The sequence below is a fragment of the Brevibacillus sp. FSL K6-0770 genome, assembly GCF_038000275.1.
Classification (GTDB): Bacteria; Bacillota; Bacilli; order Brevibacillales; family Brevibacillaceae; genus Brevibacillus; species Brevibacillus parabrevis.
Genome location: NZ_JBBOBQ010000001.1, coordinates 5,503,177 through 5,560,847 on the forward strand (window position 1 = coordinate 5,503,177; position 57,671 = coordinate 5,560,847).

54 protein-coding genes (1 of these 54 running past the window's edge) are annotated in these 57,671 nt (G+C 52.3%); 5 read left to right on the forward strand and 49 right to left on the reverse strand.

Annotated features, from left to right (window positions below; translation table 11 throughout):
• From NST23_RS26195 to NST23_RS26280, 18 genes are all read right to left on the reverse strand, one after another.
• Positions 1 to 69, reverse strand: partial view of an ATP synthase subunit I gene (locus tag NST23_RS26195; protein ID WP_063228993.1) — the beginning only. 300 nt of this gene lie to the left of the window's left edge; only the first 69 of its 369 coding nucleotides appear in the window; it begins with the start codon at positions 67 to 69; the stop codon falls past the left edge of the window.
• An 11-nt stretch (positions 70 to 80) separates the two neighbouring features.
• Complete coding sequence (locus NST23_RS26200; RefSeq protein WP_005827760.1) at positions 81 to 290, reverse strand: AtpZ/AtpI family protein; 210 nt, start codon at positions 288 to 290, stop codon at positions 81 to 83.
• 137 nt (positions 291 to 427) lie between these two features.
• Positions 428 to 1,618 (reverse strand): acetyl-CoA C-acetyltransferase, encoded by a 1,191-nt coding sequence (locus NST23_RS26205; protein WP_340964926.1) that lies wholly within the window; start codon positions 1,616 to 1,618, stop codon positions 428 to 430.
• 124 nt (positions 1,619 to 1,742) lie between these two features.
• Positions 1,743 to 2,561, reverse strand: coding sequence for a malonyl-ACP O-methyltransferase BioC (gene bioC, locus NST23_RS26210; protein WP_242773951.1), 819 nt, complete (start codon positions 2,559 to 2,561; stop codon positions 1,743 to 1,745).
• The gene (locus NST23_RS26215; protein WP_217022118.1) at positions 2,509 to 3,267 is read right to left on the reverse strand and encodes an alpha/beta fold hydrolase; all 759 of its coding nucleotides are present in this window, start codon (positions 3,265 to 3,267) and stop codon (positions 2,509 to 2,511) included. Before NST23_RS26215 ends, bioC begins: the two co-directional genes overlap by 53 nt.
• A 1-nt stretch (position 3,268) precedes the next feature.
• Positions 3,269 to 4,459 carry an 8-amino-7-oxononanoate synthase gene (gene bioF, locus NST23_RS26220; protein WP_122962591.1) on the reverse strand — a complete coding sequence of 397 codons (1,191 nt, stop codon included), beginning with the start codon at positions 4,457 to 4,459 and terminating at the stop codon, positions 3,269 to 3,271.
• Positions 4,460 to 4,476: 17 nt separating this feature from the next.
• On the reverse strand, positions 4,477 to 5,472 hold the full coding sequence (bioB, locus tag NST23_RS26225; protein WP_122962590.1) for a biotin synthase BioB: 996 nt from the start codon (positions 5,470 to 5,472) through the stop codon (positions 4,477 to 4,479).
• Complete coding sequence (bioD, locus tag NST23_RS26230) at positions 5,473 to 6,207, reverse strand: dethiobiotin synthase (protein ID WP_217022117.1); 735 nt, start codon at positions 6,205 to 6,207, stop codon at positions 5,473 to 5,475.
• Positions 6,204 to 7,601 (reverse strand): adenosylmethionine--8-amino-7-oxononanoate transaminase, encoded by a 1,398-nt coding sequence (gene bioA / locus NST23_RS26235; RefSeq protein ID WP_217022116.1) that lies wholly within the window; start codon positions 7,599 to 7,601, stop codon positions 6,204 to 6,206. Before bioA ends, bioD begins: the two co-directional genes overlap by 4 nt.
• A gap of 134 nt (positions 7,602 to 7,735) precedes the next feature.
• The gene (locus NST23_RS26240; RefSeq protein WP_122962587.1) at positions 7,736 to 10,900 is read right to left on the reverse strand and encodes a phosphodiester glycosidase family protein; all 3,165 of its coding nucleotides are present in this window, start codon (positions 10,898 to 10,900) and stop codon (positions 7,736 to 7,738) included.
• Between the two features lie 237 nt (positions 10,901 to 11,137).
• Positions 11,138 to 12,286 (reverse strand): non-hydrolyzing UDP-N-acetylglucosamine 2-epimerase, encoded by a 1,149-nt coding sequence (gene wecB / locus NST23_RS26245; protein ID WP_063228984.1) that lies wholly within the window; start codon positions 12,284 to 12,286, stop codon positions 11,138 to 11,140.
• An 18-nt stretch (positions 12,287 to 12,304) separates the two neighbouring features.
• Positions 12,305 to 12,934: a uracil phosphoribosyltransferase gene (gene upp, locus NST23_RS26250; RefSeq protein WP_122962586.1), complete on the reverse strand. Its 630-nt coding sequence runs from the start codon at positions 12,932 to 12,934 to the stop codon at positions 12,305 to 12,307.
• A gap of 210 nt (positions 12,935 to 13,144) precedes the next feature.
• Complete coding sequence (gene glyA, locus NST23_RS26255; protein WP_122962585.1) at positions 13,145 to 14,395, reverse strand: serine hydroxymethyltransferase; 1,251 nt, start codon at positions 14,393 to 14,395, stop codon at positions 13,145 to 13,147.
• A gap of 45 nt (positions 14,396 to 14,440) precedes the next feature.
• The gene (locus NST23_RS26260; protein WP_122962584.1) at positions 14,441 to 15,010 is read right to left on the reverse strand and encodes a TIGR01440 family protein; all 570 of its coding nucleotides are present in this window, start codon (positions 15,008 to 15,010) and stop codon (positions 14,441 to 14,443) included.
• Positions 15,011 to 15,466 (reverse strand): ribose 5-phosphate isomerase B, encoded by a 456-nt coding sequence (gene rpiB, locus NST23_RS26265; RefSeq protein WP_063228980.1) that lies wholly within the window; start codon positions 15,464 to 15,466, stop codon positions 15,011 to 15,013.
• Between the two features lie 150 nt (positions 15,467 to 15,616).
• On the reverse strand, positions 15,617 to 16,075 hold the full coding sequence (locus tag NST23_RS26270) for a low molecular weight protein arginine phosphatase (protein WP_122962583.1): 459 nt from the start codon (positions 16,073 to 16,075) through the stop codon (positions 15,617 to 15,619).
• A 32-nt stretch (positions 16,076 to 16,107) separates the two neighbouring features.
• Positions 16,108 to 16,668, reverse strand: coding sequence for a manganese efflux pump MntP (locus NST23_RS26275; RefSeq protein WP_063228978.1), 561 nt, complete (start codon positions 16,666 to 16,668; stop codon positions 16,108 to 16,110).
• A 58-nt stretch (positions 16,669 to 16,726) separates the two neighbouring features.
• Positions 16,727 to 17,806 carry an L-threonylcarbamoyladenylate synthase gene (locus NST23_RS26280; protein WP_122962582.1) on the reverse strand — a complete coding sequence of 360 codons (1,080 nt, stop codon included), beginning with the start codon at positions 17,804 to 17,806 and terminating at the stop codon, positions 16,727 to 16,729.
• 229 nt (positions 17,807 to 18,035) lie between these two features.
• On the opposite strand from NST23_RS26280, the gene NST23_RS26285 reads away from it, so the two are divergent.
• Complete coding sequence (locus tag NST23_RS26285) at positions 18,036 to 18,830, forward strand: DUF3298 and DUF4163 domain-containing protein (protein ID WP_122962581.1); 795 nt, start codon at positions 18,036 to 18,038, stop codon at positions 18,828 to 18,830.
• 62 nt (positions 18,831 to 18,892) lie between these two features.
• Here the strand turns inward: NST23_RS26285 and spoIIR are convergent, their stop codons facing one another.
• The 15 genes from spoIIR to NST23_RS26360 all read right to left on the reverse strand — a co-directional run bounded on the left by spoIIR (position 18,893) and on the right by NST23_RS26360 (position 33,053).
• On the reverse strand, positions 18,893 to 19,753 hold the full coding sequence (gene spoIIR / locus NST23_RS26290; protein ID WP_217022115.1) for a stage II sporulation protein R: 861 nt from the start codon (positions 19,751 to 19,753) through the stop codon (positions 18,893 to 18,895).
• Between the two features lie 138 nt (positions 19,754 to 19,891).
• Complete coding sequence (gene prmC, locus NST23_RS26295) at positions 19,892 to 20,782, reverse strand: peptide chain release factor N(5)-glutamine methyltransferase (protein ID WP_242773911.1); 891 nt, start codon at positions 20,780 to 20,782, stop codon at positions 19,892 to 19,894.
• Positions 20,766 to 21,842: a peptide chain release factor 1 gene (gene prfA / locus NST23_RS26300; RefSeq protein WP_063228973.1), complete on the reverse strand. Its 1,077-nt coding sequence runs from the start codon at positions 21,840 to 21,842 to the stop codon at positions 20,766 to 20,768. Before prfA ends, prmC begins: the two co-directional genes overlap by 17 nt.
• 170 nt (positions 21,843 to 22,012) lie before the next feature.
• The gene (locus NST23_RS26305) at positions 22,013 to 22,513 is read right to left on the reverse strand and encodes a sporulation protein (RefSeq protein ID WP_122962578.1); all 501 of its coding nucleotides are present in this window, start codon (positions 22,511 to 22,513) and stop codon (positions 22,013 to 22,015) included.
• A 91-nt stretch (positions 22,514 to 22,604) separates the two neighbouring features.
• On the reverse strand, positions 22,605 to 23,180 hold the full coding sequence (locus NST23_RS26310) for a thymidine kinase (RefSeq protein WP_122962577.1): 576 nt from the start codon (positions 23,178 to 23,180) through the stop codon (positions 22,605 to 22,607).
• A 30-nt stretch (positions 23,181 to 23,210) separates the two neighbouring features.
• Positions 23,211 to 24,668 (reverse strand): cryptochrome/photolyase family protein, encoded by a 1,458-nt coding sequence (locus tag NST23_RS26315; protein ID WP_340964928.1) that lies wholly within the window; start codon positions 24,666 to 24,668, stop codon positions 23,211 to 23,213.
• Between the two features lie 92 nt (positions 24,669 to 24,760).
• Entirely contained in the window at positions 24,761 to 24,961 is a 201-nt protein-coding gene (gene rpmE, locus NST23_RS26320; RefSeq protein ID WP_005827805.1) for a 50S ribosomal protein L31, read from the reverse strand.
• Between the two features lie 104 nt (positions 24,962 to 25,065).
• Entirely contained in the window at positions 25,066 to 26,331 is a 1,266-nt protein-coding gene (locus NST23_RS26325) for a radical SAM protein (protein WP_122962575.1), read from the reverse strand.
• 70 nt (positions 26,332 to 26,401) lie between these two features.
• On the reverse strand, positions 26,402 to 27,304 hold the full coding sequence (locus NST23_RS26330) for a M23 family metallopeptidase (protein WP_242773887.1): 903 nt from the start codon (positions 27,302 to 27,304) through the stop codon (positions 26,402 to 26,404).
• A 69-nt stretch (positions 27,305 to 27,373) separates the two neighbouring features.
• On the reverse strand, positions 27,374 to 28,654 hold the full coding sequence (gene rho / locus NST23_RS26335; protein ID WP_063228969.1) for a transcription termination factor Rho: 1,281 nt from the start codon (positions 28,652 to 28,654) through the stop codon (positions 27,374 to 27,376).
• Between the two features lie 53 nt (positions 28,655 to 28,707).
• Entirely contained in the window at positions 28,708 to 29,670 is a 963-nt protein-coding gene (gene glpX / locus NST23_RS26340; protein WP_063228968.1) for a class II fructose-bisphosphatase, read from the reverse strand.
• Between the two features lie 28 nt (positions 29,671 to 29,698).
• On the reverse strand, positions 29,699 to 30,982 hold the full coding sequence (locus NST23_RS26345) for a UDP-N-acetylglucosamine 1-carboxyvinyltransferase (RefSeq protein WP_122962573.1): 1,284 nt from the start codon (positions 30,980 to 30,982) through the stop codon (positions 29,699 to 29,701).
• A 79-nt stretch (positions 30,983 to 31,061) separates the two neighbouring features.
• On the reverse strand, positions 31,062 to 31,706 hold the full coding sequence (gene fsa, locus NST23_RS26350; RefSeq protein WP_122962572.1) for a fructose-6-phosphate aldolase: 645 nt from the start codon (positions 31,704 to 31,706) through the stop codon (positions 31,062 to 31,064).
• 14 nt (positions 31,707 to 31,720) lie between these two features.
• A complete protein-coding gene (fba, locus tag NST23_RS26355; RefSeq protein ID WP_063228965.1) occupies positions 31,721 to 32,575 on the reverse strand; it encodes a class II fructose-1,6-bisphosphate aldolase in 855 nt (284 codons plus the stop codon).
• Between the two features lie 103 nt (positions 32,576 to 32,678).
• Entirely contained in the window at positions 32,679 to 33,053 is a 375-nt protein-coding gene (locus tag NST23_RS26360) for a response regulator (RefSeq protein ID WP_023555166.1), read from the reverse strand.
• A gap of 168 nt (positions 33,054 to 33,221) precedes the next feature.
• Here NST23_RS26360 and NST23_RS26365 point away from each other — a divergent pair, with 168 nt between their 5' ends.
• Positions 33,222 to 34,016, forward strand: coding sequence for a lipid II flippase Amj family protein (locus tag NST23_RS26365; protein WP_063228964.1), 795 nt, complete (start codon positions 33,222 to 33,224; stop codon positions 34,014 to 34,016).
• Positions 34,017 to 34,074: 58 nt separating this feature from the next.
• Here the strand turns inward: NST23_RS26365 and NST23_RS26370 are convergent, their stop codons facing one another.
• Together NST23_RS26370 and rpoE are read right to left on the reverse strand one after the other, a co-directional pair.
• Entirely contained in the window at positions 34,075 to 35,676 is a 1,602-nt protein-coding gene (locus NST23_RS26370) for a CTP synthase (RefSeq protein WP_122962571.1), read from the reverse strand.
• A gap of 208 nt (positions 35,677 to 35,884) precedes the next feature.
• A complete protein-coding gene (rpoE, locus tag NST23_RS26375) occupies positions 35,885 to 36,439 on the reverse strand; it encodes a DNA-directed RNA polymerase subunit delta (protein WP_122962570.1) in 555 nt (184 codons plus the stop codon).
• 240 nt (positions 36,440 to 36,679) lie between these two features.
• Here rpoE and NST23_RS26380 point away from each other — a divergent pair, with 240 nt between their 5' ends.
• The 3 genes from NST23_RS26380 to NST23_RS26390 all read left to right on the forward strand — a co-directional run bounded on the left by NST23_RS26380 (position 36,680) and on the right by NST23_RS26390 (position 38,975).
• Positions 36,680 to 37,222 carry a DUF1572 family protein gene (locus tag NST23_RS26380; RefSeq protein WP_274874483.1) on the forward strand — a complete coding sequence of 181 codons (543 nt, stop codon included), beginning with the start codon at positions 36,680 to 36,682 and terminating at the stop codon, positions 37,220 to 37,222.
• A 351-nt stretch (positions 37,223 to 37,573) separates the two neighbouring features.
• Positions 37,574 to 38,251, forward strand: coding sequence for a hypothetical protein (locus NST23_RS26385; RefSeq protein WP_122962568.1), 678 nt, complete (start codon positions 37,574 to 37,576; stop codon positions 38,249 to 38,251).
• A gap of 106 nt (positions 38,252 to 38,357) precedes the next feature.
• On the forward strand, positions 38,358 to 38,975 hold the full coding sequence (locus NST23_RS26390) for a hypothetical protein (RefSeq protein WP_340964930.1): 618 nt from the start codon (positions 38,358 to 38,360) through the stop codon (positions 38,973 to 38,975).
• 68 nt (positions 38,976 to 39,043) lie between these two features.
• Here the strand turns inward: NST23_RS26390 and icmF are convergent, their stop codons facing one another.
• From icmF to speE, 14 genes are all read right to left on the reverse strand, one after another.
• A complete protein-coding gene (gene icmF / locus NST23_RS26395; protein WP_340964932.1) occupies positions 39,044 to 42,295 on the reverse strand; it encodes a fused isobutyryl-CoA mutase/GTPase IcmF in 3,252 nt (1,083 codons plus the stop codon).
• Between the two features lie 33 nt (positions 42,296 to 42,328).
• Positions 42,329 to 42,961, reverse strand: a complete 633-nt coding sequence (locus tag NST23_RS26400) for a TetR/AcrR family transcriptional regulator (protein WP_063228957.1) — start codon at positions 42,959 to 42,961, stop codon at positions 42,329 to 42,331.
• 205 nt (positions 42,962 to 43,166) lie between these two features.
• Entirely contained in the window at positions 43,167 to 44,309 is a 1,143-nt protein-coding gene (locus NST23_RS26405; protein WP_173599037.1) for an acyl-CoA dehydrogenase, read from the reverse strand.
• 72 nt (positions 44,310 to 44,381) lie between these two features.
• Positions 44,382 to 45,524, reverse strand: a complete 1,143-nt coding sequence (locus NST23_RS26410) for an acyl-CoA dehydrogenase (RefSeq protein ID WP_122962565.1) — start codon at positions 45,522 to 45,524, stop codon at positions 44,382 to 44,384.
• Between the two features lie 31 nt (positions 45,525 to 45,555).
• Positions 45,556 to 46,407: a 3-hydroxybutyryl-CoA dehydrogenase gene (locus NST23_RS26415; RefSeq protein ID WP_063228954.1), complete on the reverse strand. Its 852-nt coding sequence runs from the start codon at positions 46,405 to 46,407 to the stop codon at positions 45,556 to 45,558.
• A 12-nt stretch (positions 46,408 to 46,419) separates the two neighbouring features.
• Positions 46,420 to 47,598, reverse strand: coding sequence for an acetyl-CoA C-acetyltransferase (locus NST23_RS26420; protein ID WP_340964934.1), 1,179 nt, complete (start codon positions 47,596 to 47,598; stop codon positions 46,420 to 46,422).
• 228 nt (positions 47,599 to 47,826) lie between these two features.
• Positions 47,827 to 49,902 (reverse strand): heterodisulfide reductase-related iron-sulfur binding cluster, encoded by a 2,076-nt coding sequence (locus NST23_RS26425; RefSeq protein WP_274874485.1) that lies wholly within the window; start codon positions 49,900 to 49,902, stop codon positions 47,827 to 47,829.
• 278 nt (positions 49,903 to 50,180) lie between these two features.
• Positions 50,181 to 51,539, reverse strand: coding sequence for a lysine 2,3-aminomutase (gene ablA, locus NST23_RS26430; protein WP_122962561.1), 1,359 nt, complete (start codon positions 51,537 to 51,539; stop codon positions 50,181 to 50,183).
• Between the two features lie 172 nt (positions 51,540 to 51,711).
• Entirely contained in the window at positions 51,712 to 53,148 is a 1,437-nt protein-coding gene (locus tag NST23_RS26435) for a sigma-54 interaction domain-containing protein (RefSeq protein ID WP_340964937.1), read from the reverse strand.
• Between the two features lie 76 nt (positions 53,149 to 53,224).
• A complete protein-coding gene (locus NST23_RS26440; protein ID WP_122962560.1) occupies positions 53,225 to 53,617 on the reverse strand; it encodes a hypothetical protein in 393 nt (130 codons plus the stop codon).
• A 77-nt stretch (positions 53,618 to 53,694) separates the two neighbouring features.
• Positions 53,695 to 54,108, reverse strand: coding sequence for a DUF1934 domain-containing protein (locus NST23_RS26445; RefSeq protein WP_122962559.1), 414 nt, complete (start codon positions 54,106 to 54,108; stop codon positions 53,695 to 53,697).
• Positions 54,109 to 54,170: 62 nt separating this feature from the next.
• Positions 54,171 to 55,415: an MFS transporter gene (locus NST23_RS26450; RefSeq protein WP_340964939.1), complete on the reverse strand. Its 1,245-nt coding sequence runs from the start codon at positions 55,413 to 55,415 to the stop codon at positions 54,171 to 54,173.
• Between the two features lie 263 nt (positions 55,416 to 55,678).
• Positions 55,679 to 56,548 (reverse strand): agmatinase, encoded by an 870-nt coding sequence (gene speB / locus NST23_RS26455; RefSeq protein ID WP_122962557.1) that lies wholly within the window; start codon positions 56,546 to 56,548, stop codon positions 55,679 to 55,681.
• 19 nt (positions 56,549 to 56,567) lie between these two features.
• Complete coding sequence (gene speE, locus NST23_RS26460) at positions 56,568 to 57,401, reverse strand: polyamine aminopropyltransferase (protein WP_340965217.1); 834 nt, start codon at positions 57,399 to 57,401, stop codon at positions 56,568 to 56,570.
• Between the last annotated feature and the right edge of the window lie 270 nt (positions 57,402 to 57,671).

A 57,671-nucleotide genomic window follows, 5' to 3' on the forward strand; every position in this document is an offset into this window, starting at 1 on the left:
CGCGGCGATTGCCATACAGAAAAAGGCATAGCGAAACGTGGATCGCATTGCCGAAGAAAACGTTTGCATGTCCCATCTCCCTAGAGGTAACCGCGAATGATGCGGTAGACGCTGTACACGCCTATTCCTAATCCCGCGAGCAGTCCAACCATCAAAAACAACGGATTGGTAGCGAAAAGGCCATCCAAGTATTTTCCCAGAAAGACTCCCGCAACCACGCAAACGGCCATATCGACACCAATTAAAGTGACCAACGTGATGGCTCGCCAAGGATTATCAATTTTCGACACGGAACAACATTCTCCTTTCATACATAAGGAGAGGGCTGGTGTCAAGTGCCCCTTTGCCCTCATCCATATTAACGAAGAATTATTCCCTTTGTCAACGTTCGTCTTGTTCTGTACACAAAGCGTTCACAATTGAAAATCTACATTTTTTCAACAATTGTCGAAACCCCTTGTCCGCCGCCAATACACAAGGTTGCTAGACCATATTTTACCCCTTCGCGCTTTTGCAATTCGTGAACAAGCGTAACTAATATTCTCGCCCCGCTTGCGCCAATTGGATGACCCAGAGCAATCGCTCCGCCGTTAACGTTCAGCTTTTCCCGATCGAAGCCGAGCGCTTTGCCGACAGACAGCGATTGAACGGCGAATGCCTCGTTCGCTTCGATCAAATCGATGTCGGACAAAGACATGCCCGCTTTTTCCAAAACTCGCTTGGTCGCTGGCACCGGACCGTAGCCCATGATGCTCGGATCGACGCCCGCACTGGCATTGGCGACGATGCGCGCGAGCGGTTTTACGCCCAGCTCCTCCGCCTTTTCCTTGGTCATGATTAAAAGCGCAGCCGCGCCATCGTTGATGCCCGAAGCGTTTCCTGCGGTCACAGTGCCGTCCTTTTTAAAGGCTGGCTTCAGCTTGGAAAGCATCTCGGCGGTTACGCCAGCGCGCGGAAATTCGTCGACAGCAAACAGCACAGGGTCGCCTTTGCGCTGCGGAATCGGAACAGGCACGATCTCCTCCTGAAAACGGCCGCTTCCCAAAGCTTTCTGCGCTTTTTCCTGGCTCCATGCCGCAAACTCGTCCTGCTCTTCCCGTCCGATCTCGTATTTGGCGCACAGATTTTCGGCTGTGATTCCCATGTGGTAGTCGTTGAATGCACACCAAAGACCATCGCGGATCATCGAGTCGACCGCCTTTTGATCGCCCATGCGATATCCCGAGCGCGCTCCATCCAGCAAGTACGGAGCCTGGCTCATGTTTTCCATGCCACCCGCCAGCACGACTTCGGCATCTCCGCTCAAAATCGCCTGTACAGCCAAATGAACGGCTTTCAATCCGGAGCCGCATACTTTGTTAATCGTCAAGGACGGCACCTCGTGCGCCAATCCTGCTTGAATGGCAGCCTGACGGGCAGGATTCTGGCCCAGTCCTGCGGAAAGTACATTGCCCATAATCACTTCATCAACCGAGTCTTTGGACACGCCAGCGCGCTCCAAAGCCGCTTCCAGGACGATGCCGCCCAGTTTCGTTGCGGAGATTCCCGCGAGCGATCCTTGAAAACTGCCTATAGCTGTGCGCACTGCGCTTGCGATAACGATTTCCTTTTGACTCATCTTCCATACACTCCTTGAATGAACAGGATAGCCAACCTTCTTAAAATTCCATTTCTTCATGCAGATTCCTGCTGCGAAATCGCTTTCATGAAGAAAAAGCTGCCCATTCTCTCAAAAGAAAACGTTATTGGCTGCGAAAGCCGCTGACAAAAAGCATCTCGTAGGTTACACGCACTCCCTTCTCATCTCCGTACGTCCGCTGATAATAGTCAGCCATGGCAAACAGCAGCCTTTTTCTGCCCAAGCCCGCCGTTTTGTCTTCGCTGGCGCTTGCTCCTACCGCTTTTACGGCACGCAAAAAATCCAGCACGCCCGGGTAAGTCAAAACCACCTTGTGTACAGTCGCCTGCAACGATTCCATTCCCGCCGAATCCAGCAAGGCAAGCCACTGCTCTGTCGTCAAATACGATAGTCCGTGCCGAACTCCTTGCTCTCCCAGACTGGCATGGGCGCGGGCAAAGGAGTCGTGCAATTCGCAGAAGGTGTTGGGGCCAAACGTCGAAAACAAAAGCGGCGAACCCGGCTTGAGCAGCTTGCACAGACGGCGGATCGTCGGCTCAGGGCGAAGCAGCCATTGAAAGCACGCTCCCGACACGATCAGATCCCTGGTTGCCTCTGGCTGTGTCCAGACCCATTCTTCCGTATCAGCCTGGCGAAAGTTCACTGCCAATCCGTGCTGCTCAAGGTTCGACCTCGCCTGCGCAATCATTCCGGGCGCGATGTCAATCGCTTCGTATGCGGCTTTCGGGTACTGCCCCCTGATCAGACGCGTCAGTCCGCCTGTGCCGCAGCCGATTTCCAGTATGCTCTCGACACTTTTATCCGCCAACGTCGCGGACACGATTGCGCCGAGACGCTGCGCCATCTCTTTTTGCACAATCGCATACTGTTCATAAGATGTCGCCTTGCTGCTGAATCGACGCTTGATCTGTTCTGTGTGCAATGCGCTTCACCATCCTCATGATCGCTTCGCTGACTTGCTCAGGATGAACCAGGTGTGGGGCATGCCCGCAGTCTTTCAGTTGCAAAAAATCGGCTGCCGCCAGCTTGCCCGCAAGCTCTTTTCCCGCGCCGAGCGGACAGATGACGTCGCCTTCGCCATGAATGACAACTGCCGGACAAGACAAGCGCTCAGGGGCAAACCGGCAGTCCTCGCTCGCCAGGTAATCCAGCCCTGCGGACAGCGCCTGCTGGCTCCAGCGGCCCTCTGCAATCCCCACATCGACGCAGTTTTGCCCGCGTTCTTGCCCTGTGAACATCTGCTCTACGAATTGGGCCATGATCCGCTCGCGGTCTTTTGCCAGCTGCCGCTTCATCCGCTGAAGCATTGCTGCGCCAATGCCGCGTTCCCGTTCCGCCGGGTCGCGGACAAACCGCAATGTCGTCCCAATCAGCACCAGTCCGGCTACGCGCTTTTCAGTTGCCAGCCTAAGGGCCAGCATTCCGCCCAGCGACCAGCCAACGACAAGCAGTTCTTTTCCACTCAAGCTTTGAATGGATTGCGCAACCACTTCGTAAAATTCGTCCGGCCGGGAAACTTGCGAATAGTCAGGGACCACATGACGTACATCGGGCAATCGCTCGCGAACTTTGTCCCAGCATGAATCCGCCATTCCCCAGCCTGTCAGCCAAACAATGACTGGCGCCACTTCACATCCCTCCTGCGCATTCATCCCGGACAGCAGTCAATTGCTCGACCGCCCAGACCAGCTCTTCTGGCTGATGTGTAGCCATTACCGTAAAGCGGATGCGCGCTGTTCCATCCGGGACGGTCGGCGGGCGAATCGCGACAGCTGCAACTCCCCGTTCCCACAGCTTCTGGCTGAATTGCAGCGCCCGCTCGTTTTCTCCCAGCGTGATCGGAACAATCTGCGTGTCGTCTGAAGTTACGGCAAAGCCTTTTTCCGCAAGCAACCGCCGAAAAAGCTGCGCGTTGTGCTGCAACGCTTGTCGCCGCCACTCGTCCGCCTCAATCTGCGTCAGAGCGGCAATCGTCGACCCGACGACGCCAGGAGGCAGCGCTGTGGAATAGATGAGCGAGCGCGCTTTCGAACGCAGATGGCGAATGACGACCTGATCGGCACAAACATAAGCGCCGTATACGCCAAAAGCTTTACTGAACGTTCCCATCAGCACATCCACCTGCGACGCGATCCCGAGTTCGTGGCACAGACCTTGTCCCCGCTCGCCCCGCACCCCGCCCGCATGCGCTTCATCGACCATGAGAAAAGCACCGTACCGTTCTCGCAGCTTGATCAACTCCAGCAATGGTGCCTTGTCGCCATCCATGGAAAATACGCTGTCCGTCACAATCCACTTCCGTTTCGTTCCCTGATGTTTTTCCATTAGAAACGCCAGATGCTCCCAATCGTTATGCCGATACCGGACGTGCTCGGCACGGCTCAGGACGATTCCGTCCACAATGCTGGCGTGGTTCAGCCGATCGCTGAATACTACGTCGCCCCGACCAGCCAACGCAGCAAGCACCCCCGTATTCGCCTGATAGCCATTTGCGAAAACGAGCGCTTCCTCACGCTGCTTCCACCGGGCCAGACGCTGCTCCAACTCGTCGTACAACGGGTAATTGCCGAGGACGAGGCGGGACGCAGTTCCTCCTGCGCCCCATTGCCGCGCTGCCTTTTCACCCGCAGCCATGATTTGCGGATCGTGAGCAAGCCCCAAATAGTTGTTGGAGGACATGTTCAGCAACTTTTTTCCGCCAACGACAATCCACGTTCCTCCATGCTCCGCCAAAGACTCTACCGTCTGCCACTCTCGGCAAAGCGACTGCTCCCGCATCTTGCTCCATTCCGTCTCCAGCCATTCGTACCTTTGCCTCATTTGCCGCACCTCTTCGCTTACAGCGCGCATAGCTCGATTTCAAACCCGAGGTCTTCAATCATCTGATGATCGCTGGTGATTTCCTGCCCCGGTGTCGTCAAATAATCGCCCACAAACAACGAGTTGGCGGCGTAGAGCGACAACGGCTGCAAGCTGCGCAAATTCACCTCGCGCCCGCCAGCCACGCGAATTTCTTTGTCCGGGCAGACAAAGCGGAACAGCGCCAATACTTTCAGAGCCTTTTGCGCCAGCGTGCGTCCTTGATGCTCCAAGGGCGTTCCCGGGATCGCGTTCAAAAAGTTGACCGGAATCGAATCCGCATCCAGGCTCCGCAAGGCAAAAGCCATCTCCGCGATTTCTTCGTCGCTCTCCCCCATGCCGATGATGACGCCGGAGCATGGCGACATTCCCGCTTTTTTCACCGTATCGACCGTTCCCACGCGCTGCTCGTACGTATGCGTGGTGGTGATCGCCGCGTAATGATTCCGGCTTGTGTTCAAATTGTGGTTGTATCGGTGCACCCCCGCTTCCTTCAGCCGCTTGGCTTGCTCGTCGCTGAGGATGCCCAGACAAGCGCATATTTTCAGCGGCATGGTGTCGCGAATTTCTTGCACCGCTTCAATGACCTGGCCCAGCTCCTTTTCCGTCGGCCCTCGCCCGGAAGCGACAATGCAGTATGTACCAGCCTTGCGGTTCATCGCTTCTTTTGCGCCTGCCAGTAACGTCTCTTTGTCGAGCATGGTGTACTTGGCTACAGGCGCGGTAGAGACGATCGATTGCGAACAGTAGCCGCAATCTTCCGGGCACAGGCCGCTTTTGGCGTTTAAGATCATGTTCAGCTTGACCTTTTTCCCGAAAAAATGTTTCCTGACCTGAAAAGCGGCGTGCAACAACGGCAACAGCTCATCGTCAGGCGCTCGCAGCACGCAAAGCGCTTCTTGCAGCGTCAGTGCTTCCTTTTGCACAGCCTTTCCTGCATACTCGTTCCAATTGGCGACAACGGTTCTGCTCATCTATCGAACCTCTCCTTTGCATATTTGCTGTTTTAGCAACCCCATAATCCATTCCACGTGGACATGCTGCTTCACCAACGCAACCACCTGCTCGCTTGTCAGCTCGTCAGGCACGTGCGGCAGCGCACCCCAAACCGGAACGTTTCCGTAGCACTCGATCATTTTGGCGTTGGTAGCAACGCTTTGATCGGCAGCAGAAGCCCCCTCATTCAAAATCACTCCTGCCACCACAAGCCCGCGCGAACGAGCGTACCAGACCGATAAAAGCGTGTGGTTGATCGTTCCCAGACCTGCCCGGGCAACCAGCAAAAGCGGCAGTTTCAAGCGCACCGCGAGATCGACCATCATGTCTGTCTCGGTCAACGGAACTGCCAGGCCCCCTGCCCCCTCGACCAGCAGCCAGTCGTGTTTCGCCAGCAACGGGTAACCATGCGCCGTTATTTCCTCCATCGTGAGCGTCTTGCCCTCTGCCTGCGCAGCCAGCCACGGCGTCAAGGGCGCCGAAAAGGCAAGCGGCGCAATCTCCTCGCACCTGTCTGCCACACCGCTCCATGCCCGCAAGCGAAACGCATCGCTCATTTTCTCGTGCGCAAGCGCCCCGGACTGGACGGGCTTCCATACCCCGACATCGCAGCCTGCCTCGCGCAATGCCGCTGCAATCCCCGCCGTCACGACCGTTTTGCCCACCTCCGTGTCCGTCCCGGCAATGAACAGTCCTGCAAACTCCTTGCTCATCGTACCGCCTGCTCCTTTTGCTCAATCGTGACCTCGCGAATCGATTCGGCCAAAATTCGCACCATGTCCGCAATCTCGGCCATTGTGGAAGCGAGCGGGGGGATGAAGACGATCACATTGCCCAGCGGTCGGGTCAACAGCCCTTTTTCTCTGGCTCGCTGACAGACGCGCACGCCGATCCGTTCATTCCAGTGGTACGGCTCCTTTGTTTGCTTGTCTCTGACTAGCTCAATCCCTGCCATCAGCCCTTTTTGCCGGATATCACCGACATGCGGCTCTCCTTTTAGCGGCTGCAAAAGCTCCTCAAGTCCCGCCGCTTTTTCCACCACTTGATCGACCAGTCTGCGTTCCTCCATCAACCGCAAATTCGCCAAGGCCACCGCACAGCCTAGCGGATTTCCTGTGAAAGAATGACCGTGGAAAAACGTCTTTTGTTCCTCGTAGTCCGCGTAAAATGCAGCGTAAATCTCTTCCGTAACCAAAGTAGCGGCGACAGGCAAGTAGCCCCCTGTCAAACCTTTGGCAACCGCCATAATATCCGGGACCACACCGTCATGCTCACAGGCGAACATTTTTCCCGTCCTGCCGAAGCCTGTCGCCACCTCGTCTGCAATCAGCAGTACGTCATGCGCCCGCAGCAGCTCGGCAATTTGCTTCAAACAACCGTCAGGCATGACAATCATCCCGCTGGCTCCCTGTACGACAGGCTCGACGATCATCGCTGCAATCTCATCTGCCTTCTGCTGTAACAAGCTCTCCAACTGGCGCAAGGTCGCTTCCACAGACGCTTCCTCGCCCCCATCACGGTACGGATATGGGTACGGAACGATGTGCGGCGAGAAGAGCAGCGGCTTGTAAACCTGATGGTACAGCGGGATCGCGCCCACACTGGTAGCTCCAATCGTATCCCCGTGGTAAGCGTTGTTCATCGTAATAAATCCGTGCTTCCCCGTCCGCCCCCGGTTCTGCCAATACTGGAACGCCATTTTCAACGAGATTTCCACCGCTGTCGCACCATTGTCCGAATAAAACACTTTGCTCAGCCCCGGCGGTGCTATACGAATCAATTGCTCAGCCAGCAAAATGGACGGCACATTCGCCATCCCCAAGAGCGTCGAATGCGCGATCTGCTCCAGTTGTTCCGTAATCGCCTGATTCAGTTCCGGGACATTGTGGCCGTGCACGTTCAGCCATACAGACGAAAATCCGTCATAGTACGCTTTGCCGTTCACGTCGATCAGCTTGATCCCTTCGCCCCTGGCGATAATCACTGGCTCCTGGGCGTTGTAGTCCTTCATTTGGGTAAAAGGATGCCATAAAAATCGCCTGTTCTTTTCTGCCAGTTCGGCATAGTCATACATATGTAACAACCAGATCACATCCTTAGTTAACATATATTTGTTAACCAAAATAATAAAACAGTTAACTTATTTCAGCAATGACTTTTTCCCACGCATGGGCAAACGAAAAAGACCAGTCTCTCCAACAGCGGGAGAAGACTGGTCTTCGCGTTTTTACTTGCCTCTACTTATTTGGTTTGGTGCAAAATCCGATAGAGCGCTACCACGCACACTGCGCGAGTCGTAGATTTGTTCGGTTGGTATTTTCCGCTGATCGGATCAATCAGGCCCAATCCGACCATGTTGGTGATCGAACCGGATGCCCAGGATGGCCACGTTCCTTTGTCGGAAACGGTTTTAGCCGCTCCTTTTTTGTTCACCAAACGATCCAGAATGACGGCAGCCTCAGCCCTTGTCACAGGTTTGTCGGGACGGAACGTTTTGTCCTCGTAGCCTTTCACCAGCCCTTTGGAAACGGCAACCTGCACAGCCCCTTGCGCATAGTCAGGCACCTTGTCCTTGAAGCTGAGCTTAGGCGAAGCTGGCAGCTCCCAATTGAACGTGCGCGCCAGCAAAGTGACGAACTGTGCCCTGGTGAGCGAAGCTTCCGGCCCGAATGTCGTGTCCGTCAAGCCTTTCACGTACCCGTTTTCCGCCATGTACATGATTTCCGCTTTGGCAGGATGGTTGGCGATATCCGTGAATGATGGACTGAGAGTTCCGACGTCGTCCGAATAGTACGGAACGTATTTGCCGTAGCTGTTCACTTCGTAAACCCATTGTCCTTGGGCGTTTCTTGTGCCCAACAGCGGGTCGAGCGTTTGGTTGGCTTCATTGACGTACAGCAATCCGACGCCTTTTCCGGCAATCCACTTCTTCGGCACAAGGGTCAGCTTGATCGAAGATGTCGAAATCGCGTCTTCTGCGCCTGCTTTGCGCTCGCCAGGCTTGATCGTGAACGAATAGTCGGCAGGTACATATCCCGGAAGCTGTTGGCCGACGATGGAGTCGACCTCCACCAGTGCCGTGTCCAAAAACGGTGTTGTTTTCTCAAACGAGTAACCGAGATCCAGTTCCGCTCCCAAAGACATGCTGCCTGGCAGTTCAGGCACAACCGTCGCATTGCCTGGTTTGCCTGTCTGGTTCGGCAACAGCAGGGAGAACTCGTCGAAGTAAAGGGTTCCCTTGTCTTGTGTAATGCCGTCGTTTGCCTGATCGACTACATAGATGCTTCGCAGCTGCAATGGATAGGCGACATTGCTCGGGAAGTACCCCTTCACTTGCTTCCAGCCGGACCAGTCGATTTCTTTTGCCAGATCGACGTAGACCGTCTTGCCGTTGGCGTCCAGCACTTCTGCGCGCAGCCAGTGTCTGCTGTTGTCTCCGTTCACCCACAGGCCGAGACCGAGCGGTTTGCCTGGAATCGCCACAGGCTGGGCACCCAGTATGCCGTAGGAGATGCGCATGTTGCCCGCTGGCGCACCCGAGAAGTTATAGACGAGCTTCGCCGCTTTTTTCGTGCGGAATACTTGATCTGATACGAGCGAAAACGATCCGGCGGAGCTGATGCTGCTCGGATTGGCCGCATGGTACATTCCTACCTGATTGTCAAACGTCAGCCAAGGCTGTTCGAATTGACCGACAGCAAACGGAACGGTCGTCGATACGCCGTCGTAAGTAATCGTCAAGTTTCCATTGCCCGGCTCATTGCCGGCAATCAGTTGCAGCTTGTCGTTGACAGTAGCGACAGCGGAGTCCACGCTTGCTTTCACGCTAAGCGGAGTCGCCTGAATCGTCGCGCCTTTTTTCGTCTTGATTTTGACATCAAGCGTCAAGGCTTGTCCAGGCGCAATTGAAACTGGGCTTGGGGAAACAACGATTTGCTGAACTTCACTGCCTGCAACGACTTGAACATCTTTGTTTTGCGTGACGTTGCCCAGTCGGCCCGTCAGCGTAATTTTTCCTGAGCGGGCTGGAGTAAAGCGCTGGCCGTCCACTGTTCCGGCGTCCGATTGCGGGATATCCCAGGTGACGTTTGCCGGATTGATCGCGTAAGGCTGGTAATGCGTGTCGTATCCTTTGGAAGCAGTGAGCGCTACCGTTTGCCCGATCAGGATATCGGACGGCACATCAATTTGGAATCCTCGCAATTCTCCTGGCGGAGCGGTGTTGTAAACAGCAAGCCCTGTCGGCACCCGACGCTCGGAACCGCCACTTGGCTTGTTGGACAGATTGGCGTGTGTCTCCCCGAGCATGCGGGCTGCGAGTGTCGTGGAGCCGCCGCCGTCAAAATTCACGGCACGGTAGGAGCCAAGCTCCGCCATGATTTTTGCCAGCTCGTCCAAACTAACCTTGCTGGCCGCATCAATCGTCACCATGTACAAAGTTTTGCCATCCTGGGAAACCCCTACTGCCGTGCGGGCATTGGCCGCGACAATAGACTTGTCCGCCTGAAACGAGGTCAGTGCTTTGCCTTGATTGACCAGCAACACGTTTCCGCCCACGGCTTGCTTCAAATCGAGGGTTTGCGGTGTGGTTTGGTATTCAACCGCAGCTGTGGCGCCCACCGGGAAATTTTGCTTGAGGAAAGCGGCTGCCTCTCCGTGTCCCCACAGCACGTATCCGTTGTAAGGTATGTATACTCCCGGCTGATTGATGCGCACTTCCTTGGCGACGTTGTCGACGAACAAAATCTCGACGACATCTTTGTAGCCTGAGATCGCACCGAGGCTCGTTTTGCCAAAAGAAGGCGTGTAGACGTTCAACTGATTTTGGTGACTTTTACGGCCTTCGCTCGGATTGTACACTTCTTTATTGACGCCCTGGATCGAATAGACAGCCCCGTTCGGCGCGGTGACTTTTCCCCCGAATCCGAACTTGTCGATGATGGCCATCTTGTCGCCCGTGATTCCGAGGCTGTACCAGTACGAAATCAGTCCCATCGAGGAAATCAGCTGCTCGTCTTTCTGAACGATGCCAAACGGCGCTCCCCGCTTGGACATGTCGAAAAAGTCAGCGTTGATCGCAGCGACTGCCCCTGTCTCCCTGGCCATCTGCGTCACGGTTTGTCTGTCTGTCAGTTTGCCAGCCGTTCCGTATACGGGCTTGACCTCAACATACGGATTGTTCAAATCCACTTTCGTCACCATGATGGTCACGAGCTGGTTGGCGAACGATTTCGTATATTTAAGCAAAGTGGTTCCCTCACCAATCGGGGTTTGCCACATGATATTCAATGCACTGGTTTCCGCCCGGGCGTGCGCGACATTGGTCGCAAGCGGCACAAACGGAACAAAAGCTCCCCAGGCCATAGTCGTGGCCGTGAGCAGCGTCACCATCCTTTGCGCTCTCATGTTAGTAACTCCTCTCCATTTTCCAAACTCTGTCTGTTCGCTATGTAAGTCGGTAACTAATCGTTAGACGCTCCCAAGTAGTGGATAGTTTCGCCAATTTTGCAGATTCTCTCTTAGCAAAACATACCAAATCGTCAGTCTGCCAAAAGCACGAAAACCCGCCCGGATTTACAATCCATACCGGACGGGTCGATTCTAGCTGTATGCCGCTTTTGTTCAAGCGCACTATCCAGATGCTTATTGCCCCGGTTGGAACGGTTCCGGGCGATCGGAACGGATTCCGAAATGATACAGGATCGCTTCTACAATCCGGCGGGATGCTTCTCCGTCTCCGTACGGATTCGCAGCATGAGCCATCGCATCGTAGGCTGCCTGATTGGTCAAAAGCTCGTTTGCCATCGCGTATACTTGTTCTTCGTCTGTTCCCGCCAGCTTGAGAGTGCCAGCTTCGATTCCTTCCGGACGCTCGGTTGTGTCCCGGAGCACGAGCACAGGCACGCCAAGAGACGGCGCTTCTTCCTGAACACCGCCAGAATCGGTCAGAATCAGATGAGCGCGGCGGGCAAAGTTATGGAAGTCGAGTGCATCGAGCGGTTCGGTCAATGTAATGCGCTCGTGATCTCCCAAAATCTCCTGAGCCACCTCTTGAACAGCCGGGTTGAGATGGACTGGATACACGACGAAAATCTCGGGATGCTCGTCCACCAGTCTTCTGACAGCGCGGAAAATTCGGCGCATTGGCTCACCCAAGTTTTCGCGGCGATGAGCCGTCATCAGTACCAGCTTGTGGTCGCCCACCTGATCGAGAACCGGATGCGTATAATCTTCACGCACCGTCGTTTTCAATGCGTCGATCGCTGTGTTGCCTGTGACGTAAATGCTCTCTTCCGGTTTGGCTTCCCGTCTGAGGTTGTCAGCCGATCCTTCGGTTGGAGAGAAGTGCAGATCGGCCATCACGCCTGTCAGCTGGCGGTTCATCTCCTCCGGGAACGGCGAGTATTTGTCCCACGTGCGCAGGCCGGCTTCCACATGGCCGATCGCTACCTGGTTGTAAAAAGCAGCCAGACTCGCCACGAATGTGGTCGTCGTATCGCCGTGCACGAGCACAATATCCGGTTTTACATCCTTGATCGCGGCATCGAGACTTTGCAAGGCGCGTGTCGTCACGTCTACCAATGTTTGACGGTCTTTCATGATGTTCAAGTCAATGTCCGGCGAAATATCGAAAATACCCAACACCTGGTCGAGCATTTGGCGATGCTGTGCGGTCACGCATACGATCGACTCGATTTGCCCTTCGTACTTTTTCAATTCATGTACGAGAGGTGCCATCTTGATCGCTTCCGGGCGCGTGCCGAAAACCGTCATTACTTTTACTGTTTTCATCTTGGATTCCCTCTCCGCCTACTTTGTGCCGTACAAGCGGTCACCCGCATCGCCCAAGCCAGGCACAATGTATCCATGGTCATTTAAATATTCGTCAATAGCAGCTACGTAAATATCTACGTCAGGATGCTCGTCCTGCACCATTTTGATGCCTTCTGGAGCAGCAATCAGGCACATCAGCTTGAGGTTTCTCGCTCCGCGTTTTTTCAAAGCCTGGATGGCTGCCACGGCAGAACCGCCAGTCGCCAGCATCGGGTCGATGACGATCAGTTCGCGCTCCGCTACATCGGAAGGCAGCTTTACGTAATACTCTACCGGTTGCAGGGTTTCCGGATCACGGTACAGCCCCACATGGCCTACTTTTGCGGCCGGAATCAGCTTCAACAGCCCGTCCACCATGCCGAGTCCTGCACGCAGGATCGGAACCAGACCTACTTTTTTACCGGCAATCACATTAGACTGACAGGTAGCTACCGGGGTCTCGATCGTGGTTTCTTCCAGCGGCATGTCGCGTGTGATTTCGTAGCCCATCAGGGTCGCTACTTCATCTACCAGTTCGCGAAATTCCTTGGTTCCTGTATTCTTGTCACGAATAAACGTCACTTTATGCTGAATCAGCGGGTGGTCAAACACATATACACGGCTCATGTACGTTCCTCCGTTTCCCTATCAATGCATCTTTTCCATCATAGCGAAGGAGCGGGTCGCCGTCAATTTGCCTAATCTTCGTACTTTTTTCTTTTGCCTGGTGACCAGCTATGGCTGTTGTCAGGAAAAAATCGTTTAGGATGTAAAAGAAAAACAGACCCGCGCGAGCAATCACAGGGTCTGTTTGATTGAAGCCATTTTATCAAAACCTTAAATCGTCAAACCTTCGTACATCGGGAAGCGTTGGCACAGCGCTGCTACGCGTTGGCGAGCTTCTTCGTGTTTGGCAGCGTCTTCCGGGTTTTTCAAAGTCAGGGCGATGATCGCTGCTACTTCTTTCATTGCTTCTTCGTCGAAGCCACGGCTTGTTACCGCTGGTGTACCCATGCGGATACCGCTTGTGACGAATGGGCTTTGTGTATCGTAAGGGATGGTGTTTTTGTTAGTGGTGATGCTTACTTCGTCCAGCAGGTGCTCGGCTACTTTACCAGTCAAGCCGATTTTGCTCACGTCAATCAGCACGAGGTGGTTGTCGGTTCCGCCAGAAACGAGTGTCAGACCTTCTGCTTGCAGCGCTTCAGCAAATGCGCGCGCATTGCTCACGATGCGAGCTGCGTAATCTTTGAAGTCCGGTTGCAGCGCTTCGCCGAAGGAAACCGCTTTTGCCGCAATCACGTGCATCAACGGTCCGCCTTGTACGCCAGGGAACACAGACTTGTCGATCGCTTTTGCAAATTCTTCTTTGCACAAAATCAGACCGCCGCGAGGACCGCGCAATGTTTTGTGAGTGGTAGAAGTAACGAAATGAGCGTATGGAACCGGGTTTGGATGCAGGCCAGCGGCAACCAGACCAGCGATGTGCGCCATGTCTACCATGAAATAAGCGCCGACTTCATCCGCGATTTCACGGAATTTGGCGAAGTCGATTGTGCGCGGATAAGCACTTGCTCCCGCTACGATCAGCTTAGGCTTGTGCTCCAAAGCTTTGGCGCGAACGTCTTCATAATTGATCAGGTGGGATTCTTGATCCACGCCGTATTCTACGAAGTTGTACAGTGTACCGGAGAAGTTAACAGGGCTTCCGTGCGTCAAGTGTCCGCCATGGGAGAGGTTCATGCCAAGTACGGTGTCGCCCGGCTGCAAGATGGTGAAGTACACGGCCATGTTTGCTTGTGCGCCGGAGTGCGGCTGTACGTTTGCATGCTCGGCACCGAAGATTTCTTTTACGCGATCGCGCGCAATGTTTTCCACGATGTCCACGTATTCGCAACCGCCATAGTAGCGGCGTCCTGGATAGCCTTCTGCGTATTTGTTGGTCAGAACAGTACCCATCGCTTCCATTACGGCGCGGCTAACAAAGTTCTCGGATGCGATCAGCTCAATTTTGTCACGCTGTCTTCCCAATTCCAGTTGAATGCCTTCCAATACTTGCGGGTCCTGTTTACGCAAAAAATCTAGCATGATGTATGTTCTCCTCCTTGAAAATGGGCTTGTCCCACATTCTTTTTAGGTACAGCTTTCATTTTGAGGCGCCACTTCGTAGACCGCGCGAGCACCGCCAATCAGCTTGGGACGTGTCCGCGCTGCCGTGACATGCGCCTCTCCCACAGTCCGTTGAGAAGGGCGTACAGGCACAGCTACCTGTTTCAGGTGCATGCCAATGAACGTATCGCCGATATCGATACCTGCATGTGCGCGAATATTTTCCACGACTACAGCATCGGCAAGCTGCGCAAAAGCATGTGCCGCCATGGAACCGCCAGCGGTAGGAACGGGAACGACCGAAACCTCTTCCAGTCCATATCGCTCCATAACCTCGCGCTCCACAACCAGTGCGCGGTTCAGATGCTCACAGCATTGAAAGGCGACAGCAAAGCCGCGCTGCTCCTGCACACTGCGAATGCCGCGATAAATAGCAGCCGCAGCATCCCGACTGCCAGCTTTGCCGATGTGCTTGCCCAGCACTTCACTGGTACTGCACCCGATCACCAAAATTTGTCCGGCTCTAAGCTCGGCCAACCCGGCAACCTCCTCAACCAATTGACGAGCCTGTTGTTCGATAGCGGCCAGTTCCACTTACTTCACTCCCGCGTGTTTCGCTTCGATTTGTGCGATCTTTTCCACACGGCGCTCATGACGGCCGCCCTGGAACTCTGTCTCCAGCCAAATTTTCACGATATCCAACGCCAGACCAGGGCCAATTACCCGCTCACCCATAGCCAAAACATTGGTGTTGTTATGCTCACGGGTCGCACGTGCAGAAAACGTGTCGTGCACCAGCGCACAGCGAATGCCAGGCACTTTGTTGGCTGCAATCGACATGCCGATGCCCGTACCGCACACCAAAATTCCCCGGTCGAACTCGCCCGCTGCCACTTTTTCTGCTACCGGCAAGGCGTAATCAGGATAATCTACCGAATCCTCGCAAGAGCAACCGAAGTCTTCCGTCTGGATGTTCATGGAGGAGAGCAGAGTCTTGATTTCCTCTTTCAGCTTGTATCCACCGTGATCAGCAGCAATCGCCACTTTCATCTGTCATCCCTCGCTTGTTTCATGATCTCACTCATTATACATCAAAATCCCATAAGTAAAAAGTGAACATTTTGGTTGGTTGATCAAAAAATGTTCGTACTCTCACACGAAACAAGGTCCTGGCTAGTTACCAGCACCTCTTCAACCTTGTTATTCACGAAAACGGACTTCCGCCAATCGCTCCAAAAGCCTGTCCAGCGACTCCTCAATCTCTTCTGCGCACCTGCGATAGTCCTCAAGCGCCCCGCCAAAAGGATCAGCGATATCTCTTATGCCTTCTATTCCCGCAAACTCTTGCAAAGTATGGACTTTGTCCGCCGCTTCCGGGAAGTAGGTCAGAATGGCACGCTTGTGACTGCCCGTCATCGTCAAAATAAGATCGGACCACGCCAAAAGCTCTTCGTTTAGCTGGCTTGATGCGTGGTTGTGAGCAATCCCGCGTTCAGCAAGCACGGACTGGGCATGCGGGGAAGCTGGTTGTCCGGCATACGCCGCCACTCCGGCCGAGCGCACTTCAAATGGTTGTCCGGCTGTCTTTGCGCGAAACATCGCCTCTGCCATCGGGCTGCGGCAAGTGTTTCCCGTACAGACGAAGAGTATCCGTTTCAATGATCGCCCCTCCTTTATGTCAGCATCCTTTTCTAGATGACAAATTTCAATCCGAAGCAAAACAAGATCAATCCCCCTACTAATTCGCTATAATCGCCCAACCATCCTCCCACGCTTCTGCCAAGCAAAAGGCCGAAATAGGACATGGCTGCTCCCATGATACCGAACAGGGAAATCGCCAGGACTTTGTTCACTTCGATTAGACCGAACGAAAAACCGACCGTCAACGCGTCGAGACTGACGCTGAAAGCAAACAGCAACAGCCCGAACCCTTTTGTTTTTAACATGCTTTTTTGATCACTGTGAACCAATCCGTTCCACAGCATATGCAAACCGATCAGCATCAGGACTCCGCCACCGATAAAAACGGCGATATCCCCAACCAAATCGGACAAGTAAGCTCCGACAACTATTCCGACGACAGGCATCATAATATGAAAAAGTCCGATCGTAATGCTGACCTTTACAATTTCCCGCAAGCGAATGCCCACCATGCCCACGCCGATCCCCAGCGAAAAGGCATCCATGCTCAAAGCAAAAGCTATAATGAGCAACGTCAAAAATTGCCCCCATTGAAACAAAACCAGGTCCAAGCCGCCTCCCCCCCCCCGTCCCTTCACTCTATGCGGACAAGGAGGAGTTTATACTGTTTTAAACGGACAAGATGCGACCGCCCGCCGCTTTTTCCAGACGGTTCATGACAGCCATTCCCAGGCCTTCCCGCGAAAAGGTTTCTCCCACGATGAACTGAACCTGCTGATTGTCAAATTCCCGCAAAACAGCGTACAGCTGCTGGGCGACTTGTTCCAAATCAGCTTGGGCACCTACCGTCAGAACGACATCGGCTGCCTCGTGATCACGCCAATAGCCAGCCGACTCTTCCGTTGCCAGCACCCCTGTTTTTTGGCCATCGATTTTGGCTTGCGACAGCAGCTCCGCCATTTTTATGCGAGCCTGCTCTTCGCTTCCCGCCACCAGCCACAGCTCGCCCTCCGGAGCATAATGCGTATATTTCATCCCGGGAGCGCGCGGAGTTTCTACTGCTCCCACTTCAAAAGAAGGATCAAGCTCGACCGGGCCGATTACGCTTTCCAGCTGTTCACGGGTAATGCCGCCGGGACGAAGGATAACAGGCGGCTCCACAGTCACATCAATGACAGTAGACTCGACGCCTACTCCTGTTGCTCCGCCATCGACGATCCCTGCCACTCTCCCGTCCAGGTCTGCTAACACATGCGCGGCTGTAGTCGGGCTTGGACGACCGGAACGGTTCGCACTCGGCGCAGCAATCGGTACGCCCGCTTGTTTGATCAAAGCAAGGGCAACCGGATGAGCAGGCATGCGCACACCGACAGAATCCAGGCCCGCTGTCACCAGGGAAGCAACGCGATCATTTTTCGGAACAATGACAGTGAGTGGCCCAGGCCAGAAGGCATCCATCAGCTTCTGTCCTTTTTCCGGCACTTCCCCGGCAACTGTGGACAACTGCTGCCGTTCGCCAATATGCACGATCAGCGGATTGTCACTCGGTCGGCCTTTCGCTGCAAATATTTTCTCCACTGCTTCATTAGACAATGCATTGGCTCCCAGGCCATAGACCGTCTCTGTTGGAAAAGCGACAGCTTCCCCAGCGTGCAGCAACCGGGCTGCATCCACAATCTGTGTACAACTCTGGATGTTTTCCACATCGTTATCCACAGACCAGACTTTCGTCACTAAATTGATTTCCATCGTAAAAAAATCCTTTCTCTTGCTCGTTTCTTTGTAATGAGTGCCTTTAGTATAGTTGTGCCTCGAAAAGTTTTCAACAGCCTGTGGGTAACTTGTGAATAACTTCGGGAAAAGCCGTGGAAAACGTGTTTGTTACCATTTTTTAACCTCAACCGTCAAAATGATGTAGTAGAATGAACTCATAGAAACGCAGAACTCTTCCCTTACCTCGAAAGGATTGTGAATGAATATGACATTGCTTAAATCCGTTACTTCCAGCCTGCTCGGCACCGCTGTTCTGCTGACAGCAGTTGCTGCGCCTGTTTTGGCAGCTGCTCCTGCCGCGCCAGCGAAAGCTGCTCCTGTCGTTCAAACCAAACAACCTCAAGCTTCCGGTGTCGTATTCACACCGAAAACCATCACGGTGAAAACAAAAGAATTTGAAGGCAAAGTGACCATCCCGGTCATTAGCGGTTTGAAAGATAAAGCGTTCGAAGCCCAATTGAATGCGACCCTGCTCAAGCAAGCACAAACTGGCCTCGCTGACGGACAACAAGCTGGCAAGGAAGATGCCGCAGATGCCAAAAAATACGGCTGGGAACCTCGCCCGCATGCACTCGACATTTCCTATGAAGTGCATCAGGCTGGCAAGCTCGTATCCTTCTCTGTTCAAACCTATCTGTACACAGGCGGAGCGCATGGCATGACTGACGTGACTTACTACACAATCGACAACCAGCCTAAAGCCAAAACGCTCAAGCTCGGCGATTTGTTCCAGTCCAGCTACAACTACCGCAGCGTGATCAACCAACTGATCAGCCAGCAAATCAAAACACAGACAGATCGCGACGGCTTCAATCCGTACAGCTTCGAGAGCATTACGGATGACCAAGGCTTCTCTTTTGAAAACGGAAATCTCGTCATTCATTTCGGACAGTACGAAATTGCTCCGTATGCAGCGGGAATGCCTTCTTTCGCCATCCCGGCCCACCGCTATCAAAACTTGCTGAAACCGGAAATCCTCGCAGCCCTGACGCAAAAGTAAGCGGCTCGCCAGTCAAAACGACACCTTCGCTATAAGCGGGGTGTCGTTTTTTTAGGGAAAGCTCAGGAGAACCAGCTTTCCAGCTTTTCCAGGAGGTAGAACCGTACTTGTACTTGTGGAGCCGGATTTTGCTCGCTCATTTCTGGCGTCTTGTCCGCTTGTCCCTCGGCTTGGGCTTGCTCCAGCGCTTCGTCTTTACTGTTATTCTCTACGGCTACAGCATTTTGTGCGCCGGGCATTTGCGAAACTGCGTCAGTGTCAGCGCTGTGCAAAACTTCTTTGCTGTCCAAACGTCTTTCCAAACGCTCCTGCCGCCAGTCTGTGCGCTCGATTTCTTTTTGATCAAGCTTGAACACCGAAGCCGGTTCTGACTTAGCCACGCTCTGCTCTGTTTCTTTTCCCGCTTCTGTCGTTGCCGCAGCAGCTTGTACAGCATCGCCGTTGGACATATCGATAAAGCAGAGCGGAGGGAAAAGTACGCACCACCAGTTTTGCCCTTTTGCCTCGCCGATCTGCACGCGGAGCGCTTCGTAGTTGCCAGCGGGATAGACGTACGAGCCGTACAGCTTCGTCGGAAACGGAACCTGACCGAAATCGACTACCGCTTTATAGGAAAAGCCGCGTTCACGAATCGTTTTGTCCACTACTTCCTGAAGGACAGGCAACTGGGATGCCACCATGTCCTGTGCTTGCTCAAACGATTTGATATCTTCCGCCCACGTGTTCATTTGCGCAATCAGCGCATCGCGCACTTCCCGCTTCAGCCACTGGTCAGCAACCGAGTCACTGTTGGCAATGATGCGCAGGCGAATCGATTCTTGAGGGATCGGACCATTATCCAGAACATTGGCCGACGTAAGCTGTCCCTCCCAGCACATCATCAACATGAACAGGCTAAATACGATCAACAACATCCGTTTCATTTTAACCGTCTCCCTCTCGACTGAGTCTTCCAAACCTTTTCTCTGTATAGCCTCAGTATGGACAGGGAGCCCCGGTTTCAAACGGTCGAATCACAAACATTCATACAATTTTAGCAAAACGGCGAGAGGAGCTTGCCGTTACCGCCTGACACCGATAACAACCCGCTCGATTCCCGCCAAATCCGGCACGATCCGCACCTCATCTATTACCCCTGATTCCCGCATCAAGGCAGCCACATCTTTTGCCTGATAAATCCCTACCTCGAAGGCGACAACCGCTTTGTCCTTGAGCAGTTCAGGCAGCGCCTCGCACAGTCGGCGATAGCAATCCAATCCGTCATCGCCCCCGTCCAGCGCCAAACGCGGCTCATGCAAGCGGACTTCTTCGTCCAGCTCGTCCACATCCCGACTCGGTATATACGGCGGATTGGAGACGAGGATGTCCACCTTTTCGCCAGCTATCAAAAGCGGTTGCACCAAATCCCCTTGCAAAAAGCGCACAGCAGCTCCCAGGCGTTCCGCGTTTTCTGTAGCAACTGCGGTAGCATCCGGGGATAAATCTACTGTCGTCACTTGCCAATCCGGCTTTTCCAGCGCGAGCGTGATGCAGATGGCGCCGCTGCCTGTCCCGATATCGGCAACAGTCAAACCCTCTTGCTCTGACCAAACAGTTGCGGCGGCCGCCAACACTTGCTCGACGAGTATCTCCGTCTCGGGACGAGGGATAAGAACGCCAGGACGAACGGCAAAAGAGCGCCCGTAAAACTCTTGCTCACCAAACATGTACTGCAACGGCTCGTGCGCACTTCTGCGCTGGCACAACTCATCCAGCTGCGCAAGCGTCTCTTTGGCAATCGGCTCCATCATCGAAATCAAATACTTCGTGCGATCCCAGCCCAAACAGTGGCGAATCATCAGTTCCGCTTCGAATACAGGGTCTTTTGCCCCTTTTTCCCGCAAAAAGGAAGAAGCCCGTGTCAGGGCTTCTCGAATCGTCGTGACATCAGACCAATCAAGCTGAGTGTGCATGGCTCTTCAAAAGCTCCGTTTGTTCATGCAAAATCAGGTTGTCGATCACTTCATCCAGTTCGCCTTCCAGCACCGATTCCAAACGGTGCAAAGTCAGACCGATGCGGTGGTCGGTCACGCGGCTTTGTGGATAGTTGTACGTGCGGATGCGCTCGCTGCGATCCCCGGTTCCCACCAGGCTTTTGCGCGTAGCGTCAGCTTCCGCATTTTGCTGCTGCATATAAAAGTCGTACAAGCGCGCGCGCAAAACGCGAAGCGCCTTGTCTTTATTGGAGTGCTGCGATTTTTCATCCTGACAGGAAACCATGATCCCCGTCGGAATGTGCGTAACGCGAACAGCCGATTTGGTCGTGTTGACGCTCTGGCCGCCAGCGCCGCTGGAGCAGAACGTATCGATGCGGATGTCTTTTTCGTGTACTTCCACTTCCACATCTTCCGCCTCAGGCAATACCAGTACAGTAGCGGTAGAAGTGTGAATACGTCCGCCGGATTCTGTCGCCGGAATGCGTTGCACGCGGTGTGCGCCGCTTTCGAACTTCATTTTGCTGTATGCGCCGCGACCGGACAGCGAAAAGACGATTTCCTTGTAGCCGCCGATGTCTGTCGGGCTTGCTTCCAGCACTTCGATTTTAAAGCCGTGACGTTCAGCAAAGCGTGTGTACATGCGGAACAAAACAGCCGCAAACAGAGCTGCCTCATCGCCGCCTGCTGCGCCGCGCACTTCCACGATCACGTTTTTCTCGTCATTTGGATCTTTTGGCAGCAGGAGAATTTTCAGGCGTTCTTCCAGCTGTTCCTTGCGGGCAGACAATTCGCTGATTTCAAGCTTGACCATTTCGCGCATTTCATCGTCCAGCTTTTCTTCCAGCATGGCTTTGGCATCATCCATTTGACTCACAACTGATTTATATTCACGGTAGGTCGTCACTGTCTCTTCCAACGAAGACTGTTCCTTGGACAGTTCACGCAAGCGTTTTGTATCGCTGATGACGTCGGGGTCACATAGGAGATTCGTTACCTCTTCAAAACGCTCTTCAACTGCGGATAAGCGTGTAAACATTGTACTTCACCCCATCGCAAAGAATACTAAAAATCGATTATAACAGATAAATTATAGGAGGAAAGCGAAAATAAGTCAAAGCGCATTATTTGGCTGGAAATTTCTGCTTTTTGCGATGCAAAACAGGCCCGGCGATGCCGAGCCTTGCCATACCAGTTCCAGTCACACGATCAACGGTGAAAGCCCTCATTGGAGGTGACGTGGAAGTCATAGCGCGGGATTTTTTGCTGCAAAAGCGCAATAACTTGCTGCTCCACCGATCGCGCCTGACTCGCCGTAATGTTATGCACAAGGTCAAGAGTAACATATGCATTGCCGCCATTCAGTGTGATACGGGCGTTCTCGACGCCTTTTACCGACTTCGCCATCATTTCCATGTTGTTCATGTCGATTTGCGTATTGCGCACGTTGGACTGGCCGATGATCAAGTTCGGGTTTTGATTGCGCCCCATCAAAGTGTCACGATCGGCGGCAGGCGGCGCAGGATGGTGCAAAACTTCCCCGCTCCGCTCCCCTTTGATCGAAGCAGGGTGCTGACCGTCCAGCGCTTGCGTGTTGGAACCTTTTTCTTGAGTAGTATTGCGGCCGCCGCACCCGACAGTCAAGGCAGAAGAGAGGACGAGAATGCCCAGCACTGTCAGTGAGCTTTTCCCAAAAGACGTGATTCGCACGAAAAAGCCACCTCCTGTTTTGCTTAGTCTGCGCAGTGCCTTTTCGGCTCATGCACAGCGAAAAACAAGGGTGGCTTTTCCTGTTCGGCTTCTAGCGAGCTGCCGGAGGGTTGTAATAATGCTTGCGACAGACGCTGCTGTACGTGTCGTTGCCAGCGATCTCAATCGTCTCTCCGGAGTATACAGGTTGTCCATTTTTGAATTTGAGGATATGCGTCGCTTTTTTGTTGCAGTAAACGCACACCGTTTTGATCTCTTCCACCTTGTCCGCTTCACACAACAACGCGGCACTTCCCGGGAAAAGCTCGTTCTTGAAGTTTTTCAGCAAGCCGTAGACGATGACGGGGATTCCGAGCTGATCGACAATCGCCACCAGCTGGTCCACATGATGGCGGCTGATGAACTGCGCCTCGTCCACCAGTACACAGTGCGGTTTTACCGTTTCGGCCGCGACAATCTCATACAAATTGGTTTCCTCGCCAATCGGAATCGCTTCTCTGCTGATCCCTACCCGCGATGCCACTTTCCCCACGCCGTACCGATCATCGACCGCCGGCGTGAACACGACTACTTTTTTGCCGGATTGCTCGTAGTTGTGAGCGACCGTCAGCAACTGAATAGATTTGGAGGCATTCATTGCCCCGTAACGAAAATATAATTGTGCCACGTCTCTATCTCCCTTTTGCCTAGAACTGATTCATTTTCGCGTCCTGGCGTAGCTGTCTTTCGCCTCTTGAAACAACGACATCGCCAGCTTCCGTCTGCTCGCATGATCGACGCAAGGATCAGGATAATCCAGGCCGAGCCTGCATCCCGCCTGCTCCTGCACATGCTCAGGCATCTCCCAAGGCTTATGGATATATTGTAGAGGGACTTCGCTTAGAACGGGAAGATATTTTTTGACAAAAGTCCCGTCCGGATCGAATTTCTCGCCTTGCGCAACCGGATTGAAAATACGGAAATACGGCTGCGGGTCCGTCCCGGTAGAAGCGCTCCATTGCCAGCCGCCGATATTGGCCGCCTCGTCGAAGTCGACAAGCTGCTTCGCAAAATAGCGCATCCCCCACCGCCAATCCACCAGCAAATCCTTGGTCAAAAAAGAAGCCGCAATCATGCGCAGGCGATTGTGCATCCAGCCTGTTTCGTTCAGTTGCTTCATCGCTGCATCGACGATCGGATAGCCCGTCTCACCGTTGCACCAAGCCGAAAACAGCGCTTCGTCATTTTCCCAGGCGACCGCTTCAAACTGCGGCAAATACGCGTGATCGGTCGTGTGCGGGTGATGATACAGCACTTGCTGATAAAACTCTCTCCAGACAAGCTCCGTGACAAACGCTTCCACGGAGGCGACTTCTTCTCCCCTGGCTTCCTCCATGGCCTCCAGCGCCTGGTGATACACCGTCCGAATCGACAACGTGCCTGTGTTCAAGGCAAAAGACAAGTGCGAAGTCGCATCCAGTCCGGGGAAATCGCGCCGTTCTTTATATCGATGCACAGCTTCGTGCATAAATTGCTGCAATCGCTCGCGAGCTGTCCGCTCTCCAAACAGAGCCGTCGCCCATTCACTGCCAACGGGACGTTTGCGCCCAAAAGCTTCGGCCAAAGGAGCCGATTCCCCTGGCATCTCGGCCAGTCCTTCACACATTCGCCATGATGTCGGCTGTGGAAAAGGGCGGTCTTTCGGAAGGGTGAGCCACACCCGTTTATAAGGGGTAAACAACGCATACGGCGTCCGCTGCCTGGTTAAAATGTCGCCTGGCTCATGCATGAGCAAATCTTTGCAAGCATGAACGCGCATGCCTTGCCGCTCCAAAGCTTCCGTTACAGTCGCATCGCGTTTTCGCGCTTCGGGAGTGTATGCGCGATTGTAAAATACTTTGTCTGCCCCCGTCTCGCGAGCGACCTGACAAAGCACGTCAGCCGGATTCCCCCGGCGAATCAGGAGCCTCCCGCCAACTTCTTGCAAGCTGCCCGCCAGGTTGTCCACAGCCGATAAAAACGCATGCGATCGCTTGTCTGCAACCGCGTCAGGCTGGCAAAAGGCATCGTCCATAATGAACAACGGGACAATCGGTTCGCCCGTAAGCGCTGCCGTATGTAAAGCCGCGTGGTCGTGCAAACGCAGATCGCGCCGAAACCAGATGATGGCTGTCATCGATTGCCCCCCTTGCTGTCCGCGATAATTTTGTTCCAGAAAAAGACAAAACCAGGCAGATCGCTCTACCTGGTTGCTCCAATCCCGTCTGATTAGGACAGATTGTATTTGCGTTTGAAACGGTCTACACGGCCGCCAGCATCCACGAATTTTTGTTTTCCAGTGAAGAAAGGATGGCAGTTGGAGCAGATCTCCACTTTCAACGCTTGTTTCACGGAACCGGATTCAAATTCGTTACCGCATGCACATGTAACAGTTACTACGTTGTACTTAGGATGAATACCTTGTTTCATCTCACTACACCTCTTTCCGCCCTGAATCGTTTGCCGAAACAGAGTTATATAAACACATAAAAGATAGTAGCATGCTGTCAGCTGAAATGCAACAGGTTGACCGATCAGGCCATGTTTTTCCTGCGGCGCAGTTCTGCCGGCGGAATGTGCGTAAACGATCCGATTACGACATCCGGCAGTTCTTCCTGATAAATCTCAATCGCCTGCTTCATTCCGAAGACTTCGCCCCGCGCTTTTGGAATCATCGCCAGGTAGCTTTCCGGATCGATGTTCAGGTTGCGCATTTGAATCAGCTTGATTCCCGTCCGGCGAATGAAGTTGATCATCGCTTCCATCTCTTCTTCGCGGTCGAACACGCCCGGGAAGCACAAGTAGTTGATCGAGGTGTACACGCCCTTGGAAGCAGCGTATTCGGCCGATCGGGCTACATTTTCCAGCGTGTAGTTGCGCGGACGATAGTAAGCGTTGTAATGCTCGTCAATCGCACTGATAATGCTGACACGCATCAAGTCCAGTCCGGCGTCCACAATCCCTTTGATGTGATCGGTCAAGCCAGCATTGGTATTGATGTTGATGAAGCCCATGTCTGTCGTCTCCCGCACACGACGCATGGCTGGCACAATAATTCCTGCCATGGTGGACGGCTCGCCCTCGCAGCCTTGACCGAAGCTGATGATGCTTTCCGGTGTTTGCAGGTGGTGCAGCATCACTTCGACCAGCTCGTCCTCTGTCGGCTTGAAGTTCATCCGTGTCTGTGGAGACGGGAAGCCGCTGTCGTCAGGTTGCTCGGAAATACAGCCATAGCAACCCGCATTACAGGTGTAGGAGACAGGCAGACTGCCTTCCCAGCGGTTGAAAAAGTTATTGGAGGCGGTCAAGCACTCGTACTCCAGCGCACAGTGAGACAGGTGATTCAAAATCCGGTTTTGCGGAAACAGCTCCAACGTCTTTTCCACACGCTGTCTCAGCTCATCCATCGGGAAATTGAGCGGGTCCCATTTGTAAATATCGTCACTCGCTCTGCCTGCCACCCAAAAACGATTGTCTTTCCACACCACTGCCGAATAGCCGAACAGCGGCAGCTTGCTCTCCCGGTTTGTTTTCACATAGCCAGGCAGCAAAAGACGGGTAATTCCTTGTGGAACAAGCGCTCCAACCGCTGTACAGCCGTCGAGCTTGATCATTTCGCCCGTATCGGGGTCCATCCCGATCGGCACCGTATCTGGCAAACTGACCAACGTCGCTCCTTCCGGCAGCGGAATCAGTTCTTCTTCCAGAATTTCTGTCAATATATCGCCGTTGCGCGCCACCGAGAACAATCCCGGGTGGTCGTAAACATTGCCGTTTTCATCTGCGTATACTAAATACATGGGAAAATCGCCTCGCTTCTTTGCTTTGCCCATTGTAACGCATTGAAAAAGCAATGTAAATTGTGAAGGGTTACCTGCCGAGATACGGGAGCGGGTTGATCGGCACATCGTCCTGTCTGACTTCAAAGTGCAGGTGATACCCGGTCGAATCGCCCGTCTGACCCATGTAGCCGAGGACGTCGCCCGCTTCTACGCTTTGGCCGGACGTGACCAAAATCGTCCGCATATGGGCGTAAAAAGTTTGCAAACCGTCTCCGTGGTCCAGTACGACCATCCGCCCGTACCCGGATCGATTGGCGCCCGCCTCGACCACCTTCCCTGCTTTCGCTGCCAAAATCGGCGTTTTGGCCTCCTGCTCGTTCCACAAATCCACACCTTTGTGCACCTTGCCCCAGCGTGTTCCGAAGCCGCTTGTAATCGTCGCTCCCTCTACAGGCCAATCCATTCGGCCGCGAATCCGCGCCACTACTTGCCTGCTTGCCGCCTGGGTGGTGTTCCGCTTTTGCTGCAGCTCTTCTGCCTGCATCGGCGGCCCTCCGGCAACAGGAATGTACACAACCTGTCCCACATACAGGTTGTCCGACAGCCATTTTAACAGCGGATTGCGATCCAGCAACAATTCCTTGCTGACTCCATACCTTCTTGCTATGTAATTGATCGTCTCTCCTTGCTTCACCATATGGGTCACTTCATCTTTGGCAATAACCAGCTTCATCCCGACCGAAAGCAAGCCCGGGTTGCTGATTTGATTCGTCTCTACCAGCTTTTTCAGCGTAAGGCCATACCGCTCGGCAATTCCAGACAGAGTGTCTCCTTCGCGGACAGAGTACACCATCGCATTGCTTTTAGCCGAAGGCGCTTGCTTGGTCAAACCTGCGTAAGGATTGAACGCTTGAAACAGCGCTTGCTCCACGACAACCTTTTTCGCTTCAACCTGGCTCTCAATGGGCGCAGGAACATGCACATACTCCACAGATTCTCTCCTCCTTTTTCCTCCAACTCTCATACGGTATGCAAAACAGGCAAAAAAAATGACGGCGAGTCATGAACTCACCGTCGTGCCAGCAGCTTTTCCCCGTCCTTGTTGCTTCGTTTCCAGGGTCTGCAAAAATTCTTCGTTTGTCTTCGTGTCCGCAAGCTTCTTGATGAACGAGTCGACAAATTCGTTCGTTTCGTTCATGTTCTTGCGGATCATCCACAGCTTATCCAGCTCTTCTTTGGTCAGCAGCAGTTCCTCGCGACGCGTTCCCGAACGGCGAATGTCGATCGCTGGGAAAATGCGGCGTTCAGCCAGCTTGCGATCCAGATGAAGCTCCATGTTGCCCGTTCCTTTGAACTCCTCATAGATCACATCGTCCATGCGCGAGCCTGTCTCGACCAAAGCTGTAGCCAAAATCGTCAGGCTGCCGCCCTCTTCGATATTGCGTGCCGAACCGAAAAAGCGCTTGGGACGGTGGAACGCAGCCGGATCGATACCGCCGGACAATGTACGGCCGCTTGGCGGAATCACCAAGTTGTAGGCGCGTGCGAGCCGGGTAATGGAATCCAGCAGGATCACAACATCTTTTTTGTGTTCGACCAAACGTTTTGCCCGCTCCAGCACAAGCTCTGCCACTTTGATGTGATTTTCCGGCAGCTCGTCAAAAGTCGAAGCTACCACTTCTCCCTTGACGGAACGTTGCATATCGGTTACCTCTTCCGGACGCTCGTCGATGAGCAAAACAAACAGATGAATATCCGGCCGGCTTTCCGTGATACTGTTGGCAATCTCTTTCAGCAGCATGGTTTTACCCGCTTTCGGCGGGGCGACGATCAATCCACGCTGTCCGAGTCCAACAGGGGCAAGAAGATCCATCAGGCGGGTGGAAACTCGCTCGGGCGCAGTTTCCAGCACTAGCTTGGTTTGAGGATACAGCGGTGTTAAAGCGGGGAAATGCAGACGCTCCGAAGCAGTCTCAGGGTCTTCTCCGTTCACTGCCTCTACTTGCAACAACCCAAAGTAACGCTCGTTTTCTTTTGGCGGCCTCGCCTTGCCCGACACCACATCCCCCATGCGCAGATCAAAACGGCGAATCTGCGACTGGGAGATGTAGATGTCTTCCGAGCTTGGGAGATAGTTGATCGGACGGAGGAAGCCGTAGCCCTCCGGCAAGATTTCCAGCACACCCTCCATAAACATCAGGCCATCCCGCTCTGCCCGTGCCCGAAGTATCGCGAAGATCAATTCCTTCTTCTTCAGTTGGGAGTAATACGGGATGTGGTACTCTTTGGCCAGTTTATAGAGATCGGTCAGTTTCTTCTCTTCTAGTTCAGAAAGTAACATACATCCACCACTCTTTATTTACTCTTGAAAGTTCATCTGTCTAAACTCGTTTCTTACAAGCCGAGCGAAGGCTTGCGTTCCAGGCGGTGGTTCCCTTCGATGAAGCGTACCGTTCCCGTTTTTGCACGCATAACAACAGAATGCGTCGTGGCACGGGTTCCTTGAAAACGAACCCCTTTCAGCAATTCGCCATCTGTTACGCCAGTTGCTGCAAAAATGGCGTCGTCACCCTTGACCAAATCATCCATGAACAATACTTGGTGCGGGTTGGTCAGCCCCATTTTGACACAACGTTGAATTTCTTCTTCGCTTTGCGGCAGCAGCTTGCCCTGGATTTCTCCTCCGAGGCATTTCAAGGCAACCGCAGCCAGCACGCCCTCTGGCGCTCCGCCAGAACCGAACAAAATGTCTACACCCGTATCAGGGAATGCCGTATTGATCGCCGCAGCCACATCGCCGTCCGAAATGAGGCGGATGCGCGCGCCAGCCTCGCGAATTTCGTGAATGATGCGGGAATGGCGGTCACGGTCGAGGACAATCGCGACCAGGTCGCTGATATCTTTGCCTTGTGCCGCAGCTACTGCTTTCAGGTTGTCGCGGATCGGAGCGTTGATGTCTACTTTCCCGACCGCTTTTGGCCCTACTGCCATTTTCTCCATATACATGTCAGGAGCATGCAGCAAATTTCCGCGATCGGCAATGGCAATGACAGAAATAGCGCCCCATGTCCCTTTTGCGAGAATATTGGTTCCTTCCAACGGGTCGACAGCCACATCTACCGCTGGCGCTACTCCTTGACCGAGACGCTCACCGATATAAAGCATCGGAGCTTCGTCCATTTCGCCTTCCCCGATTACAACTACGCCATCCATCGGAACTTTTTCAAATTCCTTGCGCATGGCAGTCGTTGCCGCATCGTCAGCCTCATCTTTTCGTCCTAACCCCATCCAACTGGCGGAAGCCAAAGCAGCCGCTTCGGTTACACGCACCAGTTCCAGTGTCAAACTGCGCTCCATTCTGGAAGACTCCTCTCCTGATGATTGGTTAACGTTGTGGGCTTTCCGTGTGCTGCAAGCCTACCCGAATCACGTCGGCACCGAGCGTTTGCAGCTTGCCCACCAAATTTTCATAACCACGGTCGATATGCTCAAGACCTTCCAGCTCGGTCGTTCCGCTCGTTGCCAATCCGGCGATAAACAGCGCCGCTCCTGCCCGCAGATCAGAAGCCACGACTTTCGCTCCGTTCAGCTTGCTGCCGCCTTCGATCACAGCCGAGCGTCCTTCTACCTTCAGTGTCGCCCCCATGCGCCGCAATTCATCCACATGGCGAAAACGCGAGCTGTAAATATTGTCTGTGACGATGCTCGATCCTTTGGCAAGAGTCAGAAGCGTTGTGATCGGCTGCTGCAAGTCTGTAGGAAAACCCGGATACGGACTTGTCTTCACATCGATAGAACGGTAAGAATCCCGGCCCATCACCTGAATGCAATCGTCCATTTCCATCACTTGTGCGCCAATCTCACGCAACTTGGCGGTCAGCGACTCCAAATGCTTCGGAATCACGTTTTCCACCAGCACGTTGCCATTCGTAGCCGCTGCCGCAATCATGTACGTACCGGCTTCAATCCGGTCCGGAATAATCGTATGACGGCAACCCCGCAGACGCTCCACGCCCTGGACGCGTATGACGTCCGTACCCGCGCCTTTGATGTTTGCTCCCATATTGTTGAGCAGAGTCGCCACATCGACGATCTCCGGCTCACGGGCAGCGTTTTCAATAATGGTCACGCCATCTGCCTTGGAGGCAGCAAGCATGATGTTGATCGTAGCTCCTACGCTGACGAGATCAAGGTATATTCTCGCACCTTGCAGACGACCGCGCTTGGCCCGGATGGTCATCACGCCGTTTTTGTTCTCGACCTCGGCGCCCATCGCTTCAAAGCCTTTGATATGCAAATCGACAGGTCTTGGCCCCAAATCGCATCCGCCAGGCAATCCTACCTGTGCCTCTCCGAATTTGGCGAGCAAGGCTCCCCACAAATAGTAAGAGGCGCGCAGCTTTTTGATTCTGCCGTTAGGCATGAGCATCAGCTTCATCAAGCGCCCGTCGATTTCCATCCAGTCTTCTTCGAACAGCACGTCAGCTCCCATTTCCCGCAGGAGCTCGTGATAGATATCTACATCCTGAATACGGGGCAGATTTTCAATAACAACAGGTCCATCCGCCAACAATGCGGCAGGAATCAGTGCGACTGCGCTGTTTTTTGCTCCGCTGATGGTCACCGTTCCCGCTAGCGGTTTTCCACCATTGATGATCAGCTTATCCATGCATCGCTCTCCTCAGGTGTAATCGGGAAAGAAGCACCTTCCCCAATGAGAAAGGTGCTTGAACTTTCGGTACGTGTCCTTATTTTTGCATGCTTGCCCAGTCAGCGAGGAACTTCTCCAAACCGCTGTCTGTCAATGGGTGAGCAATCAGTTGCTTGAATACTTTTGCCGGAATGGTAGCGAAGTGCGAACCACGGCGAGCGGCTTCTGTCACATGAACAGGGTGACGAACAGATGCTGCGATGATTTCCGTATCGATGCCATGCACAGAGAAAATCTCTGCGATGTCTTCGATCAGCTGCATGCCGTCTTGGCCGATATCGTCCAGACGTCCCAGGAACGGAGACACGAAGCTTGCACCTGCGCGAGCAGCAAGCAGCGCCTGGTTAGCGGAAAACACCAGCGTTACGTTCGTTCTGATCTTGCGCTTGGCAAAATACTTGGTTGCCTTCAGACCTTCAGCCGTCATCGGCAGCTTGATCACGATGTTTTTGGAGAGAGAAGCCAGCTTTTCGCCTTCTTCAATCATCCCTTTGGCATCGGTGCTGATGACTTCCGCACTGATCGGTCCATCTACGATATCGATGATCTCTTTGAGGGTTTCGACAAAGTCACGGCCTTCTTTTGCAACAAGAGAAGGGTTCGTCGTTACTCCAGCCAAAACGCCCCATTCGTGAATCTCGCGAATTTCATCTACATTTGCCGTATCAATCAAAAAACGCATGATTATCCTCCTAGTTACGCGCGGTTGCTACTTCCGAACAGGCGCATTTTTCCTTTTACGACTTCCTTGATCGCATCGCGAGCAGGACCCAGGTATTTGCGCGGATCGATTTCGTTAGGTTTCGCAGCCAACGCTTTGCGAACCGTTTCGGTGCATGCGACTTGGCTTTCTGTATTTACGTTGATTTTTCCTACGCCCAGTCTGATCGATTCCACAATCGCATCGTCTGGTACGCCGGAACCACCGTGCAGCACGATTGGCGCTCCGATGTTGCTTGCTACTTTTTCGATAATGTCGTAGCGAATTTTTGGCACGCCTTTGTACATGCCGTGAGCTGTTCCCACTGCAATGGCTACGTAGTCTACTTTTGTTTCTTCCCAGAAGCGGATCGCTTCTTCCGGATTCGCCAGAGTAGCGTCTTCCTCGTCAACAGACAGGTCGTCCTCTACCCCGCCGATGGTACCGAGTTCACCTTCTACAGAAACGCCTACAGCGTGAGCAGCCTCAACAACCTGTTTGGTCAAGCGAAGGTTATCTTCAAACGAATGGTGGGAACCATCGAACATAACCGAAGAAAATCCTGCGCGAATGCACTTCATGACAATGTCAAAGTTGCTGCCGTGATCCAGGTGCAGCGCAACAGGTACTCCTGCGCGTTCTGCCGCCACTTTTGCAATGGCTACCGTGTAATCAAGACCCATGTATTTAAGCGCTCCCTCGGAAACACCAAAAATCACAGGCGATTTTTCTTCCATCGCAGCTTCCGTAATCGCTTGAGTAAACTCGAGATTGTTCAGGTTAAATTGTCCGACGGCGTATTTATGCAATTTGACGTCTTCGGTAAAAGCGGTCATAGGTACCAGTGGCATTTGGGAAATCCTCCTCTGCTAACTTCAATCACGTGGCTTATTATATCACAGACAGGCGTATGTTAACAGGTACGCTTGTCCCCACGAAGACTTGTCCAAAGCACTAGCAGGCAAGCTGCTGCTGAACAGCCATTCGCAATTCGTCGATATCAAACGGTTTGGTGAAATGGGTAAGCGCTCCCAGTTGCGTCGCTTCCTTGATCATGTCCAGTTCGCCATAAGCGGTCATCATGATTACCTTGATTTCCTGATTGATCTTCTTGATATGCTTCAAAATCTCAATCCCGTCCATGCCTGGAATCTTCATGTCGAGAATGACCAGATCAGGCGATTCTTTTTCCACAATCTCCAGGGCCATCTTCCCGTTTGCAGCCTGGAATGTTTTGTATCCCTCTTTGCCCAGTACCTCGTACAACAAAATGCGAATCCCATACTGGTCATCGACAACCAGTACCTTTTTATCATGTTTGTCGAACACGGTTACTCCCCCCTGACGAATCCATTTCCTTAATTAATTATGGTTTCGCCTAAAATCAGGAAACTCCTGCCCGTTTTGCGCTTCGTCTATTGAAAATTTCCCGCAGTGTCCATTTCGAGTATAATTAGGAATACCATTTTTGCACTACGCAAGGAGCCAAAAAACAAGATGGATGCGCTCTGGTTGATTTGCCTGTTAACGTTTGTTATCCATACGACAGAGACACTTTCCTACGCCATTCGCTTCGCAGGCGTACAAACAGGGAGAATCGCGGTCGCCCTGTCGCTTGTCGGCATTACGCTGCTTCTCTCCCGCACCTCCAACCTGATCCAAGGTCCGTTCACTGGCGGACTGATGGATCAGGCTGCCATGCTGCACACCGATCCGAGCTGGCAGCTGCATTTGATTATCGTCGCCTCCTCAGTAGGGACGCTGGCAGCCATCGTGCTGTTTCCTACGTTTGTCCAAATTTCCAAGCGGGTGATTTCCCATCTGGAATTGGCCGGCTCGATCCCGCAAATGCTGCGCACAGCCGTCACGGTAGACAGCATCCGCCGCGTCCGGCACCACGTGCGAATCCCGAGTTGGCAAGGCATCTCCCGCTTTCGCATCAAAGGCATCCCCAAACGCCTTTTGCTGCTCAACTGCCTGGGGACAGCCATCTATACCAGCAGCGTGCTCTCCGTGCTGTATGCAACCCTTTTGACGCCTGACTACAAAGCAACCGTACTGATGTCTTCCGGCATGATCAACGGCTTTGCGACGATCTTCATGACCATTCTGGTCGACCCGCAGGTTGCCCTTTTGACCGAAAAGGCTATGCAGGGAAAAGCGACGCAGGAGTCCATTCGCGACATGTATTTGTGGCTGATGATTTCCCGCTTTTTCGGAACCGTTCTGGCGCAGCTTCTGCTTGTTCCCGCCGCTTATTGGGTAGCCTGGCTATCGCCGCTCTTTCATTGAAAACAGAAAAGACGCGCCGACGATTGATTTCGCCGGGGCGTCTTTTTTATGCAAACATTTATCGATTCAGGTTCAGGGAAGCTTTGACGAAGTCGCGGAACAATGGTTGCGGACGGTTCGGACGGGAAGTGAACTCCGGATGGAACTGGGTAGCCACATACCAAGGATGGTCTGGAACTTCCACGATTTCCACCAGGCGGCCATCCGGCGACGTACCTGCAAAGCGCAGGCCCAATTGAGCCAGTTGCTCGCGATATTCGTTGTTGACTTCATAACGGTGACGGTGGCGCTCATACACCAATGTGCTGCCGTAAGCAGCTTCAGTCAGCGTGCCTTCTTCCACTTTGGAAGGTCCGATGCCAAGACGCATGGTTCCGCCTTTGTCCTCGATTTCCTTTTGTTCTGGCAAAAGGTCGATAACTGGATAAGCTGTTTCCGGGTTGATCTCGGAGCTGTTGGCACCATCCATGCCTGCCACGTGACGGGCAAACTCGATAACCGCGATTTGCATACCGAGGCAAATTCCGAGGAACGGCACCTTGTTTTCGCGAGCGTAACGGGTAGCGATGATTTTTCCTTCGATGCCGCGATCGCCGAAGCCGCCTGGCACCAGCACGCCGTTCACATCGCCCAGCATCTCGGCTACGTTTTCAGGCGTAACTTCTTCTGCGTGCACCCATTTGATTTCCACTTTGGAATCATTCGCATAACCGCCGTGGTACAGCGCTTCTGCTACAGACAAATAAGCGTCGTGCAGCTCTACGTATTTCCCGACGATCGCAATAGTGGTGGTCTTGGACAAGTTTTTGATTTTGCCAACCAGCGATTTCCACTCCGTCATGTCTGCTTCCTGGCAAGCCAGACCGAGATGGCGGCACACGTAGTCATCCAGACCTTGGGCTTGCAGTTGCAGCGGAACATCGTACAGTGTTTCGGCGTCTACGCACTCCACAACCGCGTTTTTGTCGATGTCACAGAACAGCGCCAGCTTGTCCTTCATTTCTTGTGTCATAGGCTGTTCGGTACGAGTTACGATAACGGTTGGCTGGATGCCCAGGCTGCGCAGTTCTTTCACGCTGTGTTGGGTTGGCTTTGTTTTCATTTCGCCAGCTGCCTTGATGTAAGGAACAAGAGTCACGTGAATGTACATGACGTTTTCACGGCCAATGTCGCTCTTGATTTGACGAATCGCTTCCAGGAACGGCAAGCTCTCGATATCCCCTACAGTTCCACCGATCTCGGTAATGACCACATCGGCTCCTGTTTCACGGCCAGCGCGGAAAATGCGGTCTTTGATCTCGTTGGTGATGTGCGGAATCACTTGAACAGTTCCACCCAGATAGTCTCCACGACGTTCTTTGGCGATGACGGTTGAGTAGATTTTTCCAGTCGTTACGTTGGAGTTCGCGCTCAGGTTGATGTCGATAAAGCGCTCATAGTGTCCCAGGTCCAGGTCGGTTTCCGCTCCATCATCCGTTACGAACACTTCACCATGTTGATACGGGCTCATTGTCCCTGGGTCAACGTTGATGTACGGATCGCACTTCTGGATCGTTACCTTCAAGCCCCTATTTTTCAGGAGTCGGCCCAGAGAAGCCGCTGTAATTCCTTTTCCCAACGAGGATACGACCCCGCCTGTCACAAAAATATACTTCGTCATCGTTAACGTCCCCTCTTTCCCTAACCCTTTAGTAGTAGTAAAAAACGTATGAAGACGGCTCCCAAAAAAAGAAAAACAAAAGCGAGTCCTATCCCTTCATGCAATGGGGTAGGGGCACTTTTGTTTTATAGTTTCCCTTATTTAATCCTTCTTCATGTGAAGCCCAAGGAGTATTTTATCTGTCCCTCAAGCGGAAGTCAAGGACTTATCACTTATCCTCTTCATCTTCCAACTCTTCGTCAGCTTCCTCTTCTTCAAGCTCCTCGTCGAACAGCTCGTCTTCCTCTTCTTCGAGCTCCTCTTCGTCGATTTCAGCATCGATCTCTTCATCCTCGATCTCTGCATCCTCATCAACAAATTCTTCTTCGTCTTCGAAAATGACAACATCGTCGTCTTCGTAATCCTCAACCACTTCGTCTTCGGTGTCGTAATCGTCGAAGTCGTCCTCGAGGATAATTTTTTTCTTTTTGGTTCCGCCGCCTTCTTGCGTCTCTTCAACTGTGTCAGTCGGGTACCAGCGCTTCAATCCCCACACGTTGTCGCCAAGGCATACAAAACGGCCGTCAATGTTAATTTCTGTGTATACTTGCGCGATGATTGCCATGAGTTGTTCGTTTGTCATGTTACGAACGGTAACCAGTTCATCCATCAGCTCGCGGAAGTTGTAAGTGCGGTTGGTTTCACGCAAAATTTCATACGCAATATCAACCAACGCCATCTCGCTCAGTTTCTCGGGATCAATATGAGCAAACAATTGACTCACCCAGGGCACGTCCTTTCCATTAGAAAACTATTGGGTTCAATACCGACCTCGCCCTTTTCTGGTGGACGCAGGCTTTGCATAGGCAATACATAAATGAAGTCCATTTCCTTTTTCGCATGTCGTTCAACATACGAAGGCTAACATACAGTATTCCTTATTTTAGCCGAAAATGCAAGGCTTTCAAACAAGGTGTAACCATTTTCATGTAAGATCAAATAGATAAAGAAAGGAGTGAAGCGAATGGAATGGGCACAGGAGTTTCTTTCATGTACGACAGACAAGTTTCTCGATGTGAAAAAACTCGGGGAAAAGACGATCGAACAGCTCTCCCTGGAGCAGCTTCAACAAGCACCTTCCAGCGAGTCCAACAGCATTGCAATCATCGTCAAACATCTGTCAGGCAACATGGTAGCCAGATGGACCGATCTGTTCGGAAGCGATGGCGAAAAACCCGGCCGCAATCGCGACCAGGAATTTGAAGGCGGCTTCGCTACGAAAGAGGACCTGATCGCCTGTTGGGAGACAGGCTGGCAAGTTCTGTTTGCCGCTCTGGCCGCGCTTTCGCATGACGACCTGATGAAAACAGTCACGATCCGAAACGAGCCTCACTCCGTCATGAAAGCCATCCAGCGCCAGCTCTCTCACTACTCCTACCACGTCGGACAAATCGTTTACCTCGGGAAACAGTTGCAAAACGAGCATTGGGTGAGTTTGAGTATTCCCCGCGGGAGATCGGTTGAGTATAACCAAGAAGTTTTTCGGCGGCATTCTAGTGAGGGGTAGAGCTGTTGCGATAATTTTATAACAGTCCCCTCAAGATTCGCTAAAACAATGAAGCATTCCATGCATTAAGCTCAACTATATCGCTAAACCAAAACGAACCTTGGAAAAGATTCTAGAGGTTCGTTTTGCATATTTATAGACGCTTCGTCACCGCCGATATCAAGAGACGATCCTTATGATTAGTTCCCTCAGGAACATCCACACCCCCTTTCCATCGTCGTCAATTACGGATATTAGAAAACACGCCGACATTAATTGTAAATATTTTCCTTGTATTTTCGATAATCATATTGTTATTTTACAAAAAATGGTTTATAGTTAAATAGATTCCAAAATATGGGAGGGTATATAATGTTTAGAAAGAAAACATTTGTCACACTTTTGACTACCGTTCTATCACTAACCGCCTTCTCCTCTGTCAGCTTCGCTGAAGGGAATGTAAGATACTATTCTGATTCCGAGATTCAAAAAATTGCTCAAGAGCAAACAAATAACGAATGGCAAAGTAATTTTGGCAAATCTTCCAAAAATATTGCTCCTAGATCAGACTCGATGTATAAAGAATGGCCAGTGAGTTACGTCCCTAGCTATACTGAAAACAAGAGGGACGCATTTGAAATTGCTGAATTTTCCTTTGACACCCGAGATGAAGCTGGTTCTACAACAGAATTAACGGTTTCCTATAATGAATCGTCAACGGTGCAATGGACAATTTCAGGAGGACTTTCTGCTAAAGCAGAGTTTAACGTTATAGCGGTTGAGGTGGAAGCAAGCGTTAATGGAAGCGTAGCCAGAGCTTCCTCTACATCTGAGGGGATCGGCGCTAGCAAAAAATACAATTTGTATACTGGCAGAACTGGCTCTATTAAAATTTATGCCCACGGTGTTCGAACAGGCGGGGCTGTAAAATACAAATGGCAAGACGTTTCCGGTAATTCCGGATTTAAAACTAGAACAGTAAATGCAAGATTGCCTTACAGTGAATACGACACTGGTAAGATTCATTTCGGAAAAGTAACGTATGATTGAAAAATAAAAAACAAGAGTAGAAGTTCAGCTTCTACTCTTGTTTTGCATGTCAGCAAAGAACTTCGTTATTGCAGAATCATTTACTTTCTCTGAAAGGAATCGTTGTATGAAAATGAACAGCATTGTTATCAAATGTGTTCTGGCAGTTGCCGGACTACTGTTACTGTGGCAGATTGGTATTCTCACGCTCGGAAAAGAACCAGAAAAGCAGTTGTCATATGAACAGTTTGTCAGCAGAGTTAACGGTGCCATGGATCATTTGTCCCAAACGTATAAAACAATCAAGCCTACTGCTCAACACTACACCATTTATCCGGGAAATCCAGAAATGAAATGGTCGAAAAACAAGGTAGACGCGATTGATGACGACTTATCGAAAGCCTTAACAAAAGAAATATTTATAGAAGATGGGGATATCCTGACAAAAGTCGGCTTTTATTACCATCCGTGGGTATCGGAGAAGCATTATGCCAGCGTAAACAGGATCGACAGCACAACCGGCAAAAGGCTGGGGTCTGAAATGACTTTCCCTTCTGTTTACAGCAACAGCTTTACAGCCAATGGTCTATTTATTCAGGTGACAACGTTTCGAGTTTTGCCTGCCTTACCCCAACATGCCAAACTATCCGATAAAGAGATGGAAACAAAGATGATCACCAGAAATGGCAAAATTACCTCCACCCTTCAAAAATACATTCTCGATTTCATGGAATCCGCCCCTTAAACAACCAAAACAAGGACCGCCTCTATACAAAGGTGGCCCTTGTTTCGTTTTGCGCTCCAAACTTGCCGCTACATGTTTCTCCGATACTGACCGCCGACTTCATACAAAGCGGCGCTGATCTGTCCGAGCGAAGCGACCTTCACCGTTTCCATCAGTTCGGCGAAGATGTTTTCACCCGCCATCGCTACTTCCTGCAAGCGGCGCAACGCCTGTGGAGCTACATCGCGATGGCGCTCCTGGAACGCTCTCAGGTTGATGATTTGCTGTTCTTTTTCTTCCTCGGTCGCCCGCGCCAGTTCGATCTCGTAGTCGTCCTCGGAAGCGTTCGGATTGATGAAAGTATTCACGCCAATAATCGGCAGCTCGCCTGTGTGCTTTTTCATCTCGTAATACATCGATTCATCCTGGATTTTGCCGCGCTGGTACTGCGTCTCCATCGCTCCCAGCACGCCGCCGCGAGAACTGATCCGTTCAAATTCCTGCATCACGGACTCTTCGACCAGATCCGTCAGCTCCTCAATAATAAACGCGCCTTGCAACGGGTTTTCATTTTTCGCGAGGCCCATTTCCTTGTTGATGATCATCTGGATCGCCATAGCCCGGCGTACAGAGTTCTCTGTCGGGGTCGTAATCGCCTCGTCGTAGGCATTGGTATGCAGCGAATTGCAGTTGTCGTAAATCGCAATCAGCGCTTGCAGCGTCGTTCTGATATCGTTGAAATCCATCTCCTGCGCGTGCAAGGAGCGTCCGGATGTTTGAATGTGATATTTCAGCTTTTGGCTGCGTTCATTCCCGCCGTAGCGGTTTTTCATCACGGTTGCCCAGATGCGGCGAGCGACCCGGCCGATGACCGTATACTCGGGGTCCAGTCCATTAGAAAAGAAGAACGACAGATTCGGCGCAAAGTCATCAATGTGCATGCCTCTGCTCAAGTAATACTCCACATACGTAAACCCGTTCGCCAGCGTAAACGCCAACTGGGTAATCGGATTCGCCCCCGCCTCCGCGATATGGTAGCCGGAAATCGACACGGAGTAGTAGTTGCGCACCTTTTGATCGATGAAATACTGCTGGATGTCGCCCATCATTCGCAGCGCAAATTCAGTCGAGAAGATACATGTGTTTTGTCCCTGATCTTCTTTCAAAATATCCGCTTGGACCGTGCCGCGAACCGTCGACAGCGTATACGCCTTGATTTGCTTGGCTTCTTCCTCGGTAGGCTGGCGCCCTTCCTTTTGGACAAACTTCTCGACCTGCTGCTCGATGGCCGTATTCATGAACATCGCCAAAATCATCGGAGCAGGACCGTTGATCGTCATCGAAACCGATGTGCTCGGCGCACACAAGTCGAAGCCGGCATACAGCTTTTTCATGTCGTCGAGCGTGCAGATGCTCACGCCGCTCGTTCCGATTTTCCCGTAAATATCCGGACGATAATCCGGATCTTCCCCATACAAGGTCACCGAGTCAAAAGCCGTACTCAGCCGCTTCGCTTCGTCATTTTGGGACAAGAAGTGAAAACGGCGGTTCGTGCGCTCAGGCGTGCCTTCGCCCGCAAATTGCCGCTTTGGATCTTCTCCCTCGCGTTTGAACGGAAATACCCCAGCTGTATAAGGGAACTCGCCTGGTACGTTTTCCTTCAGCGACCATTTCAAAATCTCGCCCCAGTCATGGAAGTCCGGCACGGCTACTTTCGAAATGCGCGTACCTGACAGCGATTCGCTGAACAGCTTCGTGACGATTTCCTTGTCGCGAATGCGAGTGACAAACTGGTCCTGTCTGTACGCTTCCTTGAGCTTGGGCCAGTTGTCGAGCACTTTGCGGCATTCGGGATGCAGCTTTTCCTCGAACAGCTTGATTTGCTTGTCGAGTACCGCGATCAATTCGGTTACTGCTTCGTCCTTCGCTGCAAGCAGCGTTTCCTTGGCGCCGTGCAGTTGATACAGCTTGCGGGCGATAGCGGACTGCTCATCGGTGTACGCCTGGTATTGGCGGACCGTATTCGCAATCTCTTGCAAATAGTTGATTCTTTCTGTCGGAATCAACGAAGTTTTGTGAATTTTTACAGGAGTAGTATCCAAATTCTCAACAGACCAGTCCACATTCGTCTTTTGCACAATTTTATGCATCAGAGCAGCAAACAGCACATTTGTGCCCGGATCGTTGAACTGGCTGGCAATCGTACCGTAAACCGGGACTTGCTCGTCAGGCAAATCGAATAGCTGATGATTGCGACGATACTGCTTCCGCACTTCCCGCAAAGCATCTTCCGAGCCTTTGCGTTCGAACTTGTTAATCGCGATCACGTCCGCAAAATCGAGCATGTCGATCTTTTCCAACTGCGATGGCGCACCAAATTCACTGGTCATGACGTACATGGAAACATCGCACACTTCCGTCACCTGCGCATCGCCCTGACCGATCCCGCTCGTCTCCACGATGATCAAGTCAAATTGTGCGGCACGCGTTACTTGAATGGCATCTTTCAACGCCGCCGACAGCTCCATGCCTGACTTTCGCGTCGCCAAACTGCGCATGTAGACGCGCGGCGTGTTGTTGGCATTCATCCGTATCCGGTCGCCCAACAACGCTCCACCCGATTTTTGCTTGGATGGATCGACAGACAGAATCGCGACTGTTTTTTCCGGATACGTACGGATAAAGCGGCGAACAAGCTCATCCGTCAGCGAGCTTTTTCCGGCTCCACCTGTACCTGTGATCCCGAGCACCGGAATCGACTCTGGGGCTTCCAGCACGCTTGCTTGCAACGGTTCCTTCCACTCCGGCTGATCCACCGCATACTCCGCGACAGAGATCAGTCGGGCGACCGCCTTGTGATTCTGCTCGCGCAAGCCCTTTACTTCGTCTTCCAACTGTTTGACGGTCGGAAAATCGCTGTTTCTGATCATGTCGTTGATCATGCCTTGCAAGCCCAAACGCCTGCCGTCATCCGGCGAGTAAATTTTACAGACGCCGTATTCCTCCAGCTCGCGAATCTCGCGTGGAACGATTACTCCACCGCCGCCCCCGAAGACACGGATATGCTCCGCTCCCCGCTCGCGCAAAAGATCAATCACGTATTTGAAATATTCCACATGGCCGCCCTGATAAGAGCTGATGGCAATGCCCTGCACATCCTCCTGGATGGCAGCAGTCACGATGTCATCGACCGAGCGATTGTGACCAAGATGGATCACTTCCACTCCCGATGACTGCAAAATACGGCGCATGATATTGATCGAGGCGTCGTGACCGTCATACAAGCTGGCAGCGGTCACAAAACGCACCTTGTTTTGCGGACGATACACTTCGGTTTCCATCGTTCCACTCTCCCCGAGATTCAAGTAAATGACTTAGTCGGAGACACTGATTTCACGAAGCAACAGCGTAATCTGCTTTTCGGTGAACTCCTCCAACGTATAGTGCTTGTGCAGAGCCCAGCGACGGAACACCCACATTTCGCCCAGCACCATGATATTGTCAGCCATCAGCTTGACATGCTTCTCATCAATGCGCAGCGAACCGTCGGCAATCCCTTTTTGCAGGATCTCCACAAAAATTTGGGCAATCTCTTCTTCACGTCCCAGAACGTAACGAAGCGTTTCTTTCGGCAGCGACTTCGACTCCTGATAAATGAGCAGGACGCGGTCGCTCATCTGATCCATCACGCGGATCAAGCTTTTGAGTGCGAGCTTCAAAATTTTCAAGCCTGTGCCGTTAAAATTGATCGCTTCGCGCAAACGCGTCTCCATCTCGGCATGAATCGCATCGCAAACGAGATAAAGCACGTCTTCCTTCGATTCGATGTACTCGTACAAGGTGCCGATACTGAACCCGGAAGCCCGGGCGATCTCCCTCGTCGTCGTTTTGTGAAAACCTTTATTAATGAAGAGATGAACGGCAGCTTCAATAATCTGCTCCCGGCGTTTTTCAATCAACTTCGGGTCCTTTACCAAGGACGGTATGGTTTTTCTTCTTTCGGACACAACAAATCCACCCTTCCAACCGACTGAGCGTTTAGTCAGACACTTTCAGGAAAAGAAAGGCGCAAACGCTCATTGACGATCTTTTCGCAAACAATTATACGCGAGTAAGAGCGCAAAGCCAAACCTTTCTTTTCCACAGGCCTTATCAAAAAATCTTTTTGCGTTCAGCTAGTTGGAACAATCGTGGTTGTCGGTAATGATTTCTCTATTCTTTTAGCAGGTAGTTGCTGATTACTACGCGCTGGATTTCATTAGTGCCCTCATAAATTTGCGTGATTTTCGCATCCCTCATGAAGCGCTCGACAGGGTACTCACGGGTGTAGCCGTACCCGCCAAATACTTGCACCGCTTCGATCGTAACCTCCATCGCGATATCGCCCGCAAATACTTTGGACATGGCGGATGCTTTTCCGTAAGGCAGGCCCTGGTCTTCCAGCCATGCAGCCTGATACGTGAGCAAGCGAGCGGCTTCGATTTTGGTTGCCATGTCAGCCAGCTTGAACTGGATGGCTTGCAAGGACGCGATCGGCTTCCCGAACTGGTTGCGTTCTTTGGCATAAGCAAGCGCGTGCTCGAATGCTCCCTGCGCGATGCCAACCGCTTGGGCAGCGATTCCGTTTCGTCCGCCGTCCAGCGTCATCATGGCGATTTTGAAGCCTTGACCTTCCTCGCCGAGCCTATTCTCTACAGGAACTCGTACATCTTCAAAATTCACCGCCAAAGTTGGCGAGGAACGAATGCCCAGCTTTTTCTCCTTTTTGCCCATCGTGAAGCCGTCCATGCCTTTTTCCACGATGAAGGCGGTAACTCCCTTGTGTTTCAGCTCAGGGCTGGTTACGGCAAAAACGATGTAAATCTCTGCTTCACCCGCATTGGTGATGAAAATTTTGCTGCCGTTCAAAATGTAGTGGTCGCCATCGCGCACAGCAGTTGTACGCATTCCTGCGGAGTCCGAGCCTGAGCCTGGCTCAGTCAAACAGTAAGCTCCCATTTTTTTGCCTTCTGCCAATGGACGCAAAAACTTTTGTTTCTGCTCTTCTGTGCCAAACTTGTAAATCGGCCAGCTTGCCAGCGATACTTGTGCGGACAAAGTCACGCCGATCGACGCATCCACACGGGAGAGTTCTTCGACTGCAATGACGTAGCTCAAGTAGTCCGCGCCAGCGCCTCCGTATTCTTCCGGCCAAGGGATGCCCGTCAAGCCAAGCTCTGCCATCTGTTCAAAAATGGATCTGTCGAAGCGCTCTTCCTCATCGCGCTCGGCTGCTGTCGGAGCCACCTGGTTTTCTGCGAAATCGCGGATCATTTTACGCATCATGTCATGTTCTTCCGTAAGCTGGAAATTCATTTTTTTCACTCCCCCATGTGTTTTCGCCTGTTTTAGTCAGCCCAGTAACCGGGCGGCACAAAAGGCTTTTATTTAGTCAGCAAGCAAATGCTTGGCGATTACGATTCGTTGAATTTCATTGGTACCCTCATAAATCTGCGTAACTTTGGCATCCCGGAACAGACGCTCAACCGGATATTCTCTGGTGTAGCCGTACCCGCCAAACACTTGTACCGCTTCTGTCGCCAGCTCCATCGCCGTATCCGTAGCGAAGCGTTTTGCCATCGATGCTTCCATGCCGCAGGCGATTCCCTGGCTGCGCAGTGATGCTGCGCGATACACCAACAGTCTCGCTGCTTCCGCTTTTGTCGCCATGTCCGCGAGCTTGAACCCGATAGCTTGTTGCTTGGCGATCGGTTGTCCGAACTGCTTGCGTTCTTTTGCGTACTCTGTCGCGTAATGGACAGCAGCCTCGGCGATCCCCAACGCTTGCGCAGCGATTCCGATTCTGCCCGTGTCCAGGTTCGCCATCGCTATGCAGAAGCCGTCTCCCTCTTGCCCCAACAGGTTGGCAGCAGGTACGCGAGCGTTGTCAAACACCAGCTCAGTCGTGTAGGAGCCGTGCAGCCCCATTTTCTTTTCCTTTTTGCCGACGATAAAGCCCGGCGTATCTTTCTCCACGATGAAAGCGGAAATTCCTTTGCTTCCCTTGCTGGCATCCGTGACCGCAAAAGTGATGTACGTATCCGCTTCGCCGCCGTTTGTAATGAACACTTTGTTGCCGTTCAGGATGTATTCATCCCCGCTTCGCACCGCTGTCGTTCTGATGCTGCTGGCATCGGACCCGGCATGCGGCTCGGTCAGGGCAAAAGCGCCGAGATATTCGCCACGGGCCAGCTTTGCCACGTACTTGCGCTTCTGCTCCTCCGTTCCGAAGTAAAGAATCGGATTCGTTCCTACAGAGGTGTGCACGGACAAAATGACTCCCACTGTCGCGCTCACTTTGGAAATCTCGTGAATCGCCAAAATGTAGGAGACAAAATCGGCTCCGGCGCCTCCCCATTCTTCAGCGATCGGTATTCCCATCAGCCCCATCTCGCCCATCTTTTTGAGAATCTGGCGGGGAAACTCATCCTTTTCCTCCATAACCGGAACAAACGGCGCAATTTCTTTTTGCGCAAAGTCGCGTACCATGCGGCGCATCATCTCTTGCTCATCGTTCAATCGAAAATCCATGTCCGTCCTACCTTTCTGCCGAATCCTTCAGTTAGTTGTACACGTAGAATCCTCGACCGGATTTTTTGCCTAGCCATCCCGCTTTTACGTATTTGCGAAGCAGCGGGCAAGGACGATATTTGGAATCGCCGAAGCCTTCGTGCAGCACCTCCATGATGTAGAGGCACGTATCAAGACCGATAAAGTCAGCCAACTGGAGCGGCCCCATCGGATGGTTCATGCCCAGCTTCATCACTTCGTCGATCGCTTCTGGCGTTGCCACGCCCTCATACACGCAATAGATCGCTTCGTTGAGCATCGGCATCAGCACCCGATTGGACACGAAGCCCGGGAAATCATTTACGCTTACTGGCACCTTGCCCATTTGCTTCGACAAATCTTCGGTCAGCTGGTATACCTCGTCTGCTGTTTGCAGCCCGCGAATAATTTCGACCAGCTTCATCACAGGTACAGGATTCATGAAATGCATCCCGATCACTTTTTCCGGCCGCTTCGTCACTGCGGCAATTTCGGTGATGGGAAGAGAGGACGTGTTGCTCGCCAAAATCGCATGCGGCGGACATACCTCATCCAGTTTGGAAAAGATCGCTGTTTTCACCGCCATATTTTCGGTGACAGCTTCTATAACAAAATCAGCATTCGCCGCGTCTGCCAAATCGGTCGACAGGACGAGCCGGGATAAGATCGCCTGTTTGTCGTCTTCGCTCAGCTTGCCTTTTTCCACGTTGCGCGACAAGTTTTTCGTGATCGTCGCCAGACCGCGCTCCACAAACGGCTGCTGCACGTCGTTTAAATAAACGCGAAAGCCTGCCTGTGCTGCTACCTGGGCAATGCCGCTGCCCATCTGTCCTGCTCCGATGACCATTATCGTTTGTACGTTCATGTAAAAGGCCCCCTACTCCACTTTAATCAGGATAGCGTCTCCCTGTGCGGCACCGCTGCAAATCGCCGCAATCCCTAGTCCGCCACCGCGTCTTTTCAACTCGTATGCGAGGTGCATGATAATTCGTGCTCCACTCGCTCCAATCGGGTGACCGAGCGCGATCGCTCCCCCGTTTACATTTACTTTCTCGTCGTCCCAACCGACGATTTTGCCGCTGGTCAAGGTCACGGCTGCAAACGCTTCGTTCACTTCAAACAAAGCGATTTCGTCCAGCGAAACCCCTGTTTTTTCGAGCAGCTTGTTGATGGCCAGCCCTGGTGTCGTTGCAATGTAAGGCGCTTCTGCTCCTACGTGCGCATGTCCGAGAATCGTAGCGAGCGGCTTGATGCCCAGCTCCTCGGCCTTGGCATCGGACATCAGCACCATCGCTGCTGCTCCGTCATTAATGCCAGGCGCGTTGCCTGCCGTAATCGTTCCGTCCTTTTTGTAGACTGGCGGCAGTTTCGCCAGACCTTCCCTGGTCGTATCCGGGCGTGGTCCTTCGTCTTTTGTCACTTGCAGCGGCTCCCCTTTTTTCTGAGGAATGGAGACGGCTACGATCTCCTCGTCAAAAAGTCCGTTCTCGACCGCTCTCGCCGTTCTCTGCTGGCTGCGCAGCGCCCAATCGTCCTGCGCTTCACGCGATATTCCGTACTCTTCAGCCACGTTGCTGCCGTGAACAGCCATCGGCACTTGATTAAACGGACAAGTGAGGCCATCGTACATCATGAGATCGCGCACAGTCGCATCTCCCATTCTCATGCCATCACGCGCCGCCGGAAGCGCATAAGGCGCATTGCTCATGCTCTCCATGCCGCCAGCAACGATAATCTCCCCGTCGCCTGCGCGAATGATCTGGTCGCCCATCGTGACAGCCCGCATCCCTGAGGCGCACACCTTGTTGATCGTCTCGCTCGCCACGTCCCATGGCAGTCCGGCCTTGCGCGCTGCCTGCCGGGAAGGAACCTGTCCTGCTCCCGCCTGAATGACCATGCCCATGATCACTTCGTCGACTTGATCGCCGGAAATACCAGAGCGCTCCAAAGCTTCCTTGATCACGATTGCACCGAGGTCTACCGCAGACAACGCTTTCAGGGAACCGCCAAACTTGCCAAACGGGGTACGTGCCGCCCCAACTATCACCGTTTTCATCGCATGCCCTCCATTCTTATGACCGAGCGTTCGTTCATTTTCTGCTATCTTCATTTTGCCGTCTTCAACCCGATTAGTCAATGAATTATTAGAAAAGTTGGGCTATGTTAAAGCTTCTGACGCCCGTGTTTGCTACCCTTATCCCGACGAAAAAAGAACAGCCTGACTTCTTTTCCTAATCAGGCTGTTCGGAGCTCCCAAAAGAACACTTCTCGTCTTCGTCGCTTGTCAGATCGCGTCCGCCAAAATCTCCGCCACATCGCGCGTTTTGACGTCGTCTTCTTTTTCCTTGGTTTTGATTCCGTCGTTCATCATGGTCAAGCAGTACGGGCAGGCGCTGGCAATCGCGGTCGGGTTGACCTCCAATGCTTGCTCGGTACGCGCCACGTTGACACGCGAGCCTTCATGCTCCTCCATCCACATGAGGCCGCCGCCTGCTCCACAGCACATGCTGTCACAGCCGCTGCGCTTCATTTCCACCACTTCGACGCCAGGGATTGCTTCCAAGATGACACGCGGCTTGTCGTAAATCTCGTTGTAGCGGCCCAAATAGCAGGAATCGTGATACGTAATCCGCTCCTTGACTGCCTTCGTCGGTTTCAGGCGGCCTTCGTTCACCCACTGGGCGAGCAGCTCGGAATGGTGGTACACTTCCGCGGTCAATCCAAACTCCGGATATTCATTTTTGAACGTGTTGTACGCGTGCGGGTCGCAGGTGACGATCTTCTTCACTTCGTAGCCTTCGAACAACGCGATGTTTTCCTGTGCCAGCTGCTGGAACAAAAATTCGTTTCCGATGCGGCGCGCCGTATCTCCCGAGTTCTTTTCCTCATTCCCCAGGATGGCGAACTTGACGCCCGCTTCGTGCATGAGCTTCACAAAAGCATGCGAGATTTTTTGGCTGCGCAGATCAAACGAGCCCATGGAGCCGACCCAGAACAAATATTCAAATTCCTCGACCTGCTTGACGGTTGGCACCTCGTATTGACCATTCAGACCTTCAATCCATTTCATCCGGTCCTTACGGTTGATTCCCCAAGGGTTGCCCTGGCGCTCGATATTGTTCAGGGCGCGCTGCGCTTCGGCTGGCATGCTTCCTTCGGTCATCACGAGATAGCGGCGCATGTCGATGATTTTATCCACGTGCTCGTTCATCACCGGACATTGGTCTTCACAGTTGCGACAGGTTGTACAAGCCCACAGCTCCTGCTCGGTAATGACATCGCCAATCAGGTTTTTCTCGTAAATGGACGTCGCGCCCTCGGCTGTGGCTGCCACTTCCGAAGCTTGCACAGCGATCTGGTTGGCAGTCGTTTGCGAAAAAGCAAAGCTTGGCATCCACGGCGTACGAGATGTCACAGCGGCTCCCTTTTCCGTCAGATGGTCGCGCATTTTCGTAATCAAGTCCATCGGCGAGAGCATTTTTCCGGTTCCCGCTGCCGGGCACATATTCGTACAGCGCCCGCACTCTACACAGGCGTACAAGTCGATCAGCTGTGTTTGCGTGAAGTCTTCGATCTTGCCCACGCCGAATACTTCCTGTGTCTCGTCCTCGAAGTTGATGCTCGACAGCTTTCCTGGCGGATCGAGCTTTTTGAACCAGACGTTAACCGGAGCAAACAGCAAGTGAGCGTGTTTGGACTGCGGCACGTAGACGGCAAAGCCCAACAAAATGATCAGATGCGCCCACCAGAAAATATAAAAGAGAACCGCTCCGCCCGTACTTCCTACTCCGATGGCGGAAAAGGCCATTGCCAAGACGGAGGAGATCGGAGCAAAGCCAGATGCTTCATGCCCGAGCCAAATTTGCTCAAAAGCCAGGGAGAGCAATACAGTCGCCATCAGAGAGGAGATCAGCAGCAGGACAATCCCTGACTTGAAGCCGCGCTTCAGCCGTTTCAACTTCTCGATATAGCGACGGTAAAAAGCGTATCCGACAGCAGCCAAAATCAGAAAAGTGGTGATTTCCTGCATGAGCGAAAAGTATTTGTGAGCGCTGCCAAAAGGTAGCTCGAAGCCTGTCGATAGCCCTTTGATCACCAGCTCGATCGCGCCGAATTGCAGCGTGATGAATCCGTAGAACATCACGACGTGCATAATCCCGCTTTTCTTGTCCTTCAACAGCTTCTTGTGGAAAATGACGTTGTCCAGCATCAGGTTGATGCGTGCGCCAAAGTCATTTTTCACATCCGGCTTTTTGCCCAGCTTGATGAACAAATATCTGCTGTACACAACATGTCCGGCCAGATACAGCCCGTAAGCGAGCACCAGGAAAAAAGCGATCAGATTGATAAGTGCCAGCATGTTTCTACTCCCCCACTTTCACGAGTTGTCTTTACTTTCTATCTTATCAGAATCGAAAAGAAAAATGAATGACTATTCAGTCTGTAAGTTTGATTTTTTCAAACAATGCAATAATACTGACTGAACGTTCGCTCATATTACTGTAATCCGATCTTATCACAGAAGCGGGAAATGAACCATCCTGCAAATAAAATTGGCAATATTCTCACCCTCACGCTCACGAAAAAGAAACAGCTGCCCGTTCAATCAGGCAGCTGCTAACACTTTGTTTTTCACGTTTATTTGCCGGACGCTTCTTTTGCTTCTGCAGGCGTCTGTTCTTTTTTCGCTTTTTGCTCCAGACGCACATCTGCCAGCGACTTGACTTTGGTGGCCTTGATGCGCTTGTTGCGCGGCAGATCGGTCGGCTCCAGGTTGTCGACTTCATCCTGCATGAGGGCCGCGATACCGACAGCTTTGCCTTTTGCCGCTGTGCAGTATTCGCAATTTTCCTCGTCATGCTCATGGTAGGTCTTAGGCTCCGGATACGATGTGATTACGCCTTCGAAGTTGCGCAGCACCACTTTATCGGACGCTTGCGAAATAATGTAGTTCGGGCTGACCGGGATTTTTCCGCCACCGTGCGGAGCGTCCACCACAAAGGTAGGGACAGCATAGCCGGAGGTATGGCCGCGCAGGTGTTCAATAATTTCAATCCCTTTGCTGACAGGAGCGCGGAAGTGGCCGATTCCTTCAGACAGGTCGCACTGATAGATGTAGTACGGACGGACGCGAATTTTGACCAGGTCTTGCACCAGCTTTTTCATCGTGTTGGCACAGTCGTTGATTCCCGCGAGAATCACAGCCTGGTTGCCCAGCGGAACGCCCGCATTTGCCAGCATTTCGCAAGCTTGCTTCGCTTCCGGTGTAATTTCTTTTGGATGGTTGAAGTGCGTATTCAGCCATACCGGATGATACTTTTTCAGGATGTTGCACAGGTTTTCCGTGATGCGCTGCGGGAATACGACTGGCGCGCGGGTTCCGATACGGATGATTTCTACGTGCGGAATGTCGCGCAAGCTGCTGATGATGTATTCCAGAACGCGGTCGTTGATCAACAGGCCGTCTCCGCCAGAGAGAAGCACGTCACGCACTTCCGGTCTGCTGCGGATGTAATCGATACAGGCGTCGAGCTGTTTCTTCGGCACGCCCATGCCGATCTGGCCGGAGAAGCGGCGACGCGTGCAATAGCGGCAATACATGGAGCACTGGTTCGTCACAAGGAAGAGCACGCGGTCTGGATAACGGTGAGTCAAACCGGGAACAGGAGAATCTGTATCCTCATGCAACGGGTCTTCCATGTCGTACTTTGTGCGAACCATTTCGGAAGACAGCGGAACGGATTGCATGCGCACCGGATCTTTTGGATCATCGACGTCCATCAACGAAGCGTAGTACGGCGTAATATTCAAAGGAATGGTTTGCGTGGAAATACGCACGCCCTCTTCCTCTTCCGGCGTCAGGTTGATTACTTGCTTCAAATCATCTACCGTTTTAATGGTGTGGGTCAGCTGCCACATCCAGTCATTCCATTTTTCTTCCGGAACATCCTTCCAAAGTTCAATCGAACGCCAGTCACGTCTTGTCGCTACTGTCATCTGTGTCACATCTCCTCTCGTCTGTAGTGAACCATCATGCGTTTCACTCGACCAAGTAAAGATGCAAGGGTCGTGCCAATCAAATCAAAAAATTTAGAAAATAGGAAATAGAGCGTTTTGTAAGCGTTTCTTTCCCTTTAAACCAATGAAAGCGCTGCCGAAATTTCGGCATTCAACAGGGCGGGATCATTCGTTGCGAAAGCTTGTATTGCAGCGTTTGCCTTGGGATGCCCAAAAGCTTCGCTGCCCGCAGTACATTGCCATCCGTCTGTTTCAGCGCGTCCCCGATGATCCGCTCTTCCAATTCCCGCAGAATCTCGGGCAGCGTACAGCCTTCCCTGTCCGCAAGCAACGAGATTGGGATTGACTCAGGCGTTGAAGGGCTTTGCAGCATATCCGGCTGCACTCGCTCCAGCATATGCGCTGGCAAATGCTCCATCATGATCATGTCATCCTCCACCATGTTCATCGCTGCCTCCACCACATGCTCCAGTTCCCTGACGTTCCCCGGCCAGTCGTAGCGCGCGAAAAGCTGGGCCACTTCCGGGCTAATGCCGCGCACGTTCATGCCGAACACCCGGTTGAACTTGGCCAAAAAATGCTCGACCAGCAAGTCGACATCTTCTCTGCGCTCGCGCAACGGCGGCAAGGAAAAGGAGACGACGTTGATCCGGTAATACAGGTCGGTTCGCATCAAACCTCGCTCGACAAGCAGCTGCGGAGCTTCGTTGACAGCAGCAATCACCCGCACATCCACTTTGACCGACTGACTGCCGCCGATCCGCCTGATTTGCCCATCCTGCAGCACGCGCAGCATTTTTGCCTGCAAATCGAGCGGCATGCTGTTCAGTTCATCCAAAAACAGCGTTCCGCCATCCGCCAGCTCAAACAGTCCCGGCCGATCGTCTGCCCCTGTGAAGCTGCCTTTCACCGTGCCAAACAGCAGGCTTTCCAGCAATGACGCTGGCAGCGCCGCACAGTTTTGCGCGATAAACGGCTTGCTGCTGCGCAGTGACGCGTGGTGAATCGATTGCACAAACAGCTCCTTGCCAGTTCCCGTCTCGCCGTAAATCAGCACGGGTGAAGTCGTGCGCGCGGCCTTTTTCGCCCGTTCCTTCAAGTGCTTCATCTGCTCGCTCTTGGTCAAAATGTCTTCGAAGTGGAAAGCAACCTCATCCGCACCCCGTTTGGCGCGCTTTGGCTTGCTGATTTTCGCCTGCAAGTCAACCAACCGCTCCGACAGCTCTTTCAGCTTGCCGATATCTTTTGCGACCTCAACCGCTCCGACCAGCCTTTTGCCTACTCGGACCGGGAGCGTCGTGTTGATCGTCTCTACGCGCATTCCTTTCCAGTTTTTGTACGTCTGTGTCTGATCGTAGATGGCTTCTCCGTTCTCAATGACACGCAGCAGCGTGCTCGAATGCCGATCGAGCGAAGGAAACACCTCCAATAAAGGCTTCCCCAGCACCTCTTCTGGCGTCAATCCGTCCAGTCTTGCCGCGACGTGGTTGTAGAAAATCGTGATTCCTTCCGCATCGACCACATGAATCCCTTCATCAATGGCCCCCAGTATTGCCTGCAACATTTCTACCGTATCAGACAACGGCATGCTGGCCTCCACCCCTTTCAACCTTGCTGCCAAAAAACCATCACTATGCCGAAAATTCGGCAAAATCAACATCATCCTATCGATTTCGCGCTACTTGTACCGAGAGCATGACGGTGTAAAGCAAATGTCCACATATCCATATGCAAAATGCTGTCCACGTTATCGGAACTTTGCTCAAGAGACTAAACGGCAAGAAGGCGACTGCAAATCCAAGCATCCAGTACAGCAAATAACGGGTCCTTTTGCCGCGATCTTCACGAGGGTAAAAATACATCAGAAAAAAAGCAATGATCACACTGATCAAAAGATGGAGCAAAAGCTCCGCGATTGACGGCAAGTTTTCCATGCCCGGGACATAACTGACGTCGATCAGTACAGGAAACGTACTGGTGTCGAACAAGCCGTCTCCCAGCGCGAGAAAAGCTGCCAAACCCAGACCGGCAATAAGGCCATTCACGAGTACGAACATGCTTGAACCCTCCTTCCAACTCCTGCCGCGAGTTCCTTCTATTGTACGTGCAAAAAACCGCCCTTGCAAAGAGCGGCTTATTTTCCTAACTCCATTTTCAGTTCGTGCTCGCCAGCGTACTGCTCGTTCATCCACGTTTGGTAAAAAATTTCCACCTGTACCGGGGCGTCTTCCGCATAGCGGATACGCAGCTTGCTCGTATGTGTCTCCATGGCGAACGGCCCGTACGGACTCTGGTAAGTGGAATGCGTGCTTGCCCCTTTTTCAAAGTGCTGTCTCGTCGAAACGCCACCCTGGCGCACCAGCGTAACAGCGCTGTCCGTCAGTTTGAGGGTTGTACTGACTTCTCCCGCGCCTTCCAGCTGTTCCTTATATGTCAAATACCAGGCAGATGCTTTTTGCACAAGCTTTCCTTTGTACTCATGCGTCGTTTCATCCCATTCTCCGTCGACGCGATGTCTGGCTGACAGCTTCAATTGTACTTCTTCCATGACACTCTCCACACTCCACGATTTCTGCTTGCTTGTCGGACAATCATCCATTCATTTTACGATCATCCTTCTTGACTTGCAACCGCTGCCTGGTCCTTTGCGTCCGCCAAAAGGAAGCGCATGGTCGCGGCAACACCAACCGCCGCGAGCAAAAGCAATCCCGCCAGGACAAGGTAGCCCATGCCTGCTCCTGTGTAGTCAATCATGACTGTAAACACGCCGATCAGCACCAAACGCATCATCATGCCGAGCGAGTTGAAAAAGCTCATTACCCGCCCCATAAACTGTTTCGGGATCACGGTCATGTAGAGAGATTGGCGGATGAGGCGAACAGAGGCATTGCTCCAGCCGTAAAACATATAAGCTCCGATCAAAGCCCAGCCGTACGGCAAAGCCACCATGACGACGATCATGACAGCGAACAGCAACGTGTTTGCCACCATCGCAGCCAGCTGCCCCATTTTGCGTACGACCACAGAGACGAGTATACCTGCCGCTACCGCTCCCAAAGCATAGGCCATCTCCCCGAACGAGAAGACCGAGACATCTGCTTGCAAAGTTTGGCTGACGTAAACAGGCTTCAGCAAATTGCTCGCCATCACAGCGATAAATGGCATCAAGGCACATATACCGAAGACGAGAAAACCCTTTTTCTCCTTGATGTAGCTCCAGCTTTGCCCGAACTGGCTGATCCACGATACGCCCTGGCTCAGCTTGGCCTCGCCTTCCAATGTAAACGTATATTTCATCGTGGAAAGCAGACAAAATGCAAACAAGTACGTCAGAGCATTGAACAAAACGACAGTGGAAAGTCCGAATTTGCCCAGCAACAGCCCGGAAAACGCACCTGCGAGAACGGACGCCGTCTGTCCCTCGATTTCCAGCAAACTGTTAATGTCGTTGTAATGTTTCGGTTTGAACGTCTCCTGAACCAAGGCCGATTGGGCCGGATAATGAATCTGGTACATGAAGGTGGTAACCAAGTAAATCGTGATCAGCATCCATTCCTGATACTCTCCGAAAAAGCCCCAGACAGCCAAAACTCCCAACACGCCAAAACCGATCAAGTTTTCAACGAGCAGCATTTTTTTGCGGGAATAACGATCAATCAGCGTCCCGATATAAGGCCCGATAAAAAACATCAACACAGCCGAGACGAACATGGTCGAACCCAACAGCTGGGCCGAACCTGTGGTTTCCACTAGATACCAGGCAATCCCGATCATCGTCATGCCTTGACCGAAGCCGGAAAAAAGATTGGAGAAAAACAGCTTGCGAAACTCAGCATGCGCAAAAACTTCTCTCATGGATAACAACTCCCTCGATAATGCTTCGGCAACTTTTTATTCTCTATGCCAATTTTATCTAATTTTATAAACTTAGTAAATAAAAATGTTTTTAAAGTGCAAATGAATGTCCTGCTCCTGCTCAGGGAGTGTCTTACACGTTACGTTACGCGACGCGCGAAAATTTTCTGCATCCATTCAGGTTCAGATAAGAAAAGGTGCGAGCAACGCCATACAAAAGCCTCCGGTACTTTGTGAGTTCCGGAGGCTTGTCGTTGTATCGATTATTTTACAAAGCTGAGCAGCAACTCGCGCACGATTTTGGATGCCACGATTTGCGTCATCTCGCTATGGTCGTACACAGGAGCCACTTCCACCAGGTCGCAGCCAATCACATTGGCGCCATTTTGCGCCATGAAGTGAATCGTGTCCAGCAGCTCGCGGGAAGTGATGCCGCCTGCTTCTGTTGTGCCTGTGCCAGGTGCGTGCGCAGGGTCGAGAACATCGATGTCGATGCTCAGATAGATCGGACGGTTGCCGATCGTCGGCAGCACTTGCTTCACAGGCTCCAGAACATCGTACTTGTACAGGTGCATGTTTTCTTTTGCCCACTCAAACTCTTCTCTCATTCCGCTGCGAATCCCGAACGAGTAGACGTTTTTGCCGCCAATTAGGTTGCACACCTTTTTGATTGGCGTGGAGTGGGAATACTGGTATCCTTCGTAGTTGTCGCGCAGGTCGGTATGCGCGTCAAAGTGGAATACCACCATGTCCTTGTACTTTTCGTATACAGCTTGGAATACCGGCCAGGAAACGAGATGCTCGCCGCCCAGTCCCAGAGGGAATTTGCCGTCTTCCAACACTTTTGCCACGAAGGTGCGAATCGCATCAAGGCTGCCTTCCACGTTGCCAAAAGGAAGCGGAATATCGCCAGCATCAAAATACTTGATGTCTTCGAGCAGTCTGTCCAAATACGGGCTGTACTCTTCCAGACCGATCGATACTTCGCGAATGCGGGCAGGGCCGAAACGGGAACCTGGGCGGAAGCTGACCGTCCAGTCCATCGGCATGCCGTAAATGACTGCTTGGCTTTCTTCATAGCTTCCGTGGCTGCGGATGAAGACATTGCCGGAATATGCTTCGTCAAAACGCATAAAGGTTGTCCTCCTCCGATTAGTCGCGGGTCAGCTCAGCCACAAAGTTAGGCAGTTTGAAAGCAGCGTGGTGAACTTCCGCATTGTAGTATTTGGTGCCCAGGTCTTTGATTTTTGCAGGATCTACTTCCAGCGGATCATGTTGTTTGGAAGCGATGGTGAAGCTCCACAGACCGGATGGATAAGTAGGGATGCTGCAAGTGTACAGACGGGTTACCGGGAAGATCGATTTCAGGTCTTTGAACACGCGCTTGATCAGATCGCGGTTGAACCATGGAGATTCTGTTTGCGCAACCATGATGCCGTCTGGTTTCAACGCATCGTGAATGCCTTGGTAGAAGCCTTTTTCAAACAGACCTACCGCTGGGCCAACTGGCTCTGTAGAGTCAACCATGATCACATCGTATTCGCCTTTGTGGTCATGAATATGTTTGATGCCATCGATTACTTGCACATCGACACGCGGGTTACCTGTCAGTGCGCTCGCAATTTCCGGGAAATATTTTTTGCAGGATTCAATTACGCCACCGTCGATTTCAGCCAGAACTGCTTTTTCCACAGCTGCATGCTTCACGATCTCACGGATTGCCCCACCGTCGCCGCCACCGACAACCAGAACCTTTTTCGGGTTTGGATGCGTATTGAGAGCGATGTGAGAAATCATTTCGTGGTATACAAACTCATCGACATCGGTGGTCATAACCATGCCATCGAGTACTAACATGCGACCAAACTGCTTGGTAGTAATGACATCGATTTGTTGAAACTTGGATTTCTCACTGTATAGGGTATCAGTAATTTTCGTTGTTATCCCGTGATTTTCCGTTTGTTTTTCGGTGTACCACAATTCCATATTCATGGTTATGTAACCTCCTTCAATTAACCGCATGAAAATACAATATAACAAGAAAATTATAGTAGCTGCCAATCAAAAAGCAAGTTTTTTTTCTGGACAGGCCAAAAACCCGTCCTCGCGCTCGTTTTTCATGCGACAGGCAAGTTTATCCAGTACACAGCTGACCCATACTAGAAGTATCATTTGTGTCCCTTAGTATGTCCCGTTTTTTGTGGAAACGTCGCGCTGTTTTTTTATGTCAGAGGACGTGGCTGCTTTTGCTGCTCA

What these genes read in the sequence shown, in the direction of transcription:
- NST23_RS26205 (WP_340964926.1), bottom strand. Translation starts at nt 1,618, where the DNA reads ATGAGTCAAAAGGAAATCGTTATCGCAAGCGCAGTGCGCACAGCTATA.
- bioF (WP_122962591.1), bottom strand. Translation starts at nt 4,459, where the DNA reads ATGAGGCAAAGGTACGAATGGCTGGAGACGGAATGGAGCAAGATGCGG.
- bioB (WP_122962590.1), bottom strand. Translation starts at nt 5,472, where the DNA reads ATGAGCAGAACCGTTGTCGCCAATTGGAACGAGTATGCAGGAAAGGCT.
- bioD (WP_217022117.1), bottom strand. Translation starts at nt 6,207, where the DNA reads ATGAGCAAGGAGTTTGCAGGACTGTTCATTGCCGGGACGGACACGGAG.
- bioA (WP_217022116.1), bottom strand. Translation starts at nt 7,601, where the DNA reads ATGTTAACTAAGGATGTGATCTGGTTGTTACATATGTATGACTATGCC.
- NST23_RS26240 (WP_122962587.1), bottom strand. Translation starts at nt 10,900, where the DNA reads ATGAGAGCGCAAAGGATGGTGACGCTGCTCACGGCCACGACTATGGCC.
- wecB (WP_063228984.1), bottom strand. Translation starts at nt 12,286, where the DNA reads ATGAAAACAGTAAAAGTAATGACGGTTTTCGGCACGCGCCCGGAAGCG.
- upp (WP_122962586.1), bottom strand. Translation starts at nt 12,934, where the DNA reads ATGAGCCGTGTATATGTGTTTGACCACCCGCTGATTCAGCATAAAGTG.
- glyA (WP_122962585.1), bottom strand. Translation starts at nt 14,395, where the DNA reads ATGCTAGATTTTTTGCGTAAACAGGACCCGCAAGTATTGGAAGGCATT.
- rpiB (WP_063228980.1), bottom strand. Translation starts at nt 15,466, where the DNA reads ATGAAAGTGGCGATTGCTGCTGATCACGGTGGATACAAGCTGAAAGAG.
- NST23_RS26280 (WP_122962582.1), bottom strand. Translation starts at nt 17,806, where the DNA reads ATGGAAATCAATTTAGTGACGAAAGTCTGGTCTGTGGATAACGATGTG.
- NST23_RS26285 (WP_122962581.1), top strand. Translation starts at nt 18,036, where the DNA reads ATGACATTGCTTAAATCCGTTACTTCCAGCCTGCTCGGCACCGCTGTT.
- spoIIR (WP_217022115.1), bottom strand. Translation starts at nt 19,753, where the DNA reads ATGAAACGGATGTTGTTGATCGTATTTAGCCTGTTCATGTTGATGATG.
- prmC (WP_242773911.1), bottom strand. Translation starts at nt 20,782, where the DNA reads ATGCACACTCAGCTTGATTGGTCTGATGTCACGACGATTCGAGAAGCC.
- prfA (WP_063228973.1), bottom strand. Translation starts at nt 21,842, where the DNA reads ATGTTTACACGCTTATCCGCAGTTGAAGAGCGTTTTGAAGAGGTAACG.
- NST23_RS26315 (WP_340964928.1), bottom strand. Translation starts at nt 24,668, where the DNA reads ATGACAGCCATCATCTGGTTTCGGCGCGATCTGCGTTTGCACGACCAC.
- rpmE (WP_005827805.1), bottom strand. Translation starts at nt 24,961, where the DNA reads ATGAAACAAGGTATTCATCCTAAGTACAACGTAGTAACTGTTACATGT.
- NST23_RS26325 (WP_122962575.1), bottom strand. Translation starts at nt 26,331, where the DNA reads ATGTATTTAGTATACGCAGATGAAAACGGCAATGTTTACGACCACCCG.
- rho (WP_063228969.1), bottom strand. Translation starts at nt 28,654, where the DNA reads ATGTTACTTTCTGAACTAGAAGAGAAGAAACTGACCGATCTCTATAAA.
- glpX (WP_063228968.1), bottom strand. Translation starts at nt 29,670, where the DNA reads ATGGAGCGCAGTTTGACACTGGAACTGGTGCGTGTAACCGAAGCGGCT.
- NST23_RS26345 (WP_122962573.1), bottom strand. Translation starts at nt 30,982, where the DNA reads ATGGATAAGCTGATCATCAATGGTGGAAAACCGCTAGCGGGAACGGTG.
- fsa (WP_122962572.1), bottom strand. Translation starts at nt 31,706, where the DNA reads ATGCGTTTTTTGATTGATACGGCAAATGTAGATGAAATTCGCGAGATT.
- fba (WP_063228965.1), bottom strand. Translation starts at nt 32,575, where the DNA reads ATGCCACTGGTACCTATGACCGCTTTTACCGAAGACGTCAAATTGCAT.
- NST23_RS26365 (WP_063228964.1), top strand. Translation starts at nt 33,222, where the DNA reads ATGGATGCGCTCTGGTTGATTTGCCTGTTAACGTTTGTTATCCATACG.
- NST23_RS26370 (WP_122962571.1), bottom strand. Translation starts at nt 35,676, where the DNA reads ATGACGAAGTATATTTTTGTGACAGGCGGGGTCGTATCCTCGTTGGGA.
- NST23_RS26380 (WP_274874483.1), top strand. Translation starts at nt 36,680, where the DNA reads ATGGAATGGGCACAGGAGTTTCTTTCATGTACGACAGACAAGTTTCTC.
- NST23_RS26385 (WP_122962568.1), top strand. Translation starts at nt 37,574, where the DNA reads ATGTTTAGAAAGAAAACATTTGTCACACTTTTGACTACCGTTCTATCA.
- NST23_RS26390 (WP_340964930.1), top strand. Translation starts at nt 38,358, where the DNA reads ATGAAAATGAACAGCATTGTTATCAAATGTGTTCTGGCAGTTGCCGGA.
- icmF (WP_340964932.1), bottom strand. Translation starts at nt 42,295, where the DNA reads ATGGAAACCGAAGTGTATCGTCCGCAAAACAAGGTGCGTTTTGTGACC.
- NST23_RS26405 (WP_173599037.1), bottom strand. Translation starts at nt 44,309, where the DNA reads ATGAATTTCCAGCTTACGGAAGAACATGACATGATGCGTAAAATGATC.
- NST23_RS26410 (WP_122962565.1), bottom strand. Translation starts at nt 45,524, where the DNA reads ATGGATTTTCGATTGAACGATGAGCAAGAGATGATGCGCCGCATGGTA.
- NST23_RS26415 (WP_063228954.1), bottom strand. Translation starts at nt 46,407, where the DNA reads ATGAACGTACAAACGATAATGGTCATCGGAGCAGGACAGATGGGCAGC.
- NST23_RS26420 (WP_340964934.1), bottom strand. Translation starts at nt 47,598, where the DNA reads ATGAAAACGGTGATAGTTGGGGCGGCACGTACCCCGTTTGGCAAGTTT.
- NST23_RS26425 (WP_274874485.1), bottom strand. Translation starts at nt 49,902, where the DNA reads ATGCTGGCACTTATCAATCTGATCGCTTTTTTCCTGGTGCTCGCTTAC.
- ablA (WP_122962561.1), bottom strand. Translation starts at nt 51,539, where the DNA reads ATGACAGTAGCGACAAGACGTGACTGGCGTTCGATTGAACTTTGGAAG.
- NST23_RS26435 (WP_340964937.1), bottom strand. Translation starts at nt 53,148, where the DNA reads ATGCCGTTGTCTGATACGGTAGAAATGTTGCAGGCAATACTGGGGGCC.
- NST23_RS26440 (WP_122962560.1), bottom strand. Translation starts at nt 53,617, where the DNA reads ATGTTCGTACTCGTGAATGGCCTTATTGCCGGTCTGGGTTTGGCAGCT.
- NST23_RS26445 (WP_122962559.1), bottom strand. Translation starts at nt 54,108, where the DNA reads ATGGAAGAAGTACAATTGAAGCTGTCAGCCAGACATCGCGTCGACGGA.
- NST23_RS26450 (WP_340964939.1), bottom strand. Translation starts at nt 55,415, where the DNA reads ATGAGAGAAGTTTTTGCGCATGCTGAGTTTCGCAAGCTGTTTTTCTCC.
- speB (WP_122962557.1), bottom strand. Translation starts at nt 56,548, where the DNA reads ATGCGTTTTGACGAAGCATATTCCGGCAATGTCTTCATCCGCAGCCAC.
- speE (WP_340965217.1), bottom strand. Translation starts at nt 57,401, where the DNA reads ATGGAATTGTGGTACACCGAAAAACAAACGGAAAATCACGGGATAACA.